Source organism: Mucilaginibacter sp. SG564, assembly GCF_013149275.1.
GTDB lineage: Bacteria > Bacteroidota > Bacteroidia > Sphingobacteriales > Sphingobacteriaceae > Mucilaginibacter.
Window position 1 is genome coordinate 288356 of sequence record NZ_JABGNA010000003.1, and the last position, 57671, is coordinate 346026.

Here is a 57671-nt window from a genome sequence, read left to right on the forward strand (position 1 = left end):
AGCCCATATGCGAACCCGTGGCCAGCGAAGCCTCGGTACTGCCATAATGCGGAAAGCCCGGCTGGTCATCACGCAAGTGCGAATACACATCGGTTGATATAAAACGGGTGTGCGCGTACTGGTGCGGGAACATAGGCGATATGGCCTGGGTTATAAAAATATCTTTACCCAGGATAGAATCAACCAGGTGGCGCAGCGTTTTCATGCCATAATCATAAGCCTGCATCCCCGTACGGATATTTTTATTATAGCGGGTTGTGCTTTCTAATGCCCCCCCGGTCAGGAAATCTATCTTCAGGAATTTGGCGTTGATGGCTTTGGCTTTTTTCAATTGCTGGATGATATACAGACGAACGGCCGGATGTGTAGGATCCATCGCGTAAGCGCCCCATTTACCATCTTTATACATGATGGGTTTGCCATCATTATCATGCAGCAATACGTCTTTTAAAGCATAGTTTGAGCCGGCGACCTTTTTCCCTTCGATATCGTCCTTCCAGTTCCACATGGCAAAAGGGATAAAATAAAAGCCCATTTGCTGGTTGTTTTTTGCGAAATATTTACTCAGGTTAGCCAAAACCTCGGTAGAGTAAATACCCTGATCGTAAGAGTCGATACTCATCACTGGTTTAGCGTAGCTGCTGAAATTAGTAAGCGTGTGCAGAAAATCGGAAATTTTTTCAACGGCAGGAGGCATCATCACTTTCTCGTAACCTAACACACCTTCAACGCCAAAGCTGTTCCAGTAAACCGGGGCATAACCATTCCAGGTTTGTTTACCATTGATGGCGGAATTTGCTTCGCCATATTGTTTAAAGGCCTGGTTCAGGTCGTCCTTGGCGCATAAAAATATCGTAGGCGAACTTACCGACTGGCCTATTGCCGTACCGTGCGCCACCAGATCATGCGTGCCATCATTACCACCATAAGCAGGGGGTAATTTTGGATCATCCGGTGTAGATGCACCGCCAAAAACACGCAGGGAATCCACATAACCTAACTCGTTTGAAGTTTGATAGGCCAGGCCTGTTTTCCAGAAATCATGCTTTACACTGCCTATCACCAGTCCCGAGTTTTTCAGCATATCATAAATAGCGGCAAACTCATAGGTAATACCTGTAGCCTTGGGCGATCCCGCTTTGGGCCAGCTTCTTTCTACCGTGGGCGTCCAGTCGTCATTATCAAAGGGCATATCCAGTATACGGGGCTCTGTACCGGGAATAAACAACCTGCCTTTGTATTTGGGTAAAATGGCAATAGCACTAATATCACGGGTTTCCAAAGGCGCCGCTTTGGCATCCTTATTTTTGGCAGTCAGGCTGATCAGCGTATAATCATGCCCCTCATAATTGGTAAAACGCTGCTCCAGTACAAATGGATGCTGATGATCGCTGTGCGTAATAATTACCTGCCTGCCTGTACCTATGTTATCATGAACTTCGGCAGTAGTATATTGATGATTGGTAAAATCAGCCGTTGAGGTAATCCCCGATTTTAAATCGTTAATGTAGCCTACCGTATTTTCCATCCGGATACCGTTGGGAAATACATAATTCACCATACCGGTATGGGCATCCAGCTTAATGGTAATATGGCTGGTGGTAATCTCAAAGGCGTTAACTGTCTTTTGTGCAAATCCTGAATGGCCAGCTAACAATAAGACAATAACAGCGAACGGGTGGAGTAATTTTTTCATCATAGTTTATACCGGTAAATCATATCATCTCTTATTAACAGGCATGCTGCTATCTATTATGCGACGGGGCGGGCGCTATAAATATGGATAATACGTTCAATTGGTTCGATGTAAAGCTCACTGATTATAGCAGATTAAAAAATAGTTAATGTTACGATAATGATGGACTTTTTTACGACAATATCTGCATTTGTTGTTAAATAAACATTTAATCAACCAATTGGCATTTTTTGGCTTTGTACCATGTTCAGCAAGCACATAAGTCACGTGTTACTTTTTCAATCGATTTCATTGTCTATCAGAAAATGAAAAATTTTCTGATGATTTTATTTTTTTTACCTAATGTTGTAAACAGTATTCCCAACCAATTATAATACCCATATCCCCTAAAAATGGCAAAAAGCATAGCGTTAAGACGGCGCGAAGGTTTTGAAGGACAGAAACTTATTGTACTGCCCAAAAAGATCATCGCCAACTTTTTAAGTAAAGACCCTGTTACCAAACAGATCTATATAACCGATATAGGGTATTACCCAAAGGCCAGTCATCATTATGCCGAACGCCCAAATGGTATCAATCAGCATATTATCATTTATTGTACAGAGGGTTATGGGTGGTTGGAGATCAATAAGAAGAAAGTAGAGGTTTCGCCATCACAATTTATAGCTATACCGGCCAATACGCCGCATAAGTATGCCGCTAATATGGATAAACCATGGACCATTTACTGGATCCATTTTAAAGGCGAAATATCGGCATTCATCATCGACCTGATACTCCAGAACTCCGAAAACTATAAACCTTATTTATCTTATAATGAAGACAGGATAAAGCTATTTGAGGATATTTGCTATAACCTGGAGAAGGGCTATAGTGGCGATACTTTACGCTACGTGAATATGATATTTTCGCATTTTTTGTCATCACTGATCTATGAAGATAAGTTCAATCACCTGGAAGAAAATACCGACGATAATGTGGTGGAGAAAGCCATCGGTTTTATGCAGGATAATATCAGTAAAATACTCAGGCTTGATGATCTTTCGGCCTTTGCCAACCTATCAACTTCTCATTTTTCGGCGCTTTTCAGGGCTAAAACAGGCTATGCCCCTATCGAGTATTTCAACCAGCTCAAAGTGCAAAAGGCTTGCCAGTACATTTCATTTACAGCCATGTCTATCAAAAATATAGCGATCAGCCTTGGGATCGAAGATCAGTATTACTTTTCCAGAATGTTTACCAAACTGATGGGAAGTTCGCCTAATGAGTATCGTAAAAAGATCAAATCAACACAATAACCTATAAGAGAAAAATATTTAGGAAAGCAAAGCCGGAGACGCGTCATCCATAGTCGTAAATAAACGTTTAAAAAAAGCGGCTACCTTATCCAGCCAGGTTTGTGTTTTTACAGGAGGAAATTGAAGGATTTCCTTTTGTTCCGGCTCATCCGGCGGATTATTTACAGCCTGCATTTCTTCCAGGATACTTTCGCGTATGTCGGGGTCACGGTTCACAATAGCGTCCAATTCTGTGAGCTCGTTAAAGGTGGCCACGCCTCTTTTTTGTCGTTTTATTAAAATATCAAAACGATCCTGATTAAACGTACGCCGCTCCAAATATTTGCGCTGTTTCATAATAATCTACCTGCCTGTAGCATTATCAACAAAGTAAATGCCATCGTTATATTTAATTGATTATCAATAAATTAAAATACATACATGTTTCAACATGTGCTATTTTGATACATCCCATTGTTCGTTTCCGGTCGGTTAATAATTATTGTAAATTTACTACAGCTATCAGCCGAGGTTTAGTTTGAGCAATCACCGCGCTGCTAAACAGCGCGGTGATGAACTACTAAAACTTTCATTGATGTAGATCTGAAAATTTCCGATTAAACAGCTACCACTACTTTACCGCGGGTGCGGCCACTGGCTATTTGCTGATGTGCGACTGACATTTGGTCAAACGGAAATACCTGTGATAAGTGCGATTTGAGGATACCTTGCTCCAGCCATTTGGCCAGCTGTTTCATATCATCGCCATTAGATTCTACCAGGAAGAAGTATCCATTTATGCCTTTTGCTTTGGCCTTTTCAGTTATGGTTTCACTAATGCCCGAAGGTATACTGATCACCGTACCACCTTTTTTAGCTACTTCCAAAGAACGATCGATATTATCGCCACCAATGGCATCAAACACCAGGTCTACATCATGCACTACCTCTTCAAAACGCACAGCTTTATAGTCTATATGCTCATCGGTGCCCAGGCCCAATACAAAATCCTTATTGGCAGCAGATGAGGTGCCGATAACATAAGCACCCAGGTGTTTGGCTATCTGCACTACATAATGCCCCACACCACCTGCTGCGGCATGTACCAATACTTTTTGACCGGCCCGCACATTAGCTTTATGGATTAAACCCTGCAAAGCGGTGAGGGCAGCAAGGGTTGCGGCAGCGGCTTCTTCGTGACTAATGTTGGCCGGTTTCAAGGCCAGGTGATTTGCCGGGGCGGCTACATATTCGGCATAAGCCTTACCATGACCCGGGAAATTCACCATGCCAAATACAGCATCGCCAACTTCAAATTCCTTAACTGCGCTTCCTTTTTTGGTTACAATGCCCGATATATCCCAACCGAGAATAAACGGGTCTTCACTTTTTAAACGGCCCGACAGGCCTTTGCCAATAGCCGTTTTTACATCAACAGGGTTTACGCTGATGGCTTTTACCTGTACCAATACTTCGGTATCCCCTATTTCGGGAACCGGCAACTCAACTGTGTGTAAACTATCAGTTCCTTCAAATCCTTTTAATATGATCGCTTTCATGTTCTTTTTTTAAATTTTATGGTACAAAATTATACAGATTACTCAGCTCATTATTTGTACAAATAATACCAAATGCTGTACATTTGTGCCTATGTACCAGGAAAATTTACACCAGGAATTTGAGATAGTTTATAAAGAGCTCAACGAAAACCCTCAAAAAGCGCATCAGCATAGCTTTTTTGAGCTGATTTATATTGTAAACGGCACGGGTACACAATGCATCAATAAAAACTCCTTCGACTATCACGACGGTCATTTATTTCTGATAACTCCGCAGGACTGCCACTCCTTTGAAATCAAAACCACAACAAGCTTTTTCTTTATTCGCTTTAACGATATCTATATCCGTAACCAGCAGCAGGACCGTAAAGCCAAGAACGATTGGCTGCAGCAAATGGAATTTATCCTGCAACATGCCAGTCACCAACCTGGCTGTTTGCTATGCAACAATGGCGACAAACCGCTGGTAAAAATGCTGGTAGAAAGCATTATCCGTGAACAGGTGAACCGAGAGGCACATTATACCGAACTGATCAAACAACTGGTAAACACTATACTAACTATTGTGGCCCGCAACATGACCATGATGCCGGTGAGTGCTTGTCTAACAACCAATTTGAACAATGAGCCGGTTGTTGATATTATCCGGTACATACAGGAAAATATCTACGAGCCCGAAAAACTGCGTACCGAACTCATCAGTGATCATTTTGGGATAGCACAGGCTTACCTTGGTCGTTATTTCAAAAAACATACCGGCGAAAGCCTGCAACAGTATATCTCCAACTACAAACTTAAACTGGTTGAAACCCGCCTGCAGCACAGCGATATGCGCATCAACGAGATTGTTCGTGAATTGGGCTTTACCGACGAAAGCCACCTGAACCGCCTGTTCAAAAAGCATAAAGGCATCAACCCATCATCCTTCCGAAAACAGAACAACGCGGCTTATCAGCCTGTGCACCAGTAACTATTTCAGCGCTTTGGCAATAGCCTGCTCGGTAACCGTTGCCATAACTTTATAACCTGCAGCATTGGGGTGTACGCCATCTGTAGTAAGCTCCGGCTTTTGCCCGTTGCGCTCATCAACCATGGGTGTAAAATAATCCAGCAGGGTCAGGTTATTTTCGGTGGCGTAGGCTTTGATGAGCTTGTTGAGTGCGATGATCTTGCCAGCCGGTTCAATGCCTTTACGCCATGGATAATCAAATACAGGCAGGTAAGCGCATAGTATCACCTTGATATGGTGCAGTTTAGCCAGCTCGGTCATGGAGCGAATGTTGTTCATGATATACTCATTTGTCAGGTGGCCATAGTTGGAGGCGATATCATTACTACCGGCAAGTATGATCACCGCTTTAGGCTTCAGACCGATCACATCCTGCTGAAAGCGCAGTAATAACTGTCCTGAGATCTGTCCGCTCACACCCCTGTCCAGATAGGATTTTTCCTTAAAAAACTCAGGCACAGTGGTTTTCCACCGCTCAAATATGGAGCTCCCTAAAAATACCACCCTATTTTCGCCGGGTTTGGGGGCGCCTACCTCTTTGTTTTCCCGGGCATAGCGAGACAACGCGGCCCAGTCATCCCGCAAATCCTCTTTGGCAACAGCCGGCTTATTTTTTCCAGTATCGGGGCTGCCTTGCTGCGCGTAACCGGCAGAGGCGATCAATAATCCGGCGAATAATAATAGGGTAAGTTTTGTATTCATTTTGGATATATATATCGTAGCAAAAACTTTTTAAAGGTTGAATTTTAACAATTTTCGACTCAAAATCGGGCAAAAACAGGTGAAAAACAGATCAAAAATCACTCAAAATCATCGATTTTAACACTTTTTAACAAATTTTTTACACGTTTTGAAAACTTTAAAAAGTATTAATTTCCTATATATCAAATTACGACATACCAAATGATCAGTTTTTGGATTGTTTTTTCTGTTAACCAAACAGCCCGGTTCTCTGCTAAAAAAGAGAACCGGGCTGTGGTTTATACAATATACGAAAAATTGTTGAATATGCCGGTGGCAAAATTCATTGAACGCAGGTAAGTAGTGTGCGATAAGAGATGCTTCACCTCATCCAATCAATTATTTTTAAATTAACAATTCCTTTACAGACCGGGGTTTACTTTGTGGCAACTTTATTATAAAAACCCTATTACCCATGAAAAAAAATTTATTAACCCTTTTTACTTTTAGTGCTATAGCCCTTAGTGCCTGCAAAAAAGATCATAAGGTAAATATAGCTCCACCATACCCGGATATGGCCGAAGCAGCCGATCCTGCTGTTCTGATGACCACTGCCGATGGTGTAAAAGTATATAACGGTGGCTTTGGCTCGGCCATAGCTCCGGACCCTAAAGACGCTAATGTTTTTTACCTGCTTACCGATCGCGGACCTAATGCTGCGGGTTCAACAACCAACGCCATCATATTTGGCAAAGCCGATTTTACTCCCGAGATAGGCAAGTTCAGGCTAAAAGATGGTAAACTGGTATTGGAGCAAACCATTCAGCTTAAAAATGCTGCCGGCCAACCCCTGAACGGTTTACCCAACCCTATCGACCAGGGCGGCACCGGCGAAATCGCTTTTGATCTGAACGGAAACCAGATTGCACCAAATGCCGACGGGATCGACTCAGAAGGCATGGTTTTAGCCTCCGACGGTACTTTCTGGATCAGTGATGAATACGGTCCTCACATTGTACATTTTGATGCCTCAGGTAAAACCATTGAGCGTATAAACCCATTCGGAACAGGTACCGGCGGTCGTAAAATTCCCCTGGTGTTTGCCAAACGTAAACCCAACCGTGGCATGGAAGGCCTCGCCATTACGCCCGATGGCAAAACATTGGTGGGCATGATGCAATCGCCGATGCTTAACCGCAATAAAACGGCGGTTGCCAATTCAACCATCCTGCGTATCCTTACTTTTGATATCGCTTCGGGTGCTACCAAACAGTATGCCTATGTGATGGATAATGTATCCCTTACGGGCGTAAGCGATATAGTGGCGGTTAATGCCACTACCTTTTTAACCGTTGAGCGCGATGGCTTGTATGGCGGCGCGCCAAGTAATCCGGCTACATTTAAAAAAATATTCAAGATAAGCCTTACCGGCGCTACCGATATATCAGATGACGCCAATGGCGCTAATGGCAAACTTTACGGGGGCAAAACCGTAGAGGAGCTGAATGACCAGGCCGGTTTGCAGGGTGCAGGCATTACCCCGGTATCTAAAACCCTGGTGCTGGATCTGCTGAAAGATCTGCCAACCGTTTACCCGCATGATAAGGCCGAAGGTTTGGCCCTGCTACCGGGCAATATCCTGGCCATCTCCAACGATGACGACTTTGGTGTACTGGATAATGGCAAGGGCGGTTTCGCTGCTAAAATACTGCCCGCTACCAACACGGTTGATCATAACCGCATCTATTTTGTAAAGATAAAGCTATAAGAGAAGCAAGAGATAAGAATCAGGAATCAAGACAGAACAAAAAAGCCATCCCGTTATTCGGGGTGGCTTTTTATTTCGGCAAACAGATCTCAAACAAGCTAAAACAGCATTAATTATTTTTTTGAAAATACGGTGTTTTCACGGATTGCGAAGACTTGTAACTCTGTTTACATTTGTATCAATGGGTTTTACTAAAACCGCTGATAATGAAATTAAGGTTAACTGATAAGGTACTTATTTTTTTTATCCTGATGATAGCGATTATAGTGCAACGCCCGAGCTATCAATTGGTGAATGCCTTGATAGGCGGCTTACATCTCAATTTGGGATTGATACCACACCTGAGATCATTTGTCGCATTATTTACAAATATATCATACTTCCTTAGGGGAGTTTATTAAGAATAACACCTATGAAAAGCACCTTGAGAAAGTGCAAAAAAGATTAAGTATATTGTTGGTGATATGCTTAGTTAAATGGTCCTGACCGGCCTCAATACAAGCATTACCTTTAACCAGGTAATGCTTTTTTGTTGGTACGGGACTGTCATATTGAACTCCACCGAAACACATCCTTCATTAAAAGCCTCGGCCTGTGCGATTCCTTCCCTCGGGAAGGGGGAGGAAGGGGTTTATACATCATATCGGTTTACCGCATGCATAAACCCCTCCCTGCCACAGCACAATCCAACCGCATCCTCCCGTGGGGAGGGAACTAAGAACCGGAGTCGGCCGTCATCCTGAACTTGTTTCAGTATCCCTCAGGACGGGTTAATCGTCATACGATGCACCTTGCTTATGGGGTGCCGAAACAAGTTCGGCATGACGTGGAGGGTAATTGTGGTCGCTGTAGAAATAAGTTATATTTGAATCGCATTCCCGAATGAAGAAACCGATGCCTTTTGATTTCCTGCTGGATTACTTACCCAGCGGCATCGTCGTTAAGCCGGCGATTGGTATGTTTTATATCTATTACGCGCAAAAGATCGTCATGATCTTCCGCAAAACCAGCAAGAACCCGCAGCATAACGGCATCTGGATATCGACCAGGCGGGAGCATCATGCCAGTTTAAAGGCCGAGATACCCGCCATAACCGATTTTGAATTAGAAGAAGGCTTTGATACCGCCTGGCTCCTGCTCAGCGACAGCCACGATGACTTTGAATACGCCGCCATACAACTCTGCGAACTGGTTGCACAAAAGGATCAAAGGATAGGCAAAGTAACACCCAACAGCACAAGCATTTAGCATGTGACTGGCATTATTACCGCAGTCGCTCGGCTCCGGCCGAGTGACTGCATGAGAGTGGTGGCCTGTCACCCTGAGCTTGTCGAAGGGTCGCGCGCAGAGGCCTGCACACCATGCTTCGACGGGTTCAGCATGACAGCCATTTTTGAAAATCACGAAAGTGGTGGCCTGTCACCCTGAGCTTGTCGAAGGGTCCGCTGCAGTCGCTCGGCTCCAGCCGAGTGACCGTTATTACCCGGCCTCCGGCCGTCGCAAAAGGCAAGGTTATTTATATTGGTTTCCCCCCTTCGCTGGCGCACGCGTGCGACAGCAGAGGGCCGTCGCAAAGGGCAAGTATATTGGTTTCGCAGGCCAGAGGCCTGTAAATAATTGTCGCTCGGCTGGAGCCCACAGGTGTTGGGAAGACATAAATTTATACCAAACGTTCTCATTTCGATGAGCAGAAGCTGAGGCCTGGGCAGGGGGCGAAGAGAAATCTTGTACGATTTGCTTATCTCGACGTATAAGATTTCTCCTCGTACCTCGTCGAAATGACAACTTTTTCTTCTTCCCAACACTTGAGGGCTGGAGCCGAGCGACTGCATGAGATTTAGAGGGACTTAAACTTTAATCAGCTTGCCACGGGTAAGTATTTTGCCTTTAAGCATGATCACATAAATATATACTCCCGGACTAAGGTTTATCTGAAATGTATTTTGCAGCTGGGTAATGGTTCGCTCCATGCGTACATACCCAACCGCGTCATACAGCTTAAAATCGTACGTATTGTCTATATCGCCGCTCAGGATATTGAGTTGTGTGCTTACCGGGTTGGGGTAAAGCGTAAACTGACTGGGTTGTAAATAGGTAGCATTAGCCAGGTCGGAGTAGATGATCTTACCATCATTAGTTTGAAGTTCTACCCGGTAATATTGTATCCCCTTTTTAGGATTGGCATCTGTAAACTGGTAGGCTAATGATGAGCCTACCTGGGTTGTGCCCAGGTTGGCGAAAGCATTGTATCCGGTTTGTTTTTGCCAGGTGATGGATTTGAGGTTCACCACACTGCCTATCTGCAGATCGAGCACAATGGTGTTATTCACTACATTGGCCAGCAGGGTTTTAACATAACAGCCTACCCCCTGGTTCTTAGCATCAATGGTTAAGCTTTTCAGGCCCTCAAAACCATCGCCCTGCGCGCTCACCGCGAAATAGGATGAGGTTTGCTGGGCGGCAGGTATAAGAATGGTAGTATCAGCAACGGTGGTTAATTTTTGCAGTACGTTATCTTTAATAGTATAAACTACGTACCCTTTACTGCCAGGCTGGGCCCTCCAATGCAACAGCGTGCCGTCGGTACAGTTATACCCTACCTCCAGTTTAAGGGGTTGAGAAAGTACAAATTCCTTGCTGATAAACGCCTGGCTGCCGATATCCATTTTGAGCATGGCGGTGGTAAATACGTCGGGAGTTGTCCAGTCGTAATACCTGTTTTTGAGGGTAACGCTGCTGATGGCTTTCCAGGTATTGCCATGATCATAGCTTACGCTAAGCTGTCCCGATGTGGCGCTGAACGAACTTTGCCAGCGCAGGTAGTTTTCACCAGCTGCGAAAAGATGGTTCTGCCCCGAGGGATAGGTCCACTCAAAACGGTTGGCCGCTGTAGCCCCGTGCGCTATATAAAAAGTTTGAGTTCCGGATGCTATTTTACTTCCTTTTACATGGATGATATAATTACCGGCCACGGGATTTTGCAGGCTCACCTGTTCGGTATTGTTGATGGTATCCCGGCGGCGTACGGCAGGTTTTGTTAGGGAATCTGTGGCCGGATAGGTGCTTAAGCTCCAGGGCAGCAGCGTTTGCCCATCGGGTGTGGTAACAGACAGGTCAAGATCATTGATCAGCGCCTTGGGGGCGTTGAGCGCCGCAGGCAGATCGTTCCAGGCCAGCGACACCTTAAACAGACTGCTGCCTGCCGGAACGCTGATGGTATAATCTACCTGTTGCTGGTTGCTAACCGCTCCTTTTTTAAAACGGTTATCTGTAAGGGAGCGTAAAGCTTCCAGGGCGTTTAGCTGCCCGTAACCTGTTTTATGATCCACATTAGGCAAACCAATGTCATCTGCCGAATTGATGAGCACACTTTTGATGAGGGCAGCCGAGGGCAACTGGGCAAATTGTTTTTTGTAGGCCTGCTGCAACAGGGCTACAGTTCCCGTAACCAGGGCCGCGGCTCCGGAGGTACCATCTTCGCCATTGGATACCAGCTCGGGCTTTATCCTGCCGTCATAAGCAGGCCCGGCGGAGCTCAGATCTGCCGGCACCCCGTTTTGATCGGTACCGCCAATAACCAGCACATTTTTGGCCTGTTTAAAAGTTCCCGAAAGGTTGGCTACATTCGGGATGCCGTTATATAGGCCGGTAGTAGATGGCATAGTGCCGATATTACCAGATGAAAACACATGAATGATGGAATCATTTGCCATCACCTGTTGGTCGTAAGCTACTGCCTCTACCCCGTAATAGTTTTCGATGCCCGTACCATAGGAGTGATTTTCAACGCCGATGTCAAAGGTTTTAAAAAGGGCGGTACTATCGGGCAGTAAACGGGCAAAATCTGATGAGGTGAACCGCACTTTAGGAGCGGAGCCCAATCCCCTGATAAATGAATTACCGTTGCCACCTATTAAAGTAGCCATAATGGTAGCATGCCCCGAGGTAATAGCCGCCGCCGGGAACGAAGTAAAGGAACGGCCAAGCAGATCGATATCATCGTCATAGCGTTCTTCCTTAATAGCTACATTGATGCCGGTTCCGTCAATCCCCGGAAAATTATCGGCAATGGCCGAGATCTGGTTAATACCCAGGTCGATATCATTGATCACCAGTTCGGCGTGGGCCTTCCGGGTAACATTGGCAAAGGTTACGTAGGGTTGCTGCAACAGATCAATAAGCCGTTGCAAGGAAATATTGAGGGTAACTGTGTTTGGGCTTTGAGCGGTTATTTCACCGTATCTTTTGATATCGCTGATCACTGAATCGCTTTGTGAAGTGACAGACAGATCGATAGATTGTTTAGAGGATGGATGTTTTTGCAAAAGCTGCACTAAATTATCGGTAGCTTTCCATAGGGAGTTGGCTGGTGTAACCTCCTGTATATTGTCGTTGGTTGATATATCGGCGGTAGTGGCCACCACATAAAAATTATAGGATACCCGTTTTACGGCACGAAGCTTTTTCACATCGGCCTTATCTGGTTCTTTAAATTTAACCAGGTAATATTTAAGCCCGTTATTTCCATTCAATGGCTGCACAGCAGGCGCTGCCTTATAAAGCACGGTCATAGCTTTATCGCCTGTTGTTTTTTGCGCCCACGAGCATTTAAAACATAAAAATCCCAGTATAAAACAGAGTAATTTTTTAACCATACTGAATATTAAAAAAATAAAGGGGAGTTTTGCTCCCCTTTATTTGTAAAACTACTTTATTGATCAATAAGAAGCAATACGATAAGGTTTTTTAGTACAAATAGTTCAACGCTATTTTATCATTCGCGTTGAAGGTACGGTCAGACCCATTTGAACAGGCCAGCATCCATGAAGCCGCATCAGCAGCAGAAGGTGTACCCGGAATAAGAATAGCTCCAGGATAGTTTTGAGGATCGCTGCTGCTATAAGTATTACCTTCATTTACCGCTGTACCACCGCAGCTGAAAGAGCGGTTAAAGTAATCGGTATGGCGCATACCAATACAATGACCCAACTCATGCTGGATAACAGAAGTAAGGTAACCCAAATTTGGATTACTTCCGTATGCCTGTGGATTGGTGTTCATACCGATAGCGTTGTAAGGATTACCCGCCGCGGTTGGGAAACCAGAATAGCCTAAAGTGATGTAACCACCGCTTGGCCCCTGGTTAAAGCCAGTAACCACGATGTTACCACCGCTGCTAACCACCTGAAACTGCAGCGAAAGATTTAACGCGTTATAACGAGCTATAGCATTAGCTGTAGCTGTAGCGTAAACAGTTGGCAGGTTTGAAACCGAAACAGTGATAGTTCTTGGTAAATTTTTCACCAGGTTGTGTGTCTGATACTGTTCTGTTTCGGCAATTCTAACAATAGGGCCTGCAACAGCGGCTTCTTTTAAATTCTCCGGAGTAAGTAAAATATCATCTTCTACCAGGTAATTGTCACCTATTTTGCGCACGTTGTCGGTACTGAAACCTAAAGCCGCGATTTGTTTTGAAGCATCGGCCGAGATTTGCGGAGTTTGATTGGCTTTTTTGTCGACGCTTTGATTGTTTTTAGTACATGCAGTTAGTAATGAAGATGCACATATAATGCATAGCCCCATTTTTAGTAAGAGTTGTTTTTTCATTTTGTCGGTACTCTAATTTTGTTAGTTAGTTAATACTTTTAAAATAATATCCGGGACAACTAAGGCCTCCCTTTTATTATTTAATAATAATTGCCTGCTTGATTGATCAATAAGCAGCAATATTTTTAGTACAGGTAGTTCAATGCTATCTTATCATTCGCGTTGAAGGTGCGGTCAGACCCATTTGAACAGGCCAGCATCCATGAACCGGCATCAAATGTTTTGGTTGGTGTACCCGGAATGTGAACAGCACCAATGCCTGCTGTACCTTCATTACCACCGCCGCCTGTACCGCAGCTCAGGTTACGGTTAAAATAATCGGTATGGCGCATACCTATACAGTGCCCCATTTCATGCTGGATAACAGAAGTAAGGTACCCCAGATCCGGATTAGTGCCATAAGCGGCAGGGTTAGTGTTCATCTTGATCTGGTTGTAAGGGTTTCCTGATGAAGTTGGGAAGCCAGAAGAACCCAAGGTGATGAAACCACCGCTTGGGCCTTCGTTGAAACCAATGATCTGAATAGCACCACCGCTGCTTACCACCTGAAATTTAAGGGTAAGATTTAACGCGTTGTAACGTGACACGGCATTAGCTGTAGCCGTAGCATAAACAGTTGGCAGGTTTGAAACTGAAACGGTAACTGTTCTTGGCAAATTTTTAACCAGGTTAGTTGTCCGGTATTGCTCTACTTCGGCAATTCTAAGTGTTGGACTGGTGCTGGTTTCAGATAAATTAGCCGGGGTTAGCAGGATATCACCTTCTACCAGGTAATTATCCCCTACCTTACGCATGTTATCGGTGCTGAAACCCAAAGCAGTGATCTTGCTGCTTACATCTGCAGAGATCTGTGTAGCCGGATCATCCTTTTTTTCGGCGCCAGGATTGTTGTTTTTGGTACATGCGATTAGTAATGAAGATGCACAAGCTATGCACACCCCAATTTTTAGCAAGAGTTGTTTTTTCATTTTGTCGGTACTTTAATTTTGTTAATAATTATCCGATTGATCAATAAAAAGTAATACTGTATAGTTTTAGTACAGATAGTTCAATGCTATTTTATCATTCGCGTTAAACGTGCGGTCGGTGCCGCTTGAGCAGGCCAGCATCCATGAACCGGCATCAAATGTTTTGGTTGGGGTACCAGGGATGTGAACAGCGCCTGGATAATCCTGCGGATCGCTGCTGCTATAAGTGCTGCCTTCATTGCCACCACCATTTACGCCGCAGCTTAGGTTACGGTTAAAATAATCAGTATGGCGCATACCTATGCAATGGCCCATTTCATGCTGGATAACAGAGGTTAGGTATCCTACATCAGGATTGCTTCCGTAGGCATCAACATTGGTGTTCATACCAATAGCGTTAAAAGCATCACCAGAGGCGGTTGGGAAACCCGAATAACCTAAAGTAATAAAACCATCAGAATCAACACCTTCGTCAAAACCGGTAATCACCATATCACCGCCACTGCTTACCACCTGAAATTTAAGTGTCAGGTTTAACGCGTTGTAGCGTGCTACCGCGTTGGTTGTAGCTGTAGCGTAAACCGTCGGTAAATTGGAAACGGATACGGTAATGGTTCTTGGTAAATTTTTAACCAGGTTGTGTGTCTGGTACTGCTCTGTTTCGGCTACTCTAAGAACAGGGCTCGCAGGGTTAGCCTCATTTAAATTGGCCGGGGTTAACATGATATCGCCCTCTACAATGTAATTGTTACCCATTTTACGAACATTATCCGCGCTAAAACCCAGATTTTTGATCTTTTGGGCTACATCAGCAGAAATGGCGGTTTTGGGAGAAGCCGCCTTATCGGCGCCTTGGTTGTTTTTAGTACAAGCAGTTAGTAACGAAGATGCACAAGCGATGCACACCCCCATCTTAAACAAGAGTTGTTTTTTCATTTGTCGGTACTCTAATTTTGTTAATAGTTAAAAAATCACAAACAATCATGATAATAGCCGGCCAGCTTGTTGTTTATGATTATAAATATATTAAAATACAACGACATTTATTTTTCATTTGATAAATATAAAGACCATTATTGTCTTTAAAATTAAAAAATAGTAAAAACTATACCCCGTATAATAACTAGTAAAAATTAGCGTTATAGTTGATTTAAATTATCCCAAGACACTTTTCGGGGAAAATAGAGCCCGGCCCACAATAGGTGTAAACACCTACCGCGTAACCGGGTAAAATACGGGTAAAATAAAAATTGACAAGCGCCGAAATTTACCCGACTTTATCCATTTTAAGTTTTCCTACAAGGGCTCGAACCTCAATCTTCAGAGCCAGAATCTGACGTGTTACCATTACACCATAGGAAAATTTGAACACTACAGAAGGTACCTTCTGTTTATCAATACAAATATACCAGCTAAGCTTTTACGCTGCAAAAAAATGTGCCCAACATCGGTACTGCTCTTTATAAATTTACAGTTTTCAGATCTTAAGGATAAATCATCCATATTTTATTCATTTTTTCGACATAATTTAATTAACAACCATTAATTAAATCAATTTTTCATTTTCTTTTATTAAATTTTATAAAAAAGTTACAAAGTGTGATATTTATCATACTATTAACATACATAATTTATGAAAATTATTAATTAGACTTGCACATAATGCCATTTAACTAAAATAAAAAACGTGTAAATGAAAAAAAGTCAAAATATTTGCGATTTAGAGAGTTGTTTTTTATGCAAAAACTGTTTAGATGAGTGGAAAACGGCCATTGCTACTCATAAAATAAACTATAAGGTAAAAAAAGGTGAAGTTATTTTCAAAGAGGGTGATCCGGTAACGGGTATTTATTTTGTTAACTCCGGCAGTGTAAAGGTTTATAAAAAATGGGACAAGGATAAGGAGCTGATTGTTCGTTTTGCAAGGGAAGGTTCTCTTTTTGGCCACCGGGGTTTAGGTAAAGGAGGGTTTTATCCCATATCAGCAGCAGCGCTGCAGCCAACAGTTGTATGTTATGTGGACATCGCTTTTTTTGAAGCCACGTTAAAAGTAAACGCCAATTTTACCTATCAATTACTCATGTTTTTGACTGAGGAGCTAAAACAGTCTGAAAGAAAAATGCGCAATCTGGCGCACATGCCCGTTAAAGGACGCGTTGCCGAGGCCTTAATATCCCTGCAAAACCAATTTGGCACTACCGCGGAGGGTTTTATCAATATCGACCTGAGCCGGCAGGACCTGGCCTCCTACGCCGGGGCAACTTACGAAACCGTGTTCCGGATGATGAATGAACTGGTAAATGAAAAGCTTATCGGTCTTTCGGGCAAAAGTATCCGGCTTATTAATCACCAGGAGCTTTTAAAACTGGCACAGGATGTTGTTTTTATTTAACCAGAAGAATGCCCAAGTACCTTAAAGCGGGAGACGCAATTATGCGTCTCTACGTTTAAATTTAAACACCCTCTTATAACTACCCTGTTAATCCAGTAAAATTTTTCATTATTTTACACCTGGGTATCAATCAACCAATTTCTGCATTGCACATGTCACACAGCACTCCTATTCCAGAGTTATTTATATTGGGCGCAGGTCCCGGCGATCCGGAACTGATTACCGTAAAGGGATATAAAATTTTACAGCAGGCCGATGTGATATTATATGACAACCTGGCCAACAAAGCATTATTGGATATAGCCAAACCCGGCTGCGAAAAAATTTACGTCGGCAAAAACCCTTATGGTAGCTATACCCCGCAGGAAACCATTCTGGAGATGATCAAACATTATGCCTTTACCAAAGGGAGTGTTGTACGCCTGAAAGGCGGCGACCCCTTTATATTTGGCCGTGGATTTGAAGAGATCATATATGCCCGTGAACAGGGCATCAAGACCCACTATATACCCGGTATTACCAGCATACAGGCTTCGGGATTTTTAGATATACCATTAACCCACCGGGCCATGAGCGAGGGCGTGTGGATCATCACCGGAACTAAAAAAGACGGATCGCTATCGGCCGATCTGAAACTGGCCATGCAAAGCAACGCTACCGTGGCCATTTATATGGGCATGAAACAGGTTGACGCCATTGCCGATACTTATATATCCGAAGGCAAGGGCAATACGCCCGCGGCCATTATCCAGCATGCATCGTTACCACAGCAAAAAGTAGCCCGTGGCCAGGTTAAGGATTTGCGACAGATGACCGACACGCACCAACTAACTCATCCGGCAATTATTATTATAGGCGAAGTTGCCGGTCTGGGTGCTTAGCATCTGTAATCATACAGATATTTTATACAATCAGTTGAGCTACAAAATGAGCGGAAAAAAACTTTGGACCAAGCTTTTTTCGAAAAAAACAGAGAAAGAAGCAATTGAATTGCATGTAGCAGGAGCAATGGTAAGACACCATAATCCGTTTGAAGATTTGACGGGGCCAAGAAATGAAGAAGAATTCTCAGACGATATTATAGATCAATATGTGCTACCGTTTTACATGACCAGTATTGCTAATCTTGATCAATCCAAACTTCAGGAATTTGCCATGACATCGCACACTATAAATACTAAGATCGTGGCGTTATTATTAGGGGATTTTAATTGGCGAACAAGGTTATGCGGCGCTTTTTTTGCAGCCATAAATAATTACGTTGAGTTTGAAGAAATTATTGGTAATCATTTACTAAAAAGCGAAGTATGCTATGCCGGTGACGCGTATTGCCTGGCGCTTGCTCAGTTTGATACCGATAGCGCTAAAAACTATTTGATAACCTATCTTAATTATTATCTCGACAGGAAAGATCTGTGGTTTGATCAGGACGATGCCTATTGTGCTTTGACCTATCTGGATAAAAATGCTGCTGATGCCTTTAATGATAAATGGCAATCATTTATATCAGACAAGCCTAATTGGAGTTTAGAAAAACACCAAAATCATTTTAACGCCCAAATGGCTACCATTGAGAAAATCAGGGCACTGGCCAATAAAGACAGCTAAATAAACCCTAATCCGGCTTACACATTCGCTATATTTCGCCACAGTTTAATAAACCTAACGGGCTTACAGTCTCCTTTGGATCTCTCGCAGAGGACCCTGAGGCATTGGATTGAGGCAAGAATAAACTCAGGGTCCCTTTCAGAAGACCCTGAGGAGACCCAAGCGCTTAGCATCAGGATCACCCAACAAAACAAAAAAGATCTTAGCAAATTGCTAAGATCTTTTTTGTTTTGTTTTCCCGCATGGGCTCGAACCACGATCGTCTGAACCAGAATCAGAAGTGCTACCATTACACCACAGGAAAATATAGGCAAATGTACTACTTATCCAACAGACTCCTGTCAGCCGCGCGTTATATCTCTTACTGCCTGTTAATCTATTTACCTATTGCCAACTGTAGCAGCCAATGCACCAGGTCATTTGCGGCTTTATCGTTTTCGAAACCAGCCGGTAGCCTGCCATTTACATATTCGTTATATAACCAGGGGTCGCCCACCGCAACAACCGTTCCTTTGCCATATTTGGCGCTGGCAATAATGGTAGCGCCGTTACTATTTTTAAGAACAGATTTTGCAGCGCCGGTAAGATCGATAGAACATACATCCTTCATAAATATCTTATTGGCGGTTTCAAATACCGGATTGCCTGTAGTTTTTACCGCGCCATCTTCAAAATGCGCATCATCAATCACGTGATTTTGCAAGTCATCATTAAAATGCATCCCAAATTTGGCGGCCAGGGTGTTAAAGTGCGGCAACTCCACGTTGGCGCTGTCATTAGCCATCATTAATAGCACACCACCTTTTTTCACCCATTTGCTAATCTCTTCCACATCCTTGGGCTGGATATAGTTGGGGTTCGGACTTTCCTTTTTGGTATCCGGATCAACAATGATATAAATAGCCGTGTTTTTTAGATTCTCTGCCGTAGGCGCCTGATCGAGCGAATCCAGTTTGGCACCGGCAGTGGTAAAAGTAGCACCGAATATAGAAAAGCCTGAATTTTGCTTTTCGCCCCAGAGGTAATGGAAACGCTCCTGCTGCCCGGCCTTATTTTTATGCACTTCGTGGTTAAAATAATAATCGAGCGTTACGGTTTGAGCACTGGCGGCTGCACCGGCACCCATCAACAGGGTTATTATGGTTAATTTCAGTTTCATAAAAATGGGTTTATAGTCAGTAACATATAATATCCATAGGGTGTCATGCTGAGCTCCGTCGAAGCATGGTGGGTAGGCCTCTGCGCTCCACCCTTCGACGGAGTTCAGGGTGACAGCCCCTTTTTGGTATTACTTTTCTTTAACAGAGCAGCTAATTCTTTGTTCTTACACCCCGCCAAATATCGAGAACCCGCCATCAACGCAGATCATCGATCCGGTTACAAATGCCGATGCATCACTCAGCAACCAGGTCAGCGCCCCTTTCAGTTCATCCGCATGCCCGAAACGTTTAAACGGTGTTTGTTTGATCACCAATTCGCCGCGTTGGGTATAGCCGCCTCCGGGTTTGGTAAGCAGGTTACGGTTTTGCTCGGTGAGGAAAAATCCTGGCGCAAGCGCATTCATCCTGATCTTATCGCCATAACGGTTAGCCAGTTCCACAGCGAACCATTGATTATAACAATCAACAGCCGCCTTACCAATATTATAGCCCAACACCTTGGTGATGGCACGTTTAGAGTTCATGGATGAGATGTTTACGATACTACCTTTGCCAGCAGTTTTGGCGATAGCTTCGCCAAATATCTGGGTTGGAATGATAGTTCCCCAAGTGTTCAGGTCCATCACCTTTTTCATACCGGCGATGTTCATTTTAAAAATATCTTCTTCGGGGGCTAAAACACCTTCGGGCATGTTGCCACCTGCGCCATTCACTAGGCCATCAACCCGACCAAAAGCGGCCACAATTTTATCTTTGGCGGCTATCAACTCTTCTTCGTTCAGCACGTCGGCAACTAAAGCTATAGCTTTGCCGCCATTTTTGTTGATGGCTTCGGCACGTTCTTCGGCCACTTCTTTTTTCCGACCAAGGATACCTACCGCACCACCGGCTTCTACAATAGCGTTTACAAAGGCGTCGCCCAGGATGCCGGTACCGCCGGTTACTACGATAACTTTACCGGCTAATGAAAATGAATTTTCCAATGTCTTTTTATGTTTTATGAATCAATTGATCTTTTTATCTGATATCAGGAATGGCAATAGCATCCATGTCGGTATAGTCGAGGTTTTCGCCGGCCATGCCCCATATAAAGCTATAGCTGGCCGTGCCACTGCCCGAGTGGATGCTCCATGGTGGTGAAACGATGGCATCATAGTTATCCATCAGCACATGGCGGGTTTCCTGCCCCTCGCCCATGTAATGGAACACGCGTTGTCCTTCCGGCACGTCAAAATAAAAATAGGCTTCCATACGGCGATCATGCACGTGTGCTGGCATGGTATTCCAAACGCTGCCACCATGCAATATGGTAAGGCCCATCACCAGCTGGCAGCTTTTGATACCTTCCAGGTGGATGTATTTATTGATAGTACGTTTATTAGCTGTTTCGATAGAGCCGGTATGTACTTTGGCAGCATCCTCATTGGTCATTAATGTGGTAGGATATACCGCGTGTGCCGGGGCCGAAAGCAGGTAGAATACCGCTGGCTCCGCGCTGTTTTTACTGGCAAATTTTACACTTTTAACACCTTTACCTATATACAGGCAATCCAGCTTATTTACCTGGAAGGTTTGGCCATCGGCGGTAACTTCGCCATCACCGGCTACGTTGATGATGCCGATTTCGCGGCGCTCTAAAAAATAACCGGCACGCAGGTTAGGATAGTTTTCCAGCTCTACCGATTTGGTTACCGGGTGAGCTGCTCCTACAATCATGCGGTCGTAATGGGTGTAAGTACAATTAATTTGATCTGTTTGAACTAGTTGGTCAATTAAAAAACGTTCTCTTATCTGGGCTGTCTGATAGCTTTTAAAATCTTCGGGGTGTACGCTATGTATTACTTTCAAGGCTTTATGTTTTGGTAGGCAATTCTACAACGTATCTTTTTTAAATCAAAAGTATTCGGCCCATTATTCTACTCAAACGTTTGCGCTGAGGTGCCTTATTAACATAAAAGCAACAAAAAAGCCACTGAAGTAAAACATCAGCGGCTTTATAAAATGATACTTGACCGGTGTTTCTTAGTCCTCGTTCACAAATGAACGTAGCATCCAGGTATTTTTTTCGTTAAACTGCATAAAGCGGTTCACCATATCGTTTGAGCCATCGTCACCTGCTTCGGCGGTAATGTCCAGGATCTCTCTTTCTTTGGCAATTAAAACAGCCAGGTCATCAATAACGGCTTTTACCATTTTGGTATCTTTTAAGCCAATGGTTTGGATTTCTTTGATGGCCGATTTTGTAATATAATCATTAAATGTGCTGTATGGCGATTTGCCCAGGGTTAATATCCTCTCGGCAAGTTCGTCAATGGTGGTCAGCGCTGCAGTATACAGTTCTTCGAACTTTAAATGCAGCGTAAAAAAGTTTTGTCCTTTGATGTTCCAGTGGCAGCCGCGTACTTTTTGGTAGTAGATATGATAGTTGGCCAAAAGGTCATTTAAGTGGTCAACAACAGGTTTTACTTTACCTTCTTCCAGACTAATTTCTTTAGCGTTCATATATAAATAGTGATTTTTATGTTTAACATTAGCTTGGCAGCAATGTTTGGTAAATATAAGCAGATTTGAATTTATTACCCATATTTACACACTTTATGACACAGATGCTACCTTTTATTAACCAACAATTTGACTGGCCCATCTGGCGTATGGAAATTGACGTTATCAGCTCCACATTGTTTGTTGAACTGCGTAACAGCGAAGATAAAAAAGTAGCTTTTGGCGCCATAAATCTGCTCAGCGGCGATGTTTACTTTAAGGATATCACCACCCCCGAGCGATGGCTTACCGGTATTGAAACGGCTTACGATGGTACGCTCCTCGTACACAATTATCAATCAGAGAAAGGCCCTGTACATAAAGGCCTGATAGCCATTGATGGCACAAGCGGAGAAACGCTGTGGAGCAATTATACCCTGGCCTTTGATCACCTGTGTGTAAACGGCCCCATAGTTTATAACGCCCAGGTACAGCCCTCGAAATTATTTTTGGCCGATATAAAAACAGGCGGACTTTTACGAACCCATCAACCGGCAATAGATACACCATTACATAATGATATTGTTGTACCCCAGATGCTCCCGGCATCTCTTTTAAAAGAATTACCCTTACCTGCCGAACCTTATTTAAATAGCCTTCATTATTTGGAGCACAATAGCTACAGAATTGTATCTTTGCACACGTTTTTTCAGGAAAAAATAAAGCAGCATTTATATATTATTGATAGCGAAGGCGTAATTGTTTACCATGATTTGTTAAACAGCAACATACAAAAATTGCAGCCCGAGGCGTTTGTAGTACATAAGAATAACCTGATCTATTTAAAAGAACGGTCAGCATTAATAGTTTTAAACTTATAAGTTACTGTATTATAATTTATTATGAAATTAAAGATTTTATTAGTCATCGCTCCCCTACTTACCCTGTCCATATCCATTTTTGCAAACCCGGTTGTAGACTCTGTTGGAGTTGAAAACCTGAACGGAAAAAAAGTTGTACTACACAAACTTGATCCTAAAGATAATTATTACTCTATCGGTCGCCGTTATAATGTAAGCCCTAAGGCTATCATGCAATTCAATAACAACGCGCCGCTTAAAATTGGCGGCATTGTTAAAGTACCTACCGAACAATCATTTACACAAACCGCTGCCACAACACCTGCGCCGGTTCAGCAAACCAGGCCACAAGTGCAACAGCCTGTTCAGCAGCCAAAGCCACAACAGCCGGTAGCTCAACAACCAAAACCACAAACACAACAGCCGGTAGTACAGCAACAAGCCCCGGCTACAACCGTAACAACTACAACACCAGCTGCCGATACCACCCCTGCCAAGCCGGTAAATATGGATAATGTGCAGCAGTACAAAGTGTCTGCTGGCGAAACGCTTTATTCTATAGCCAAACGTTTCGGCACTTCTGTTGAAGATATCACCAAACTGAACAACTTAACTTCCAGCACGCTTACCCCGAATCAGGTGATTAAAGTACGCTCGGGCATGCCACCAGAAGAAAGACCTGTGGCTAAGCAAGACGCGGTAGTAACCACCCCTGATTCAACCGTGGCCGCTATTGACAGCGCGGGCAATAAACTAAAAGCCAACCGTTTTGGCCTGTATGAAAAAAATGAAACAGGTGTAGCCACCTGGATAGATGATACCAGCCTTGACCCTAAAAAGGAACTGGTATTACACCGCACCGCCCCTATCGGCACCGTGATCAAGATTACCAATCCTATGAACAACCATACCACCTATGCTAAAGTTGTAGGCCGATTTACCGACAGCGAAGCTACCAAGGATGTACTTATTGTAATGACCAAAAACACAGCCGACGCATTAGGTGCTTTAGATAAACGCATTCACGTAAACATCAGCTACGGCAGTCCGAACCCGAATGAATAAACCTTATATTATTGGAATTGCCGGTGGTAGTGGATCTGGCAAAACCTTTTTCTTAAAATGTTTCCTGGAGCATTTTACTGCCGACGAGGTGTGCCTGGTATCGCAGGATGACTACTATTTTCCGGTGGCCCATAACATGACGCCCGAAGAGAATAAGGAGTATAATTTCGACCTGCCATCTACTATCGACCATGAACACTTTCAGCAGGATATCAGTAAACTTTTTAATAATGAAACCATTATTAAGCCCGAGTATACTTTTAACAACCCTAATATTGTGCCCAAAATGCTGGAAATAAAGCCGGCGCCTATTTTAATTGTAGAAGGCTTGTTCATTCTGCATTTCAGGGATATTGCAGATATGCTGGACATGAAAGTTTTTATTGAAGCCAACGAAGAAGTGGCCTTAGAACGCCGCCTGAAACGCGATCTGATAGAGCGCGGCTACTCGCACGATGATGTGATGTACAAATGGATTAACCATGTGGTACCAGCTTATAAAGAGTTTTTATTGCCTTATAAAGACGAATGCGACCGGGTGATCACCAACAACAGTCATGTTGCCCAGGATATCATTGCCGTAACCGAAGAAATATCGGCAGATTTAAGGAAGAAATTATTTTAATAATTGATGGTTCATAGATCATAGTTAATGGTTCATGGTATTAATCACGACGAATTATCAACTATGATCTATAAATCACCTATGATCCATGAACTACGGATCAAATAACAATTTCCGGAATTTCTCCTTCAACAATCAGTTTACCGGCAGTTGCATTTTTAATCTCTTCCACACTTACACCCGGCGCACGTTCCAACAGTTTAAAACCACCTTCGGGCAATACATCAAATACGCCCAGTTCGGTCACTATTTTCTTTACGCAGTGTACACCGGTGAGCGGCAGAGTACATTGGGGCAATAGCTTTGATTCGCCTGCTTTGTTAACATGTTGCATGGCTACGATGATGTTTTCGGCGGATGCTACCAGGTCCATGGCGCCGCCCATGCCTTTTACCATTTTACCGGGAATCTTCCAATTGGCAATATCACCATTTTCAGATACCTCCATAGCGCCCAGGATGGTGAGGTTTACCTTTTTCGCACGGATCATCCCAAAACTCATAGCCGAATCAAATATGGCCGAGCCCGGCAACATGGTAATAGTTTGTTTACCCGCGTTGATCACATCCGGATCCTCCTCCCCTTCAAACGGAAATGGTCCCATGCCCAGCAAGCCATTTTCTGACTGCAGCACCACATCCATGGTTTCGGGTATATAATTGGCTACTAAGGTGGGGATACCAATCCCCAGGTTCACGTAGTAACCGTCTTTTATTTCGCGTGCAATACGTTGCGCAATTCCTTGTTTGTCTAACATAATCTCAATTTCTTTTATCCCCTTTGTCATTCTGAGCGTAGCGAAGAATCTAATCGCCGAATAGATCCTTCGTTCCTCAGGATGACAAACGGGTGGGTGATTCGCGATTGCTTCGTACCCCGCAATGACGCGTGGGTTCAATTCAGGTTATTATACCCTTGTTCTTTGCTCCCTCTATCTTTGCTCCTTCTATCTTTATTGCTTCACCCTCACCGTCCTCTGTTCTATCCTTTTCTCATAATCTTTACCCTGGAAAATACGATGTACATAAATACCAGGAGTATGGATATGATCGGGATCGAGTTCGCCGGGTTGTACCAGTTCTTCTACCTCGGCAATGGTTATTTTACCCGCCATGGCCATCACCGGGTTAAAATTACGCGCGGTGGACCGGTACACCAGGTTGCCCATGGTATCACCCTTCCAGGCTTTTACAATGGCAAAATCGGCATCAAAAGCCATTTCCATCAGGTAATCCTTACCGTTAAAATTACGGGTTTCTTTGCCTTCGGCTACTTCGGTTCCTACACCGGCAGGGGTAAAAATAGCGGGCATACCATAACCGGCAGCCATACAGCGGGTAGCCAGCGTGCCCTGCGGCAGCAGTTCTACTTCCAGTTCGCCGCTGAGTAACTGGCGTTCAAATTCGGCATTTTCGCCAACGTATGAGGAGATCATTTTTTTTACCTGCCGCTGTTTCAGCATCAGGCCGATGCCAAAATCATCAACCCCGGCATTGTTTGAGATACAGGTAAGTTGTTTGCGCCCCTGTTTTACCAGCGCGGCTATACAATTTTCGGGCAACCCGCAAAGGCCAAAGCCACCCAGCATTAAAGTCATGCCATCCTGAATATCGCGGATGGCCTCATCGGCACCACTAACTACTTTATTCATGTTCTATAATTGGTTGCTCAAATTTAGATATAAGAATTAAGAGTCAAGAATCAAGACGTAAGAAATAGCCATATAATAAAGCTTTTTCCTTCTTGATTCCTGACTCTAATTTCTTGACTCTACTGGCGTTTTACCACTTCACCTGCTTATCAATAAAGCTGATCAGATCATCGGCCATAACTTGCTGCTCCTTGGCGCTGGGGTGTCCGGGAGTGTTTTTGAAAGGGAAAAAATGGGTATAAATTGCCTTATCATTGAGGCTGGCTACCGCCTTTTCGATATAACCAGGCCATGGCGAACCTGCTTTGGTAGCGTCCATACTGCCCAGCGCACAAATGATCTGTGCTTTAGGGTATTTTTTGCGGATATTTTTTACAAACTCCCTGTAAGCTTTAATGATCTGGTCGGATTCGGGTGCTTTGGCGCCAAAGCGTTCTTTAAACTGCTGATTGTTGGGTTGCTGAACTATCCAGGAGTCGTTCTGAAACAGGTTGATCACCACCAGCTCCGGCGTATATTTGGAAAAATCCCATAAGCTTGTGGGATCCTTTGGATTAAGCCGGTTATACATTTCGGGCATAATGAGCGGGAACCAGCTTACCATAACACCGATACCACTTTTAGCAGTACATACATAATCGGCATCAAAATGGCGGGCGGTAATGGCCGCATAGCTGATATAGCCATTTTCATAGGGCGCGGAGCCCCTATCCTGCCCGGTAGTATCTTCCACCGCGTATCCGCAGGTAATGGAATTACCAAAAAACTCTATCCTGTGCTTTTTAGCAGGTGGCGCAGGCAAAACAGTAGCTTCTTTGGCCAGTATAAACTGGTAAAAAGTAGTTTTGCCCATTTCCCACTCTGTACGTTTAAATAACTCAACACTATGTGCTCCGGCGGGTAATCCTTCGACTAAAGTGTAAACCCGTTTGGTACTGTCTAAATGAATGGTGTTAGCTACCTTGCCATCAACAATAACGGTAAAGTAGTTTTCGCCGCGTTCGTCCCGTAGAAGCACCGATGCACCAGTACCGCTAAAGTTAATTTTAACCGACGAACCCGTCCAGTAAAGTTCAGCGGCTCCGTCGGTCATATTGATGCGGCCGGTATAACGTATGTGCGGGTCTTTACTTTTAAATACCGCAATCTGAGCATCAGCGCAACTTAAACCGATAGCAAAAATAAGGAACAGAACTACAGTGCAGATCTTACGCATGGTTAATGGCTGTGATTTAAAATTATAAAAAACTGTTTAAATAAAATCAACCTCAATCTTCAATCCCAACTATTCCAAAGGCGTGCCAAACTGCAGTATATAGGCATTGTTATCAAAAACCGCGAACTCCCGCATACCATAGTTAAAATCTTCAATAGGATAGCAGATCACCGCTTTTTCCTTCAACTCATTCCATAGCTCATCCACGTTATTGGTGCGGATGTAAAAAGAGCCCGTGAATTTGGGCACGGTAAAGGTTTCGTGCTCATTGGGGAGCGCGATCATAATTTCGATATCATCCCTGCTCACGGTTGCCCAGCCCCAGTCTTCATCAAAACCAACGCAGGTAAAACCCAGATTACTAACATAAAAATCAACGCTTTCCTTAACACGAAGCGTATATAACATAGGAGTGATACTTTTTAATGCCATAATTTACGTTTAGTATCGAGTAGTTAGTATCAAGTATCACGACTTTTTTATTGACAGCAGATGCCGCATTTAAGCAATCTTGATACTTGATACTAACTACTCGATACTTATTTTAACAGCTAATTTACTTTAAATATGCATATGTTATACCATCGCCGCCGCGGTCGGCGTGTTCATCTTCCAGGCGATCTACCTGGTCGTACTTTTTGAGGTACTGCCTGATCATTTTACGCAGGATACCATCGCCTTTACCATGAATGATTTTGAGGTTATTGAAGCCCATCATCAAGGCGCGGTCAAACAGTTTTTCAATGGCGTGCAGGGCATCTTCGGTACGCATCCCCCGCACATCAATCTCCGGACTAAAACTAGCCAGATCATTGGTGTGCGAGCTAAAGTTTCTGCGGATATCCTTCGGTACCGACGATTTGGAAACTTTGACAACCCGTTTCTTTTTGGCCACGGTACGCAGGTCGCCAATGGCAATTACCACATTGTCCTTGATCAGCTCGATCACCTGCCCGGTAGTTTCCGAATCGGTTAGTTTCACCCAATCGCCGGGTTTCAACTCTTCGTCTGCAGCTGCCGGGTTTGGTTTTACGGGTTCAACTTTAACGGTATTCTTTTTAAGCTCGGTATTCAGGTTTTCGCGCAGGGCACGGGTTACCTCCTTATCGGCATTGCTGCTTTTTATTTCGGATATGGTATTCTCCACCAGCTTATTGGCATTCAGGATGATGTTTTTAGCCTGATCCTTAGCCTCTTTGATCAGCACTTTTTTGTTCTCGTCCAGGTAGCTTTTCAGCTTCTCGTTTTCGGTTTGCAGTTCGTTTACACGGCGTTGCTGCTTATCCAGCTTTTGCTTGGTTTCAAATATTTCGCGCTTTTCGCGTTCCAGGTCAACCAGCAGGGTATCTACTTTTTTCTGGCCTTCGCTTATTTTATTTTTGGCGAGGTTAAGCACATTGGCCGGTAAACCTATTTTCTGAGCGATCTCAAACGCGTAGGAACTGCCGGGCTTGCCAATTTCTAACTGGTAAAGCGGTTTCATCTCCACGTTATTAAACAGCATCGAAGCATTTTCGATACCCTCGGTATTACTGGCAAATATTTTGAGGTTGGAGTAGTGCGTGGTGACCATCCCCCGAACCTTTTTATGGTTCAGAGATTCCAGCACAGCCTCGGCAATAGGGCCGCCAAACTGCGGATCAGTTCCGGTACCAAACTCATCAATCAGGATGAGCGTTTTGCCGTTAGCATCTTCCACAAAAGTTTTCATTTTGCTCAGGTGCGCGCTATAGGTACTCAAATCGCTCTCGATCGACTGGTCATCGCCAATATCCACAAACATTTGTTTAAACACCCCAACCACGCTGGCTTCGGCAGCCGGGATCAGCAAACCGGCCTGCACCATCATTTGCAGTAAACCAACGGTTTTCATACAAACCGACTTACCACCCGCATTCGGCCCCGATACCACAATAATGCGGGTACCTTCGTCAATATGCACATTGAGCGGAACTACCGTTTTCTGCTCGTTCTTGAAATTTAGGAACAACAGCGGGTGACGGGCGTTATACAATTTTAAACGGGCTTCATTAACCACCTGCGGCATTTCGGCCTCGATATCAATAGCGAATAAGGCTTTGGCACGTACAAAATCAAGCTTGGTTAACAGGCCATGATAGGATAGTAAAAGCGGCGTATAGGGTCGCAATTCATCGGTTAAGGCAGTTAGTATTTTAACTATTTCCCGGCGGCGTTCAAACTCCAGGTCGCGCACGCGGTTGTTCAAGGTAAACACTTCCTCGGGCTCCATATAAACTGTTTGGCCCGATGCGGATTCATCATGGATAAACCCTTTGAGTTTGCGTTTATTTTCGGCCAGCAGCGGGATACACAGCCTACCATCGCGTACGGTGAGTGAGCCATCGGCCGTCCAACCACTGCCGGATGCGGCTTTAAATATCTGGTCTATCTTTTTGCGGGCCTCTTGTTCGGCCTTGGCAATGCCCAGGGTAATTTCATTCAGCTCGCGCGAAGCGTTGGGACGGATCTTGCCTTTAGGGTCAATAACGGCGTCAATCTTTTTCAGGATCGCCTTTTCAATAGGCAGGTGTTCAAATAAGGCTTCGAGGTTGGGGTATAACCCTTCCCGCTCGCTAAAGTAAGCGATCACCGCGAATACGGTTTGCAGGGAGGTTTGCACCTGGTAAAATTCTTCCTCAGACAAAAATACGCCCTCAATACGGGCTTTGTTGGCTAAGGTTTTTATATCGAAAAAGTGATGAATGGGTAAGGCAGCATCATTAACCAGGATATTTTTAAACTCGTTGGCCTGGTTCAGGAACTTGTATATCAGGTCGTAATTGCTCATCACCTGTATCTTGTCAACCATTTGTTGACCCATTTCGCTCAGGCAATGCGCTTTAATTAATTCTTTTACCTCGGTAAACCCCAGCTTATCAACACTATTTTTTGGGTAAAGCATCAGGATGTTTTTGTTTTAACTTTTTTAGAAAATCAGCCTTTTTCATGGCCTTTTTGATAGAATCAAGCTTGTTTGCGGCCTTTTTGATAGAGTCGGCCTTGTTTACCGGCTTTATGGCTTTGTGAACAGCTTTTTTAATAGAATCGGCCTTATGAGCCATTTTGATAGAATCGGCTTTTAATTCAGCCTTGCGGTTTATGGCCTGTAGCTTGTTAACCGAATCGGCCAGGGCTTTGATCCGCTCATCAACCTTATCATATATATCGGTAAGCTTGTCCGGGTATTTGGCATAATAATTCATGCTCCTTTTAAAAGTTCCGGAGTCGGTATGGAACCGTTCAAAGGCGGCCAGATAATTGCCCATACCATATTTGTACAGCGTATCCGGTGTTTGCAACCCAGAGTATAAATGTCCGTCAATGATGTGAATTTCGGTCAGTAAACCAGCCATCGCATCAGGTTTTATAAGTCCGCCGGGCGGTTTATCGTTTTTACAGGCACATAAAAGTAGTGATACTGAAAAAAACAAGGTTAAATATTTATGCATTCTGTAATTTAGCGGCTAATTAAGTAAAATATTCAAAGAGCCTCACCCTGCCCTCTCCATCCCGATAGCCATCGGGAGAAGGTTCAAAAAAGAACAGGGCTAAAGTCCTCTCTCCCGATAGCTATCGGGATGGCGTGTATTTGAGTGAGGCCCTTAATAATTAAGCAAATTTACGGATAAATGAGCATTGCAGATAATATCAAAAGTTTAAAAAAAGAAACGGGCCCGGGGGTAACTTTATTGGCGGTGTCGAAAACTAAACCTGCTGCCGACCTGCAGGAGGCCTATGATGCAGGGCAGCGCCTGTTTGGCGAAAACACCGTGCAGGAGTTGGTAGAGAAATATGAGCAGCTACCTAAAGATATTAAATGGCACCTGATAGGGCATTTACAAAGCAATAAGGTTAAATATATTGCTCCTTTTGTGAGCATGATCCAATCTGTCGACAGCCTGAAACTGCTGCATGAGATCAACAAACATGCGGAAAAAGCTGGCCGTATTATAGATTGCCTGTTACAGATATATATCGCCGATGAAGAAACCAAATACGGCCTGGGTTTTGACGAAGCCATTGAACTGCTGCGCTCAGATGAGTTTGTAACGTTTAATAACGTACGCATTCGCGGACTGATGGGTATTGCCACCAATACCGATAACGAAAAACAGATCAAAGAAGAATATTACGAACTGAAGACATTTTTTGACGGCATTAAGCAAAGCTATTTCCGCAAGATAGATACTTTTGATACCCTGTCGATGGGCATGTCATCAGATTATAAACTGGCCATTGAACAGGGTAGTAATATGGTACGCGTAGGCAGCACCATTTTTGGCAACCGTGTTATTAAGCACTGGAAAAATAATTAAGTGAGTGGTTAGATTGGGTTGATTAAGTGAGTGGTTGCCCGATCGTCTGAATAGTTTTTCATAATTACAAAAATAAATTTTATTGGTTTGCAAAACCTAATGAACAATTGAACTAATGAACATCGATATAAGAATTGCCCGCAAAGAAGACTGTCCGCGTTTAATGGAGCTGGTGCATGAATTGGCCCTTTTTGAAAAAGCGCCCGAAGAGGTAACCGTAAGTCTGCAGGAGTTTGAGGATGCCGGCTTTGGCCCTAAACCTGTTTGGAAGGCTTTTGTTGCCGAAGCTGAGGGTCAGATAATTGGCTTCGCGGTTTATTATGTACGCTACTCTACCTGGAAAGGCTGCCGCTTATATTTGGAAGACCTGATTATTACCGAACAATATCGCGGCAAAGGTGTTGGTAAATTATTATTCAACGTACTAATTGCCGAAGCCAAAGAATTAGGCTTTAGCGGTATGGTATGGCAAGTGCTCGACTGGAACGAGCCGGCCATCAATTTTTATAAAAAATACGAAGCCAATATTGAGGCCGGGTGGCTCAATGCCTCCTTATCAAAAGAACAGCTTTTAAACTATTAAGCCATGAAAACCAGCTACCTGTTTTATTTTATCGTTGTTAGTTTCGCTTTCGCGTCATGCCAATGGGGTGTTCCATCAAAGCAGAAGGACACTACCAGTGCCGACACGCTTTCCTATACCTACAAAAACATACATGAGCGTGCGGCAGATTGCGGCAATAAGCCAGACAGTGCCTGTGCTGTAGTAACCATCAAATACCCGGTTTTTACAGGGCAGAAAAAGCTGAACGACTCTATCACCCAGAAGATAAGAGGCCTGTTTGCCATGGATGGGCAGCCAGATAGCACCATTGAGCTTATGAACAAGGCTTTCTTTAAATCGTACAATGATTTGAAGAAAACTGAGCCCAAACTGGCTATGTATTACAAGCTGAACAGCTATGCCAAAGTGATATTACAGGATTCGAGCCTGACAACACTTGAAGTTGGCGGCGATACTTACCAGGGAGGCGCGCATGGTGCCGCTGCTACATTCTTTATCAACTGGGATACTAAAGCTAATAAAGACCTTACGCTGGATGATATTTTTACTACCGGATACGAAGAAAAACTCAGAACCATCGCCGAAAGCATTTTCAGGAAAGACGAAAAACTGAGCCCTACTGCTTCGCTGGCTAATGATTACTTTTTTAAGGATAATAAATTCGCGCTGAATGATAATTTCCTGATCAGCCCTGTCGGACTAAAATTCTTTTATAACTCCTACGAGATCAAACCTTACGCGGGCGGTACAACAACCCTCATCATCCCCTATTCATCCATCAAATCATTATTACGACCAGGTTCGGTTGTGTCCAAATACATCAAATAAATGCTTGTTTTTAAATTCGGAGGCGCGTCTGTTAAAGATGCCGGTGGCATCATTAACCTGGCCAGCGTTGTTAAAAAATATACAGGGAATCAGTTACTTATCGTGGTATCGGCCATGGGCAAAACCACCAACGCACTGGAAAGCCTTACCCGGGCCTATGTGGATCAGTCGGACAATATGCACCTCATCTACGAAGGCATCAAACAGTACCATTTCGATATCCTGCATGAGCTGTTTGATGCCAAGCACCCGGTGTTTGATGAAATAGCCAACACTTTTGTGGAGATTGACTGGATGATTGAGGATGAACCCCATGATGAATACGATTTTATTTACGACCAGATCGTATCCATCGGCGAGCTGGTATCTACCCGCATCATCAGTGCATACTTAAATAAAGAAGGGTTAAAAAACCAATGGCTGGATGTACGTGGCTATATCCATACCGATAATACTTATCGTGAAGGCGCAGTGCAATGGGATAAAACCCGTGAAAGCATCACCAAAGGCATCCCGGCTTTGCTGGATAAAGGCATTGTTGTAACCCAGGGTTTTTTGGGCGGCACATCTGAGAATTTTACCACCACATTGGGGCGTGAGGGATCGGACTATACCGCGTCCATCTTTGCATCATGCCTGGGTGCCGAATCGGTAACTACCTGGAAGGATGTGCCCGGTATCCTGAACGCCGACCCTAAGTTTTTTACTGATACGGTAAAGTTTGATGAGCTCTCCTATTCCGAAGCTATCGAGATGACCTATTACGGCGCAAGTGTCATCCACCCCAAAACCATCAAACCGCTGCAGAATGCCAATATACCCTTGCTGGTTAAACCGTTTTCTGATCCATCGGCGCCGGGGACTATTATTAAGGAAGATGGCGTAAATAGCTTTGTAAAACCGGTCATCATCCTTAAACAAAACCAGGTGTTGCTGTCGGTATCTTCTAAAGACTATTCTTTTATCACCGAAGATCACCTGAGCGATGTTTTTGGTCTGTTTGCGCAGAACCAGGTAAAAGTAAACGTAATGCAAACCTCGGCCCTTAGCTTTTCTGTTTGTTTTGACTTTTACGAAGAGCGCTTTGAAAAACTGCTGAACAGTTTGCAGCAGGATTTCAAAGTAAAATACAATACCGGCTTAACACTCATCACGGTAAGGCACCATGCCGACGGCGCATTGAAAGAGCTAACCAACGGTAAAACTGTGTTGCTGGAACAGGTAAGCAGGAATACGGCGCAGATGGTGTTGAAATAGAAAAAAAACAAACGCGTCATTGCGAGCGAAGCGTGGCAATCCCCGATAAGCAGAGCTGCTCTGTAGAGTTAGGGATTGCCACGCTTCGCTCGTAATGACGTACGTTTTTCCCGGCTAATTCCCAACAAAAACCTACCTTTATGCCTCCTTTTAGCTTCAAAGGGCTATATTTGGGCATGGACGCAATCAAGACAGTAAAAGATGCAATAACTATAGGATTGGGAATATTATCTGCCGGATTTGGGTTAAAAGGCTTTTTATTATCGAGCCATTTTATTGATGGTGGCGCTACCGGTATAGCCATGCTGATATCGGATATCACACATGCGCCCATCTCTATACTTATTTTTATTATCAATGTACCTTTCCTTTGGTTGGGCTATAAAAAACTGGGATTGCAGTTCGCTATTAAAAGTACGCTGGCTATTGGTCTGCTCGCGATAGTTTTGGCTGTGGTTCAGTTCCCCGATGTTACGCATGATAAATTACTTACCGCCGTATTTGGGGGTGTTTTTATAGGTACAGGCAGTGGTTTGGCCATGCGTGGTGGTGCCGTGCTTGATGGCACCGAAATTGCCGCCGTGCTGGTGAGCAAAAAAACACAACTGCTTAAAGTAAGCGACTTTATTCTGGTACTCAACGTGCTTATATTTAGCTTGGCCGCTTTCTTTTTGGGTGTGGAGCCCGCTATGTACTCCATCCTTACTTACATGGCTGCCGCCAAAATGATCGACTTTATTTTGAACGGTATCGAACAATACTCCGGTATCACCGTCATATCAACCCATAGCGAAGCCATCCGCAAGGCCATTACCGAAACGCTGGGTCGCGGGGTTACTATTTACCAGGGCAAAAGCGGCTACGGTAAAGATGGGCATATCAATGATCCGCGGGATATTGTTTTTACCGTGGCTACCCGTCTCGAGATCCCTTCGCTTAAACAAACCATCCTGGGTATCGATCCTAAAGCATTTATTGTACAGCAAAGTATTGACGATACCACCGGCGGATTGCTTAAAAGAAAAGGCCTGCATTAAAGAGGAAAGCCGAAGGGTATAATGCCAAAAGCTTTTTCACCGAACGGGTAACAATATATTTTTTCAGGTTTTAGCCTTCTGCTTTTAGCTAAAAAAGTATTTCTTTTGCAACCTAAACCAAATCATATACATGAAAAAAATCCTTACCACAACTGCCCTTGTTCTTACAACCCTTACAACTACTTTTGCCCAACAGAAAAAGGGCGATGTTGAACTGGGTTTCCATGCCGGCTATAGCTATGCCAATGTTAGCAGCGGCAGCCTGGTTAATGCCGATAACAAATCCGGACTTAATGCCGGTATAGCTGCCGACTTTTACTTCTCGAATCGTTGGAGCCTGAAAACAAAATTAATTTTTGATCAAAAAGGCTGGGGCGATGGCTTTTTTTCCAACGACAACAACAATAATTTCAAAACAGACTATCGCTTAAATTACATTACCCTACCGATAATGGCCAATTGGCATTTTGGCAAAAAACGCAACTGGTATCTGAATTTTGGCCCTTATGTAGGTTATCTGGCAGGCGCCAAGGCAAGCGATATTAGTGTTGATGTAAAGGACTATTTTCACAACACCGACTTTGGGATAGCAGCCGGAATTGGAACTAAGATCCGATTATCAGACAACATAAAGCTTCTGCTGGAATATGACGAACAAGCCGGGCTTACCGATATCTTTAAAACAAATCCAGGTTCGGCTGTCAGAAATGGCCGGGGGAGTTTGAATGTGGGCTTCAACTTTATACTGAAATAAGGCTAAAGGCTAAAGACTAAAGGCTAAAGGCTAAAGGCTAAAGGCTAAAGGCTAAAGGCTAAAGGCTAAAGGCTAAAGGCTAAAGGCTAAAGGCTAAAACAACAAAAGCGGGTATGCCCCGCTTTTGTTGTTTTATAAGTGCTAAGCTTATCTCAGCTTACCCCATTTTAGCAGGGTGGCACCCCATGAAAACCCGGCCCCAAAGGCCGTCAGTATCATGTTGTCGTTATATTTAAAGTCGTTTTTAAAATCCCAAAGACAAAGCGGTATGGTGGCAGCAGTTGTGTTCCCGTATCTTTCAATATTCACTTTTACACGCTCGGCAGGCAAACCTAAATGATCCCCAACGGCATGTATAATGCGGTAATTGGCCTGGTGCGGTATCAGCCAGTTGATATCATCAATAGTCAGGTTATTACGTTCCAGTACGGCTTTGCAGGTATCTGTCATACCGTTAATGGCGGCTTTAAAAACCACCCGGCCATCCTGGTGAATAAAATGTTTGTTGGCAGCAACACTCTCGGCCGTTGCCGGAACTTTTGAGCCCCCGCCCGGTACCAGTAAATGCTCCCGGCCTTTGCCTTCGGTTTTAAATACACTGTCAATTAAGCCGGTACCATCAGTAGTAGGTTCAATTAAAACCGCTCCTGCCCCATCACCAAAAAGTATACAGGTGTTTCTGTCTTTATAATTGATGATAGCGCTGTTCTGGTCGGCACCTACCACAATCACTTTTTTATAACGGCCGCCTTCCACCAGGCTTGATCCCAGGGTGTAGGCATACAAAAATCCACTACAGGCAGCGTTTACATCTGTTGCCCAGGCATTGGACATACCCACCTTATCGCAAACAATGCTGGCAGTTGATAATAATAAATGATCGGGGGTTGATGTGGCGATGATTACACAATCAATTTCATCGGGAGAGACTTTAGTACTATCTAATAAATTTTTTATGGCCCAGGTGGCCATATCAGAAGTAGCGAGCGTTTTATCGGTTAAAATTCTTCTTTCCTTTATTCCTGTTCTTGATACTATCCATTCGCTGTTTGTATCAACCATTTTTTCTAAATCACTGTTACTCAGGATACTATCTGGAACATAACCACCTATACCCGTTATAACTGCGCTGCTCTTTAACTTCATAAATACTAAAATTCTTCAAAAAACAGGCAATTATACGGAAATTGCCTGTTTTTGACGTCAGGAAACTGTTGTTTCTACAACTAACTGACGAAGTTGTTTTGCAGCCTGCACCATATTCACCAGCGCGGTTTGTGTTTCGGGCCATTTACGTGTCTTCAAACCACAGTCGGGATTAACCCATAAATTGCGTGCCGGCAGTAATGCCGAAGCTTTTTCGAGCAGCGTGGCCATCTCATCAACCGTAGGTACGCGGGGCGAGTGGATATCATAAACACCCGGGCCAATTTCATTAGGATATTTAAAATCGGCAAAGGCATTAAGCAGTTCCATTTGCGAGCGCGAGGTTTCAATGGTGATCACATCGGCGTCCATATCGGCAATGTTTCCAATGATATCGTTAAACTCACTATAGCACATGTGGGTATGGATCTGTGTTTCGTCCTTCACCCCACTGGCCGATATACGGAAAGCACGTACGGCCCAGTTCAGGTAGCTTTCCCAATCGTTTTTACGCAACGGCAAACCTTCGCGTATCGCGGGTTCGTCAATCTGTATCACTTTGATACCGGCTTGCTCCAGGGCAACCACTTCATCGCGGATGGCCAGGGCTATCTGGTAGGTGGTTTCGGAGCGGGGCTGATCATCGCGCACAAACGACCATTGCAGTATAGTAACCGGACCGGTAAGCATACCTTTCATCAATTTGTTGGTATTGGCCTGGGCAAAGCTGCTCCAGCGAACGGTCATATCTGCCGGGCGGCTTACATCACCATAAATTACCGGCGGTTTAACACAGCGGCTGCCGTAGCTTTGTACCCAGCCATTTTTGGTGAACAGGAAACCATCCAAACGCTCGCCAAAGTACTCTACCATGTCGTTACGTTCAAACTCGCCATGTACCAATACATCCAGGTCGATCTCTTCCTGCCAGCGGATGGCTTCGATAGTGGCTTTTTCTATCTGCTCGTCGTACTGCGCCTCGGTCAGTTCGCCTTTTTTGAGGCGTGCACGCAGCGTGCGGATATCATTAGTTTGCGGAAACGAGCCTATGGTAGTTGTAGGGTACAGGGGTAAGTTAAAACGCTGCTGCTGTATTTTTTGGCGATCACTGAATGGACTGTCCCGGCGTGCGTCGGCATCAGTGATAAAAGCGGCACGTTGTTTAACCTCCTGTTTGTGGATCAACTTCGACAAGTTACGGCTGCTGATGGCCTGGATATTAGCCTGCAGCAAGTCGTTATTACCTTCAATGATCTGGGCCAGCTCGTTCACCTCGTTCAGCTTTTGCTTGGCAAAGGCCATCCAGTTTTTGATCTCATGGTTGATGGTAGTTTCCAGGTCGAGGTCAAAAGGTGTATGCAGCAGAGAGCAGCTTGGCGCGATGATCACCCTATCCTTACCCAATACCGCGATAGCTTTTCTGATGTGCGATATGGATTTGATGTAATCGTTTTTCCAGATGTTGCGGCCATCAATAACACCTACCGACAGGCTCAGTTTTTCGGGCAGCAAGGTAAGCACCTCATCCAGTTGCTGCGGGGCACGTACCAGGTCGATATGCAGGGCGCTTACCGGCAGGTTTACGGCCAGCTGGGTATTATCCTTCAGACTTTCAAAATAAGTGGTAAGCAGTATTTTGATACCCGGAGTATTTTTGCTGATCTCGTTGTAAGCGTATACAAAGGCGTCTTTTTCGGCCTGGGTCAAATCAAGCGCCAGGAAAGGCTCATCTACTTGTACCCAAACCGCGCCATACTCTTTCAGGCGTTTCAATACTTCGATATAAACAGGCACCAGTTTTTTGATCAGATCGATCTTATTAAAGCCTGCTTGTTTCTCTTTACCCAGCAACAGGTAACTTACCGGACCGATCAGCACCGGTTTTGGTGTAGTACCGGTATGTTGTTTAGCCAGCGTAAATTCATCAAATACTTTTTCTGAAAACACCCGGAACTGCTGGTTTTGTATAAACTCGGGCACAATGTAGTGGTAGTTGGTATCAAACCATTTGGTCATTTCCATGGCGGTTACATCCAGGCCATCTTTCTGGTAACCGCGAGCCATGGCAAAGTACAGGTCGATCTCGGTATTGGCTTTGTTTTGGGTTAAAACAGGGGTGTAACGCTCAGGGATAACACCCAGCATGAGCGAAGTATCCAGCACCTGGTCATAAAAGCTAAAATCGTTACAGGGAATCAGATCGATACCGGCATCAACCTGGGTTTTCCAGTTGCTGATCCTGATCTGGCGGGCAACGGCAAACAGCTCGTCGCGGGTAAATTGGCCGGCCCAATACGCCTCACTGGCCTTTTTAAGTTCACGGAGGGCACCTACACGAGGATACCCGAGATTGTTTTTGAGCATACGCATAAAACTTTTTTGGTTAAACATTAAATTGAATTAATGCTCCTTACGGTTTTCGGTATGCTTTCGGGAAATGGTAATAAAAGGCAAAAGCACAACAACGCGCAGGCCGCTAAAAAGGGGCGCCGGCGGTTATCCTTTTTCTTTGACTACTGCTTCAAAACGCGAAAGCATTGTCTTTTATACAATAGGGCAAGTATCCTGGCTTGTAATATTGTTGCCGTCCTTCTCATTCCGTTTGGATGGAATAATGGACCTTACCGGCAACAACTTTTTGTATTACTTACAGTTGCGCGACAGCCCGCGATTTACACACGGTTCCTTTTTAATCCCTGCCCTCCACAGGCAGGAAACCATATTGCTGAAAAAAAGTAAAGAACTTTATTACAACAAATATAGGCTTTAATGGAACACGATAATCAACGTACGCAGGAAATTGCCATAGGACAAGTTTTTTAGATGTGCAAATTACAAATGTGCAGATGTGCAAATGTTCTGCTGTCAATAATGATTACGATTTCCCCATGTTGGCATATCCCCACGCTTTCATGGCATCAATAATAGGCAGTAACGTTTGGCCATGCTGGCTGATATGATATTCAACCCGGGGTGGCACTTCGGCAAAAACTACTCTTTCCAATACGCCGTCTACCTCCAACTCACGCAATTGATTGGTGAGGGTTTGCTTGCTTATTTCGGGGATGCCTTTCTGCATTAAGCTGTATCGGTTGGTTCCGTTCCTGATCAGGTGAATGATCACCGGTTTCCATTTGCCCCCAATAATATTCATACAATAGGTTACCGCGCAGTTGGTTGGGTTAAAATTTTTTGTTTTACGGGTGATCGATTTTGCCATTAGTCTAAAATTATTGCCTAAGCATATAAATATAGTCTTTTGCCGATGATCAGCAAAAACCGGGACATTTGCCAGCGATAAAAACAAATAATATGACCAAGAACTCAGAAATATCAGCTATAAAAACAAACCCGGTTCCGGGTGTTAAAAGTTACCATTTTGAATCATTTAATCTGTTGGTTATTACAGATGGAGATGTAGAATATGATAACGGCTGCTTTGCTCCCGGTATACCACCTGCAGAACTGAAACAGTTACGGGAAAACCACAATAACCTGACCGCGCACTTTATGCTGCCTCATAATATTATGGTATTCACATCGCCGGATAAGACCATCATGATCGATGCAGGCAACGGTGACAAAGCCAGACCCGGCGCTGGTAAATTAGCAGGCAATCTGTATGCCGCCGGAATTAAACCCGCCGATCTCACCGATATTATACTCACCCATGCTCACCCCGATCATTTTAGCGGTCTGATAAGCCATAGCGGCCAACTGGTTTTCCCAAACGCGAAGATCCATCTGCACCAAAAAGAATTTGATTTTTGGCAGGATGATCATGCCGATTTCTCTAAAAGTAAAAGTCTGCTATCCTCACTTCAATCGCTCCAGCAGGAGATCCAATTTTTCTTTACGCAGATAAGCGGAAAGTTACAGCTATTCAATACCGATGAGCCGCTATTTGATTTTTTGCAACCCATACTTACACCCGGGCACACACCGGGCCATTGTATGTTCACGATCATTTCGGGCAATGAAAAATTCATTCATATGGCCGATATTTTTCATGACGAGATCGTGCTGTTTGCTAAACCCGAATGGGGTACTGTTTTCGATATTGATTTTGATTTGGCCGCCCGTACACGCCAATCAATTCTTAAAGAATTTGCCACATCAAAACAACGGGTCTTCGGTTATCATTTACCCTGGCCGGGTTTTGGGCATATTGAAAAGCACAATGATGCGTTTACATGGGTGGTGGAATGATATAAAACTTGTGACTATCGGGCGAAATAAAAAATTAGTTCTTCTTTCTCCCGATATTTACATTTCAAATGCCTGCAAACGAAAATACTATTCTATTTAAAGTAGCCTATCAAGGGCGCATCACCGAGGTTCATACCTACCCCAACCAGTACTATAGCCTGATGACACTGATCTCTGACCAACTGGCTATCCCCGGTTTTGGTTTATGTTGCGGTATGGGCAGCTGTGGCACCTGCCTGGTGCAAATCAGCAATGGCTATCATCATGTTACCCGCAATGTGCTGGCCTGTGATGTACAGGTAAATGACGAGTTGGCCAATGCATTGGTCACTATATCAGGCGTATTTTAAAGAAACATCCTAATCATAAAAAGTTTGTCATCCTGAGGTACGAAGGATCTATTCGTAAACTTTGTATATCGGCGATTAGATGCTTCACTACGTTCAGCATGACAAGAAAGGAGAGCGGGAAGCGGCTTGTGGGATGTTTGCGACTGATCTAAAAAAGGCCCGCAAAACAAAAACATTTGGCCTTTAAAACAAATTCTATTTAATTAAAGCCCTCTACTTTTGTTTCATCAACAAACAATAAAAAAATGGAACAAATAACAGATAATTATAATGGCGCGCTGCAACAACCTGTAGGCTCGGGCTTTAACGCTAAATCAACTACTACCGACGTGATCAAAGGCATCGATCTTACCGGCAAAAACATCATCGTAACCGGCGGCTACGCAGGTATCGGCCTCGAAACGGTAAAAACCTTTGTTCAGGCTGGTGCGCAGGTTACCGTACCCGCCCGCGACATAAAAAAGGCGGCCCAGAACCTGCAAGGCATCGACAATGTATGCATCCGCACTATGGACCTGATGGATCCTGCCTCTATAGATACGTTTGCCGACGATTTTTTAAAAACCGGTAAGCCGCTGCACATTCTGGTAAACAATGCCGGTATTATGTGGGTGCCACTGCAGCGCGACAGCCGGGGTTACGAATCGCAGTTATCCACTAATCACCTGGGGCATTTTCAGCTTACCGCCCGGCTTTGGCCTGCCTTGAAAAAAGCGAACGGTGCCCGGGTGATCAATGTATCCTCATTCGGGCACCAGATAGCGCCTTTTGATTTTGAGGACCCAAACTTTCTGCATCGCCCTTACGAAACTTTACAGGGTTATGGTCATTCCAAAACAGCTAACAACTTGTTTAGTGTGGAGCTGGATCATCGGGGTAAAAACTCTGGGATACGTGCGTTTTCGCTGCATCCGGGTTCGGTGATTGGTACCGATCTGGGCAGGATTGCCCCTATGGAATTGTTCCAGCAAATGGGCACCCATGATTCCGATGGCAATTTAAAGCCCGAAGTAGCGGCCGTTTTAAAAAATGTGGAGCAGGGCGCAGCTACATCAGTATGGTGCGCGGTGAGCCCGCAATTGGATCATATTGGTGGTGTGTATTGTGAAGATGCAGACATTGCCGAACTGGATCGTGGGCAGATTGAGCACCGTTATGATGATCCGTCAACCTTACGGGGTGTAAAACCATACGCGGTGGATGCAGGCTATGCCCAAAAACTGTGGGCTTTAAGCGAAGACCTGACCGGCATAACCTTCGAAGCCAATTGATCACTATCTTTGGATAATTGAACAATGGATTTTAAGATACACTATTTAACGCCCGACATCAAACTATCCTACTTTGATGCACAATCCTTCCGCACGGAGGTATTGTTTGAGCAGCATATGCTGGTATGGTTTATATCGGGCGAAACCAAAATAGTGCAAACCAATACTACCTATCTGTTTGGGGCTGGCGATATTTTTCTCATCCCCCGTAACCAACTGGCTACGGCTATCAATTATCCAAAGAACGGGCAGCCGCATAAAACGGTGGTGATGCATCTTACCCCAAAAATATTGAAGGACTTTTACGCGAAGAACCGGGCCAAAAGCAGGCATTTTTATGACCAGGGTATCCGCAATTTTGGTAAGCACCCGCTGCTGGAAAGTTGCCTGGCATCGCTGATACCCTATTTTGACCTGGAAGAGCCCTTGCCCGAAAGTATCGCTGCACTGAAAATAGAGGAAGCCATCAATATCCTCCGCACTATCGACAAGGATATTGATGGCATACTGGCCAATTTTGATGAACCCGGCAAAATGAACCTCAGCGATTTTATGGAACGGAATTTCATGTTCAACATGACGATGGAAAAGTTTGGGTATTTAACCGGTCGTAGTCTCACCACCTTTAAGCGCGATTTTAAAAAAGCCTTTGGCACCACACCACAAAAATGGCTTACCCAAAAACGACTGGAGCTGGCCCACTACCAGATTAGGGAACAAAACCGGCGACCATCAGAAGTATATGCAGAGGTTGGTTTTGAAAATCTCTCCCACTTTACTTCGGCCTTTAAAAAACATTTCAGCTATACGCCTACCAACATGGCCGGGTTTTAGTGCTCACAGGTTTTCGTTGGCCCATTGCTCAATATAGTCATAATCCTCCCGCTCGTTCCTAACGGTATGGATGTGTAAATGGAATAACGTATAATGAATGATATAACATTGCAGGCGTTCCTCAAAATGGAGTAATGCTTTGGGGTTGTTTTTCATGGCCGCTTTCCATACATCCACATAGATGAGCCTTGCGTCCTCATCCCAGGGTTCATCCATATGGATCAAGTCATACAAAGGATCGCCCAGCAGCATTTCTGCCCAGTCAATAACGGCAGCTACCCGGTGATCGGATGTCAGCAGTAAATTATCATAGCCATAGTCGCCGTGCAATACGTGTTTCTCTTTGGGCAGGTACGGAAAATAGCTTTTCATCCGCTCGGTTAAACGGATAAACAAATCGCCATTAAGCCAGGTAGTTTTGGCCAGCTCCTGCCAGGCAATGGTGTATTTGCCATTATGGATAGCCAGAAGATGCTCTGCCCAGCTCCCAAAGATGCCGTTCCCGTTTTCATCGGTATAACCCCAACCGCTAAGCTTACCGGTATCAAGCTCGTGAATAGCTACAAGCTGCGTTATTACGGTTTGAGCTATCTCCATATTGGGCTCAGATGCGTATATATCCATAATTTGATCCGAAGGGGTGCCTGCTACATACCTGGAAATACAATAAAATAGCTCTTCATCGTACTTCCCGATAGCCATAACTTCTGGGATGGGTATCGCGGTACTATTAATGTGAGTGTAAGCAAATATATCTTTCCCAAAATCGACAGGGTGTTTACTTATTCTGATAACCCGTACTTCCCCAGCTGTTTTAAAAGAGAAAGCCTGCGACCACCAGCCATCCGCGATAGCTATAATTTCGGTAACATGGGTAAATTGCTGATGTAAAAAAACAGTCAGGGAATTAAGGTCTATATGCATATATTTTCCTGAAATAAAAGCAAAATATCAGCCTTTGATCCCCCCCATCCAAACGGGTATCACTAACCGGATTAGCCCTTTGTGCAAGCTGTGCTGTCACAAAGGGCCATACCCCAAACAAATGGTATTGCTTTATGCTGAATATTAAGGCTAAAATTTTTTAACCCTAATTTATAAAATCGGCATCAACTGTTATAATTTTAAATTATTGATTTACCTTAAATGTCTCTGTAGCCTGGGCGGTAGCACGGTTGCAGGTCATGGCTTGTGTACCATTCTCGCTCGAGATAAATTTGCCATTATTGCCTTTCAATGAAACCGTTCCATCTGCATTGCTTACCCAGTCAAACTGCTCCCATGGGCCTATTGATGCACGATTACAATTGATGGCCTGGGTACCATTTTCTGAGGATACATATTTGCCTAAACTCTGCAGGGCAACTTTACCACCCCCGGCATCAACTATCGTAAACTGCTCCCATCCACCGGCCGCGGGGCGGTTGCAGTTCATGGGTTGTGCGCCGTTTTCGCTGCTTACATAATTATTATTGGAACCCTTTAATGTTATGGTTTGCCCTATAGGTACAGAGCTTACCGGGTTACCGGTGGTTTGAATTACTTTTTGAATGGTGCCATCTGCATTGTAAAAAAGCTTATCCACACAGATAGATCTTGTCCAGTCGTTATGGGAGATGGAGCTGTTATGATAAAACGCATACCACTGATTTTTATATTGCACGATAGAACCATGATCGGTATAACTGTCCGTAGGATCAATATATACCCCCTTTGATGTCCACGGGCCTAATGGACTGGTGCTGGTAGCGTAGCGCATCTGGTTGTGTTTACCATTAACATCATGATTATCAGCATAAGAAAGATAATAGACCCCATTTCTTTTATGTACCCATGCGGCTTCGTGAAAATCATCGAGGCCCTGCATGGTTTGCATTGCGCCATCAATTTCGGTCATGTTATCTTTAAGCTTGCCACCCTTGCAGGAGCCTCCGCCACCATAATAAAAATAGGCCTGTCCGTTATCATCTACAAACACACAAGGATCAATCAGCGGCTCAAGACCAGCAATATATCCCTGAACGGTGAAGCCGCTTGCCGGACTTGTGCTGGTAGCCACACCTATTTTCCAACTGCTGCCCCAGTCCGTAGCACTTGGGTGAGGGAAGTAAAAATAGTAAGTACCATTTTTGTAAGCACAATCAGGAGCCCACATAAAACCTCCTTCGGCCCTGCCCCACGGCACCTGGCTGGCGCGCAGAATTTCGCCATGATCCGTCCAATGAATCATATCATCTGTTGAAAAAACATGGTATTGATCCATCAGGTCGCAACCGCGCGGAGGATCGATATCGTGCGAAGCATATACATATAACCGGCCATCGGCCCATACATGTGCTGATGGATCGGCGGTATAGATGGATGTTATAAACGGATTTTTCATCACATCAGCAGCCACTACATCTTTTTTCAGATCGGCGCTTTTATTAATATCCGTAAAATTATCAATAGTTTTTTTGGAGCAACCTATGCTTAATGCAAGCAATAGAGCCATCATGGGCAGGATGAGCTTTCTCATATACAGGTTTTAATTGGTTACTTATAAATTGCCTGCCCATCACTTCCCGTTTGAAGTATTGAAATTAATATTCAGATTAATTGGCAGCTATAATTGGTTAAAACAAGTATATGATAAGTGATTAATAATAGCTTAATAATTTATTAATAGGTATCATTAAGCTATTATTTGAAAAATATCTTGTGAGCATACCAGGTATTTTCATGCAAAAATATCTAATATGCATATATCCCCTGAAATAAAAATAATTATCAGCCTTTGATGATCAGCCCCATCCAAACAGGGATCAACTTTTTTCGTTCCTGCATCAGGGCAAAAAATTCATCAGAAGTAAAATAGCCCGAATGCAGCATCTGTGGACGACTCAGAAATGGCGACATGATCATGCCGGTGATATTCCACAGCAAGTTAACCGGGTGGTAATTGATATCTCCGTTTGTTTTCAACTCGCGCAGCTGCCTGGCAAAATGCGAGTTAACCAGCAGCTTCATAGTATTGATCATGGGCAATTTGGTTAAGCCGCCCATTACTTCACTCACCATAAAAAATATAAAGTCGGGGTTTTCCAGTACCTGGTCAATGTAGTAACCTACGCAAACCGCTATTTTTTCGGTAATGCTGGTGTCTTCATCGTTCAGTACCGGTTCAATTTTATCAAAAAGCTTTTTGATGGTTTCGTCCATAATAAAGGCAAACAGGTTTTCCTTACTCCGGAAGTAGTAGTTAATCGAAGCCACGTTGATATCGGCCTCAGTAGCTATATCCCTGATGGTAGTAGCCAGGAAACCTTTTCTGGTGAAAATTCTCCTGGCCGCGTCCTTTATTTTTTCTTCTGTTGAAAGTTCGGTAGTTGCTGGCATAATTGGTATTAGTGCTGTAAAGCTAACCATTAGCCAACAAATAAACTGCCATAATTCTACGCTTAATGCGAATCTGATACCGCTTTTTGCCCTTTTACAAATGGTGCTAAATAAACCATCGGAATAGCACATAACATTACAATACCCACTATCCAATAAGCATCGTTATAACTTAAAAGCGTGCTTTGCTTTTGTACAGCGCCTTCAATGGCACCGTAAGCCATACGGGTAGCATCGCTGAAGGATTTGCCCTTGGCTATAAAACCCTGCACATAACCGTTAAACCTGTCGTTATAAAAAGGATTGTAATTGTTGATATTCACCAGCAGGTTATTGCGATGTACGGCCTGACGTATCTGGATCATGGTATTTAAACCGGCAATACCGAATGAGCCGCCCAATTGCCGCATCATGTTGTTGAGGCCGGTACCCTGCCCTACTTCCTGTCCTTTTAAGCCGCCGATAGCCAGTGTAGTTAATGGCACAAAAAGTAAGGATAAACCTACCCCACGTATAGCCAGTGGCCAGAAAAAATCACCAATGCCTGAAGATAAAGTAGAGTGGCTCAGCATAGCCGAAAACACAAAGAACAACAACATACCTACCGTGGCCATAAACTGAGCCGGAACACCCTTATTGAGCATAATACCCACAAAAGGCATCATTACTATGGTAAACATCCCACCCGGGAATAATATTTCGCCGGTTTGTTGTGCCGAAAACCCCAGCAGCCCCTGGCAAAATACCGGGAATACAAACGTGGAACCATATAAGCCAACCCCCAGAATAAAAGAAGTAACCATACCAGCCGAGAAACTCCGGTGCCGCATGATCTTGAAATTGATGATAGGATAATCGGTACTGAGTTCGCGCCAGATGAACAGCAGCAGACCAAAAATGGCTGTTACAGTTAATACAACAATGTACGGGGTGGCAAACCAGTCTTCATCCTCGCCTTTTTCCAATATGGTTTGCAGGCTCCCTACGGCTATAGCCAGCAAAGCTATCCCCCACCAGTCGATAGGTTTTCCTTTACCATCGCTGGGCGTGGCCCGTACAAACATATAGGTACAGGTAGCTGCTAAGGCGCCTACGGGTATGTTCACATAAAATATCCAGCGCCAGGCGGCATGGTCGGTAATATAGCCCCCGATAGTTGGGCCGATGGTTGGACCAACAATAGCTCCCAAACCAAATAAGGCCGTGGCCGTACCCACCTGGTTGGGCGGCCAGGTTTCCAGCAAAATAGCCTGCGCGGTTGAGATAAGTCCCCCACCGGCAAGTCCCTGCAATATCCTGAATATCACCAGTTCAGACAGGCTTTGCGCGTTACCGCATAAAAAGGAAGCAATGGTAAATACGATAATAGAGGTTAAAAAATAATTCTTCCGTCCGAAGAAACTGCCCAGCCAGCCAGACATAGGCAGGATGATCACGTTGGCCACGCTGTAGCCGGTAACCACCCAGGCGGCATCGGTAATGGTAGCGCCCAGGTTACCCTGGATTTGAGGGATGGAGACGTTAACGATAGTGGTGTCGATCAGTTCCAGCAACGATGCTGTGATAACTGTAATGGTAATGATCCATTTTTTTATGCCTGTTTCAGCCATTTTGATAATATCCTAAATGAGTTAATTGATAAAAATCAGGACAAAATTAATCAAACGATTGATTAAAACATTTGTTTAAATTACATGTTTAGTTTATTTACACAGCGTTGACGGAAGCAGGGAAACGAAAAAGCAAGCCATTCCCGACTTGCTTTTTTCAATAGTGATCTCACCGGGGTAATATTATTAAGTCAAGGGCTGCTCCATCGGAGTAAAAGCTTTGTAGAAAACCCGGCATAAGTATTTAGCATGCCGTAGGTATGCAACCTGTGTGCAGTATCTACGGCATTGGATTTCGAATTAAATTTTCTACAAAGCTTTAACCCCTATGGGGTTTACAAAATTCCTTAATTTAATGACATTGTTAGCCAAGAGTAGCTCTTACTTCGGCAGCTTACAACTTTTAATGATTTCATATAGATATAGCGGCACGGCCCATCCCATCCAAAACAGGGATGGAGAAATGTCTTCAAAACTGCCCAATTGTTTAATGGAAGGTAATTTCAACGCAAGCCCTGAGATAACAAATGCCAGCGTTACGATATAGCTTCTGATCATCCACTCTTGATGGAGTTTAAACTTTTTGATAATCGCGGTATAATAGGCGATCGTGGTGGCGCTGATCCACACACTTACCCATATCTGTAAAGAAAAAGCATAGGCCCAGTTTATTTGATACGCGGTAGTAAAAGCCAAAATCACCGCGCAAATACTGCTTACCAAAACCGCTAATAAATATAGTGTACCAATGATCCGGTGCAGCCGCCAGCTGTACGTTCTTAAACTGGGCCAGAACTGCAGGAAGCCCAGTATAAGCGATCCACCACCGGCAGTTATATGGACTATCAACACCCATTTTATTTTGAAATATTTGCCCAGTGCCTCTGGTGTTAATTGCAGAAAATGATCTGCGCCGTGCATAAATAACCATGTTAGCGATATGATAGTTACCCATATGAGCAGCGGGATTATATCACCCGTGGTTAGTCTGAAAGCGGCATTTTTTTTTATAGTAGTTCTCATTATTTGTTTACGATTCTTGTACGCTTATTTCTCTACAAAATTCCGGTAAATCAATCGGGCGGGCAATAACCGATAAAAGATTCGGTATTCATCAATTTTAATCAGCCTGCCTAATTATTTAACTTTATAAATTAAAAGCAGAAACGATGTACACTAAAAAAATAGAGGAGGATCTGAATTGCGGGCTCCGCATTGGTTTTAAAATATTTGGTGGAAAGTGGAAAATGTGCATTCTTGACGCCATCAACAACGGCTTTACCCGCCCTGCAGAAATTTACAGAAGCATGCCCGACGCTACATTAAGGGTTATAGAAATGCAGCTGGCAGAATTGCTGTATTTTGGTGTTGTTGATAAATATTCGGAAGATGTGTATCCCAAGAAAACCGAATACCGGCTTACCAATCTTGGCAAAAGCATCCTCCCTATTTTATCCCAAATTGACAAATGGGGAACAGAGCACTCGGCATTCGTAAAAGAAAGGCTTCAGGAATTAGATGAGGTACAATAATAATATATTGAGGAAGCAGCAGCTGCATAATTTGATCAGGCAAATTTGTGGGCTGATTTAATAACAAATTACCGGCAAACACACTTAACGCGCTGAAACAAGTAACTCGCCGATTTTTACAATACCTGGAACCCGTGCATAAAAAGCCGGAAATTGAGCATCTCCACATAAAAAGATCAGGTAAGTAGGTGTTTTGCAACCTACTGTCCTCATAGATTTTACCTATTCATTATAGAATTAATCGATTGTGATTGTTGAATTCAATATCCTAATTTTATAATATATAAACTTATAAACATGGAAAACGAATCAAATGACATCAGTAAATGCCCGTTTCATAATGGCAGCATGAAGAATAATGCAGGTGGCGGCGGTACCCGGAACCATAATTGGTGGCCCAACCAGTTAAAACTAAATATCCTGCGCCAGCATTCTTCATTGTCGAACCCCAATGGTGATGATTTTAATTATGCCGAAGCTTTCAAAAGCCTCGATCTGGAAGCCGTAAAAAAAGATCTTCATGCCCTCATGACCGACTCGCAGGACTGGTGGCCAGCCGATTTTGGTCATTACGGTGGTTTGTTTATCCGTATGGCATGGCACAGCGCCGGAACTTACAGGGTAGGCGACGGCCGCGGAGGCGCAGGTGCTGGCTTACAACGCTTTGCTCCATTAAACAGCTGGCCAGATAACGTAAGTTTGGATAAAGCCCGCAGATTGCTTTGGCCCATCAAACAAAAATATGGCCGTAAAATTTCATGGGCCGATCTATTGATACTGACCGGCAACATAGCCCTGGAATCAATGGGTTTTAAAACTTTTGGTTTTGCTGGCGGTCGTGAAGATGCCTGGGAAGCAGATGAATCTGTATACTGGGGCTCTGAAACTACCTGGCTGGGTGGCGATCTGCGCTACGCGCATGGCTCGCCAGGCGTAAAAGAAGGTCATGGTGTACTGGTATCTGATGATGATGCCGATGGCGACATCCACTCCCGCAACCTCGAAAAACCGCTTGCAGCAGTACAAATGGGATTGATCTATGTAAATCCGGAAGGTCCTGATGGTAATCCTGATCCGGTTGCTTCGGCAAAAGATATCCGCGATACGTTTGGTCGTATGGCGATGAATGACGAAGAAACTGTCGCGCTGATAGCCGGTGGCCACAGCTTCGGTAAAACGCATGGAGCTGCCTCTGCCGATAATGTAGGCAAAGAACCCGAAGCCGCGGATATCGAATCACAAGGTTTTGGCTGGAGCAATAGCTACGGTTCTGGTAAAGGCGCCGATGCCATCACCAGCGGACTGGAAGTAATATGGACCACAACGCCAACCAAATGGAGCAATAATTTTTTTGAAAACCTGTTTGGGTTTGAATGGCAATTAACAAAAAGCCCTGCCGGCGCGCACCAATGGGTGGCTAAAGATGCCGAGGCTACTATTCCTGATGCTTATGACAGCTCCAAAAAGCATCGTCCGGCCATGCTGACTACGGATCTTGCCTTAAGGTTTGATCCGGCTTACGAAAAAATATCAAGACGTTTCCTGGAAAATCCAGATCAGTTTGCCGATGCTTTTGCGCGTGCATGGTATAAATTAACACACCGCGATATGGGTCCGCGCGAGCGTTACCTGGGTCCGGATGTGCCACAGGAAGAACTGCTTTGGCAAGATCCTATCCCTGCGGTTGATCACGCCCTGATAACTGATAGCGATGCAGCCGATTTAAAAGCAAAAGTATTGGCATCAGGTTTAAACATATCTGAGTTGGTTTCTACCGCGTGGGCTTCTGCTTCTACCTTCCGTGGTTCTGATAAACGTGGTGGTGCCAATGGTGCACGCATACGCCTTGCGCCGCAAAAATACTGGCAGGTGAACAATCCGTCTCAATTGCAACATGTATTGGGCGTATTGGAAGGCATCCAAAAAGAGTTTAACGCGGGTGGTAAAAAAGTATCACTGGCCGACCTGATTGTACTGGCTGGTAATGCAGGGATCGAAAAAGCGGCTAAAGATGGAGGCCACGCCGTTACCGTTCCGTTTAAAGCTGGTCGTGCGGATGCTTCGCAGGAACAAACCGATGTAGAATCATTCGGTTACCTGGAACCAGCTGCCGATGGTTTCCGCAACTATCGCAAAACAAAAGCGCCCATATCTACCGAAGAATTACTGATAGATAAAGCGCACCTACTTACATTGACCGCGCCTGAGCTAACCGTATTGCTGGGTGGCCTGCGTGTACTGAACATCAATTTTGATGGCTCTAAGCATGGTGTTTTCACCGCTCGCCCGGGTGTACTTACTAACGATTTCTTTGTAAACCTGCTGGATATGGGCACTGCTTGGAAAGCCGCTTCAGCCGACAAGGAATTGTATGAAGGCAGCAACCGTGCAACCGGCGAAATAAAATGGACAGCTACCCGTGCCGACCTGGTATTGGGTTCCAACTCCGAACTAAGAGCCGTTGCCGAGTTATATGCAAGTTCTGATGCTCAGGACAAATTTATAAATGACTTTGTAGCCGCCTGGACTAAAGTAACGAATCTGGATAGATTTTAAGCTGATCCACAGATAGCTTAAAGGGCATCACTTACAACCGGATAAAGTTGTGGGCGATGCCCTTTGTTTTTTAATGTATACCCGGGGCCTTCTTAAAACTACGAATTATCGCCTACCCCGGGGGCCGCGGCGATGTAAACTTCAATGGAAAGCATATTGGCAATGTATTGCGGGTTTTGTGTCTGTTTCATGATATAGTAAGGTGCATTTATGGTGGTTACCGTAAATTGGTCGCCCGGATTCACCGGATTATTGCTTTTGGTGGACTTTACGGCTAAATTCCCGCTTAATATAGTATCACCTCCATTTTTTTCCACAACCTGGAAATTTCCATTGGCGCTTTCAGCGACGCCTCCATTATAGTTAACATATCCGGCAAATTGCTGCGCACCGTATGGAGGAATCTCACTGGTACCTGCATTTATCACCATCTCCATCCCTCCGGTATCCAGTAACATTGGTACGCTTGTTATATTAAAAATAGTTATCATAATAGTAGCACTACTTGGTGAGGCAGTGTTATTTGTTGTAGTGAACGGATATTTTACCTGTACATCCCAGCCATTTAACTGCCGGTAAAAATCATTAGGGTTAGTGCCATAAGACCAAAGCAGGTTCATCACATCCGGATTGATCGCCGCTACCCATTCGCTGAAAGTTCCATCGATATTTTCACCGTAAAAGGTAAGTTGATCTTCCTGTAAACCTCTCTCCGGACCTGTAGAGTTGTGCAAATACGCGTTGATGTAAAATGACGGATTGGAAGGGATCAATGTTTGAAAAACTTTGCCCGCGTACCCATCGAGCATTTGGTTGGTCATCACTGGGGTAAGCGAGGCCGGCCAATACAGGGAATCAATGGTGTCTGTATTTTTTATCATATCGTAAACGGCTGTGGTCTTACCCCAATCTGATAATATGGCCATTTCCATTTTGCCCAGCATAGTACCTATGTTTTCAAATAAACTCAGCAGCGATTGTTGCAATTGGAATACGCTCAGTTCATAGTTATAGATATTCTGCAAAACTGCTTGTGTCTTTGAAGTTGGCTGAGCAGAGGGTCTTGCCTGGTAGCAGGTCACCGACGCGGACATGACATTTGCCAAAACGGGAAGTAGATGTTTTAAAAACTTTTCGCCCGCTTTTAGCTCTCCAACTACATCTGGATCACCCACAAGCGCGCCGGCAGCATTTAACGCTGTGTAAAGTACTCCCTCTACTATATCCCAGATAAATTTTTTCTTCTTTTTGGGCGGTGTCACCGGTTGATTTTGACCGTTGGGGAAAGCGCATGCCGTGATCAGCTCAGAAACCAGTAAGGCCTGTGCCTGGCTCAGGGACTGATGCATAATACCGGCCTGTGTAAAAAATTGTTGAATGGCCGTTACACTAATGATTTCCTTATTTAACTGTTCAACCACAGTTTTCCAGTCTTGCGATTGGCTATTTTTTAAAAACAGCATATTAATGACACTCAGATAAGTACCCAGGGGCGCGGCAAGATTTTGATACTGCGCACGTATCCCGCCGGGCAAGCCAAGCGTTTTATTGATTTCGTTGTATACATTGGTTAAGTCTTGCGAACTACTGTCATCAGGTACCGGAAAAGGAACCCGTGGCATAACCAAAACCGTTTGCAGGGCCTGGCCCGGTGAAAAATCCCAAAGTTGCATACTGGCATCGGGCTGGTCAGAAACCGGCTGGGTAGTTAGGGAATAAGTTGTGCCATCGGTGGTTACCGTCAGGGCAAAGCCCGTTTGTTTATTGACCAGCATGCCCGATGGATCAGCCACCCAAAGTTGAAAAGGTTGAGCTCCGGGAGCCCGGAGATAAGCGGTAACATTAGGTCCAAAATCGGGGGTCCAGTCATTTGCGCCTTCAGTAGCTTCCACACTAAGTACAATGTTATCATTTAAGGAGCTCGCTATATAACCCGGATATACAAACTGCCAGGTGGATAGCGCCGCATTGCCGCGTGCCCCAACAACAACATTATAGGAGTTTTTTGTCGCCCCCTCTTCCAATTGCAGGAACAGCCCTGGCTCTTTTTCGGTCCCACCTGTGTTGCGGAAGGTTGTAGGTTGATTATAAGCGGGATTAAATGGCGCCATAAACCAGCATTGCCCAGGTACGTTGCTGGCAGGTGATACCGCCGTTTTTAATGATACAGAAGATATGGTGCCACTATTACCTTGATTCAATTGGGCATATAACGCAAGTTGCTGCCCTACATTTAACAGCACAGCACTCTGGAAATGATACTTTGAATTGTGTATGATAAACATTTTCCAGGTGTCGCCCCATACCCATTGCTGATTGGGGTTGCCGGTTTGTCCGGGCGTTAATGACAATGTACCATCCTGGTTACCCGTCAGGAAAAGCCCTGAGTTTAAGGCGCTGACAATATTTCCATCGAGCGTAAATTGCCAGAGCTGATTTACTGCCGCTTCTCCATTTGCTAATATATTACCACCCAGGGGTGGCGCGGTCTGTACAGTGGCCCAGTCGTTACTTACAGTGAGTAAAAAAGGTATTCTGTTATTTTTCTGTTCTGTGGCTGACTGAATTGTAAACCACTGACCCGACATTTCAGGTTCGTAGTTTACTATCTTCCATGAAGCGTTAGCATTATTTGAACCAGGATAAGTATACGTTGTTACCTCTCCATTTGCCATTCCGGGATTAGAAGAAGTTGCAGAAATTGAATTTAATACACTCAGGTACTGCACGGTAGTTCCGTTGGCTACCGCAAACATGCCATTGGGCAACAAACACCAGGTCTGCAATACACCGGCATCACCGGCTGCCTGCAGGCTAATGGAATTACCCGTAGTGGGGTCTGCTGATAAAAGCAGTGAAGGGTTCAGTATATTAATCAGGGTACCCTCCGGGGTGAATTGCCATAATTGAGAAAGAGCACCTGGCTGAAGCTGATTGATCTGGACCAGAGTTGACGCTACAGGGCTTGAACCGGCAACCGTAAGTACATACTCGGGACCGGGAGGAGTAGACGACGAACTTTGATTTAGCTCTGTTTGGATATAAAACCATTCCCCAATCGGCGCGCTTTCTAATGGGAAACGGGTCCATTTCTCATTGCTACCCTGGTTAATTTCATACGTGACCACCCAGGCGTTTTCTGAAGCTTTTGCGTTTTTAACAGTTAACACCATTTGGGTGCCAAATTCCTGACTTGATAGTATTAACTGCTCATGGCTCCATGTCCATATTTGTTGCGCCGAAAGTGTAGCCGGAGGAGTGACCACATCAGTCTGAGTACTGGTATCTGTTGCAGATGAGGCATTAGATGTCAGCACCCAGGTTGAATTGCTAAGGGGGGATACAGACCCATCATAATTAAACTGCCATAATTGGTTTGAAGCACCTGGCTGCCATTGTTGTGTACATGCCAGTAACTGATTATTCTGCCAATTTGCAGCCAACATATAGGGTGAAGATCCGCCCGGGGGAGTTCCACTGCATTGTGTCTGAATATAAAACTGGTTAATAGTTTGCTGATATCCGGCCGGGAGAAATTTCCATAATTGTTCTGGCGAGGGCGAATTGTTGAGAGCGGTTAGTGACAGTGTATTGGAAGGGTCGGCTCCTCCCACATAAGGCACCTGGTTACTGACTGCCGTGATCAGCTGTTGATTTTGATTGTTGGAAATGGTATACCCTCCCGCGTACCAGGTTATCGCCCATTGTTGAGTTTGGTCGGTATCGTCTTTTGTCACAATGCACAGCGTTGATCCCGAAATTCCGATCACCATATTGAATAGAAAAGGATTGACAATAAACCCATCGGGAGTAAGTTGCCATGAGCTATTCCAGTCTGTAGGCCCTGGAGCAAGCGCCCATAAAATCAATGGCGAATCTTGACTGGTGCCACCGTTTGATATATTGATAGCATTTAATGTATATGGCGGACTTGCCGCGGATACAAGACATACCGGAGTACCATAAACCGGCGGTAAGCCATTTTTAACTAAGCCTTCGGCATCGTTAGATAAATACGCGTTGAGTGTTGACATAAGACTGATGTTGGTTGATTTGAAATTCTTATTAAAAATAAATAAGAATATATTAATATACCATCATCATATATGTATCCATTTTGGTCGTTTTTTTTATGAAAACATATTAAACCAAACTGATTATTAGAAGATTAGAAAGAGAAGCTAAAGTGGATACTATTCACCGTCAATTGAGTTTATTCTCCGTGGTGAAGTGTATAGGGTAAACGCATTTGAACAATGGAGAAATAAAATACAAACTTTTGTGCCCATGTGCATGCTATTACGCATGCACATGGGCAAGTTTTTAAATTAGCCCTTTTTAAAAAATCTGGTTTTAATAAAGGACGTGAACAGGATACCCGCCA

General features: G+C 44.2%; 49 protein-coding genes and 1 riboswitch (1 of these 50 cut by a window edge). Of the genes, 22 read left to right on the forward strand and 27 right to left on the reverse strand.

Features of this window, described 5'->3' with window-relative positions:
- On the reverse strand, nucleotides 1–1699 hold the 5' portion of the coding sequence (locus FHW89_RS08720; RefSeq protein ID WP_172334645.1) for a hypothetical protein. It extends 521 nt beyond the left edge of the window; the window shows 1699 of its 2220 coding nt (coding positions 1–1699); it begins with the start codon at nucleotides 1697–1699; its stop codon lies off the left edge, out of view.
- A 389-nt stretch (nucleotides 1700–2088) separates the two neighbouring features.
- Between FHW89_RS08720 and FHW89_RS08725 the strand changes: the two genes are divergently transcribed.
- Complete coding sequence (locus FHW89_RS08725) at nucleotides 2089–2994, forward strand: AraC family transcriptional regulator (protein WP_172334646.1); 906 nt, start codon at nucleotides 2089–2091, stop codon at nucleotides 2992–2994.
- An 18-nt stretch (nucleotides 2995–3012) separates the two neighbouring features.
- On the opposite strand, the gene FHW89_RS08730 is transcribed toward FHW89_RS08725, so the two are convergent.
- Together FHW89_RS08730 and FHW89_RS08735 are read right to left on the reverse strand one after the other, a co-directional pair.
- Complete coding sequence (locus FHW89_RS08730) at nucleotides 3013–3330, reverse strand: hypothetical protein (RefSeq protein WP_172334647.1); 318 nt, start codon at nucleotides 3328–3330, stop codon at nucleotides 3013–3015.
- A gap of 260 nt (nucleotides 3331–3590) precedes the next feature.
- Nucleotides 3591–4532, reverse strand: coding sequence for an NADP-dependent oxidoreductase (locus FHW89_RS08735; RefSeq protein ID WP_172334648.1), 942 nt, complete (start codon nucleotides 4530–4532; stop codon nucleotides 3591–3593).
- Nucleotides 4533–4623: 91 nt separating this feature from the next.
- On the opposite strand from FHW89_RS08735, the gene FHW89_RS08740 reads away from it, so the two are divergent.
- Nucleotides 4624–5502, forward strand: coding sequence for an AraC family transcriptional regulator (locus tag FHW89_RS08740; protein WP_172334649.1), 879 nt, complete (start codon nucleotides 4624–4626; stop codon nucleotides 5500–5502).
- Here the strand turns inward: FHW89_RS08740 and FHW89_RS08745 are convergent, their stop codons facing one another.
- Nucleotides 5503–6243, reverse strand: a complete 741-nt coding sequence (locus FHW89_RS08745; protein WP_172334650.1) for an SGNH/GDSL hydrolase family protein — start codon at nucleotides 6241–6243, stop codon at nucleotides 5503–5505.
- Nucleotides 6244–6697: 454 nt separating this feature from the next.
- On the opposite strand from FHW89_RS08745, the gene FHW89_RS08750 reads away from it, so the two are divergent.
- A complete protein-coding gene (locus FHW89_RS08750; protein ID WP_172334651.1) occupies nucleotides 6698–7990 on the forward strand; it encodes an esterase-like activity of phytase family protein in 1293 nt (430 codons plus the stop codon).
- Between the two features lie 882 nt (nucleotides 7991–8872).
- Nucleotides 8873–9238, forward strand: a complete 366-nt coding sequence (locus FHW89_RS08755; protein WP_172334652.1) for a hypothetical protein — start codon at nucleotides 8873–8875, stop codon at nucleotides 9236–9238.
- A gap of 599 nt (nucleotides 9239–9837) precedes the next feature.
- Here the strand turns inward: FHW89_RS08755 and FHW89_RS08760 are convergent.
- From FHW89_RS08760 to FHW89_RS08775, 4 genes are all read right to left on the reverse strand, one after another.
- Nucleotides 9838–12561 carry a S8 family peptidase gene (locus tag FHW89_RS08760; RefSeq protein WP_172334653.1) on the reverse strand — a complete coding sequence of 908 codons (2724 nt, stop codon included), beginning with the start codon at nucleotides 12559–12561 and terminating at the stop codon, nucleotides 9838–9840.
- 175 nt (nucleotides 12562–12736) lie between these two features.
- Entirely contained in the window at nucleotides 12737–13597 is an 861-nt protein-coding gene (locus FHW89_RS08765) for a M57 family metalloprotease (RefSeq protein WP_216650519.1), read from the reverse strand.
- Nucleotides 13598–13722: 125 nt separating this feature from the next.
- Nucleotides 13723–14565, reverse strand: coding sequence for a M57 family metalloprotease (locus tag FHW89_RS08770; RefSeq protein WP_216650520.1), 843 nt, complete (start codon nucleotides 14563–14565; stop codon nucleotides 13723–13725).
- A 66-nt stretch (nucleotides 14566–14631) separates the two neighbouring features.
- Entirely contained in the window at nucleotides 14632–15501 is an 870-nt protein-coding gene (locus tag FHW89_RS08775; protein ID WP_172334654.1) for a M57 family metalloprotease, read from the reverse strand.
- A gap of 757 nt (nucleotides 15502–16258) precedes the next feature.
- Here FHW89_RS08775 and FHW89_RS08780 point away from each other — a divergent pair.
- The 3 genes from FHW89_RS08780 (at nucleotide 16259) to FHW89_RS08790 (ending at nucleotide 18565) form a co-directional block, all read left to right on the forward strand.
- Nucleotides 16259–16957: a Crp/Fnr family transcriptional regulator gene (locus tag FHW89_RS08780; protein WP_172334655.1), complete on the forward strand. Its 699-nt coding sequence runs from the start codon at nucleotides 16259–16261 to the stop codon at nucleotides 16955–16957.
- A gap of 152 nt (nucleotides 16958–17109) precedes the next feature.
- Entirely contained in the window at nucleotides 17110–17838 is a 729-nt protein-coding gene (gene cobA, locus FHW89_RS08785; protein WP_172334656.1) for a uroporphyrinogen-III C-methyltransferase, read from the forward strand.
- A gap of 46 nt (nucleotides 17839–17884) precedes the next feature.
- Nucleotides 17885–18565 carry a DUF6000 family protein gene (locus FHW89_RS08790; protein WP_172334657.1) on the forward strand — a complete coding sequence of 227 codons (681 nt, stop codon included), beginning with the start codon at nucleotides 17885–17887 and terminating at the stop codon, nucleotides 18563–18565.
- 376 nt (nucleotides 18566–18941) lie between these two features.
- Here the strand turns inward: FHW89_RS08790 and FHW89_RS08795 are convergent, their stop codons facing one another.
- The 4 genes from FHW89_RS08795 to FHW89_RS08810 all read right to left on the reverse strand — a co-directional run bounded on the left by FHW89_RS08795 (nucleotide 18942) and on the right by FHW89_RS08810 (nucleotide 22227).
- Entirely contained in the window at nucleotides 18942–19724 is a 783-nt protein-coding gene (locus FHW89_RS08795; protein ID WP_172334658.1) for a DUF4350 domain-containing protein, read from the reverse strand.
- A 165-nt stretch (nucleotides 19725–19889) separates the two neighbouring features.
- Nucleotides 19890–20708 (reverse strand): SDR family oxidoreductase, encoded by an 819-nt coding sequence (locus FHW89_RS08800; RefSeq protein ID WP_172334659.1) that lies wholly within the window; start codon nucleotides 20706–20708, stop codon nucleotides 19890–19892.
- A gap of 34 nt (nucleotides 20709–20742) precedes the next feature.
- A complete protein-coding gene (gene kduI / locus FHW89_RS08805) occupies nucleotides 20743–21573 on the reverse strand; it encodes a 5-dehydro-4-deoxy-D-glucuronate isomerase (RefSeq protein WP_172334660.1) in 831 nt (276 codons plus the stop codon).
- A 174-nt stretch (nucleotides 21574–21747) separates the two neighbouring features.
- The gene (locus FHW89_RS08810; RefSeq protein WP_172334661.1) at nucleotides 21748–22227 is read right to left on the reverse strand and encodes a Dps family protein; all 480 of its coding nucleotides are present in this window, start codon (nucleotides 22225–22227) and stop codon (nucleotides 21748–21750) included.
- A 95-nt stretch (nucleotides 22228–22322) separates the two neighbouring features.
- On the opposite strand from FHW89_RS08810, the gene FHW89_RS08815 reads away from it, so the two are divergent.
- Genes FHW89_RS08815 through FHW89_RS08825 form a run of 3 tightly spaced genes read left to right on the forward strand, consistent with a single transcriptional unit; the run spans nucleotide 22323 to nucleotide 24756 of the window.
- The gene (locus tag FHW89_RS08815; RefSeq protein WP_172334662.1) at nucleotides 22323–23087 is read left to right on the forward strand and encodes a DUF4905 domain-containing protein; all 765 of its coding nucleotides are present in this window, start codon (nucleotides 22323–22325) and stop codon (nucleotides 23085–23087) included.
- A 21-nt stretch (nucleotides 23088–23108) separates the two neighbouring features.
- Nucleotides 23109–24131: a LysM peptidoglycan-binding domain-containing protein gene (locus FHW89_RS08820; RefSeq protein WP_172334663.1), complete on the forward strand. Its 1023-nt coding sequence runs from the start codon at nucleotides 23109–23111 to the stop codon at nucleotides 24129–24131.
- Nucleotides 24124–24756: a uridine kinase gene (locus FHW89_RS08825; RefSeq protein ID WP_172334664.1), complete on the forward strand. Its 633-nt coding sequence runs from the start codon at nucleotides 24124–24126 to the stop codon at nucleotides 24754–24756. The genes FHW89_RS08820 and FHW89_RS08825 overlap by 8 nt, the downstream gene beginning before the upstream one ends.
- Nucleotides 24757–24856: 100 nt before the next feature.
- Here FHW89_RS08825 and FHW89_RS08830 read toward each other — a convergent pair whose 3' ends face one another.
- From FHW89_RS08830 to FHW89_RS08855, 6 genes are all read right to left on the reverse strand, one after another.
- Nucleotides 24857–25513, reverse strand: a complete 657-nt coding sequence (locus FHW89_RS08830) for a 3-oxoacid CoA-transferase subunit B (RefSeq protein WP_172334665.1) — start codon at nucleotides 25511–25513, stop codon at nucleotides 24857–24859.
- Nucleotides 25514–25708: 195 nt separating this feature from the next.
- Nucleotides 25709–26407 (reverse strand): CoA transferase subunit A, encoded by a 699-nt coding sequence (locus FHW89_RS08835; RefSeq protein WP_172334666.1) that lies wholly within the window; start codon nucleotides 26405–26407, stop codon nucleotides 25709–25711.
- Nucleotides 26408–26537: 130 nt separating this feature from the next.
- Entirely contained in the window at nucleotides 26538–27623 is a 1086-nt protein-coding gene (locus FHW89_RS08840; RefSeq protein ID WP_172334667.1) for an SGNH/GDSL hydrolase family protein, read from the reverse strand.
- A gap of 69 nt (nucleotides 27624–27692) precedes the next feature.
- A complete protein-coding gene (locus FHW89_RS08845) occupies nucleotides 27693–28055 on the reverse strand; it encodes a VOC family protein (protein WP_172334668.1) in 363 nt (120 codons plus the stop codon).
- Nucleotides 28056–28179: 124 nt separating this feature from the next.
- Nucleotides 28180–30546, reverse strand: a complete 2367-nt coding sequence (locus FHW89_RS08850; protein WP_172334669.1) for an endonuclease MutS2 — start codon at nucleotides 30544–30546, stop codon at nucleotides 28180–28182.
- Complete coding sequence (locus FHW89_RS08855) at nucleotides 30527–31093, reverse strand: DUF4296 domain-containing protein (protein ID WP_172334670.1); 567 nt, start codon at nucleotides 31091–31093, stop codon at nucleotides 30527–30529. The genes FHW89_RS08850 and FHW89_RS08855 overlap by 20 nt, the downstream gene beginning before the upstream one ends.
- Nucleotides 31094–31273: 180 nt before the next feature.
- On the opposite strand from FHW89_RS08855, the gene FHW89_RS08860 reads away from it, so the two are divergent.
- The 6 genes from FHW89_RS08860 (at nucleotide 31274) to FHW89_RS08885 (ending at nucleotide 36401) form a co-directional block, all read left to right on the forward strand.
- Nucleotides 31274–31960, forward strand: a complete 687-nt coding sequence (locus tag FHW89_RS08860; RefSeq protein ID WP_172334671.1) for a YggS family pyridoxal phosphate-dependent enzyme — start codon at nucleotides 31274–31276, stop codon at nucleotides 31958–31960.
- A gap of 115 nt (nucleotides 31961–32075) precedes the next feature.
- Nucleotides 32076–32543 carry a GNAT family N-acetyltransferase gene (locus FHW89_RS08865; protein WP_172334672.1) on the forward strand — a complete coding sequence of 156 codons (468 nt, stop codon included), beginning with the start codon at nucleotides 32076–32078 and terminating at the stop codon, nucleotides 32541–32543.
- A 3-nt stretch (nucleotides 32544–32546) separates the two neighbouring features.
- Entirely contained in the window at nucleotides 32547–33353 is an 807-nt protein-coding gene (locus tag FHW89_RS08870) for a DUF3298 and DUF4163 domain-containing protein (RefSeq protein WP_172334673.1), read from the forward strand.
- A complete protein-coding gene (locus FHW89_RS08875; RefSeq protein ID WP_172334674.1) occupies nucleotides 33354–34610 on the forward strand; it encodes an aspartate kinase in 1257 nt (418 codons plus the stop codon).
- A 176-nt stretch (nucleotides 34611–34786) separates the two neighbouring features.
- Nucleotides 34787–35647: a YitT family protein gene (locus tag FHW89_RS08880; protein ID WP_172334675.1), complete on the forward strand. Its 861-nt coding sequence runs from the start codon at nucleotides 34787–34789 to the stop codon at nucleotides 35645–35647.
- A gap of 130 nt (nucleotides 35648–35777) precedes the next feature.
- Nucleotides 35778–36401 carry a porin family protein gene (locus FHW89_RS08885; protein ID WP_172334676.1) on the forward strand — a complete coding sequence of 208 codons (624 nt, stop codon included), beginning with the start codon at nucleotides 35778–35780 and terminating at the stop codon, nucleotides 36399–36401.
- Nucleotides 36402–36548: 147 nt separating this feature from the next.
- On the opposite strand, the gene FHW89_RS08890 is transcribed toward FHW89_RS08885, so the two are convergent.
- From FHW89_RS08890 to FHW89_RS08900, 3 genes are all read right to left on the reverse strand, one after another.
- A complete protein-coding gene (locus tag FHW89_RS08890; protein WP_172334677.1) occupies nucleotides 36549–37547 on the reverse strand; it encodes a beta-ketoacyl-ACP synthase III in 999 nt (332 codons plus the stop codon).
- 57 nt (nucleotides 37548–37604) lie between these two features.
- Nucleotides 37605–39911: a 5-methyltetrahydropteroyltriglutamate--homocysteine S-methyltransferase gene (gene metE / locus FHW89_RS08895; RefSeq protein ID WP_172334881.1), complete on the reverse strand. Its 2307-nt coding sequence runs from the start codon at nucleotides 39909–39911 to the stop codon at nucleotides 37605–37607.
- A 173-nt stretch (nucleotides 39912–40084) separates the two neighbouring features.
- Nucleotides 40085–40284, reverse strand: a riboswitch (cobalamin riboswitch).
- 138 nt (nucleotides 40285–40422) lie between these two features.
- A complete protein-coding gene (locus FHW89_RS08900; protein ID WP_172334678.1) occupies nucleotides 40423–40767 on the reverse strand; it encodes a helix-turn-helix domain-containing protein in 345 nt (114 codons plus the stop codon).
- A 92-nt stretch (nucleotides 40768–40859) separates the two neighbouring features.
- On the opposite strand from FHW89_RS08900, the gene FHW89_RS08905 reads away from it, so the two are divergent.
- From FHW89_RS08905 to FHW89_RS08920, 4 genes are all read left to right on the forward strand, one after another.
- Nucleotides 40860–41756 (forward strand): MBL fold metallo-hydrolase, encoded by an 897-nt coding sequence (locus FHW89_RS08905; protein WP_172334679.1) that lies wholly within the window; start codon nucleotides 40860–40862, stop codon nucleotides 41754–41756.
- 68 nt (nucleotides 41757–41824) lie between these two features.
- Nucleotides 41825–42106, forward strand: a complete 282-nt coding sequence (locus tag FHW89_RS08910; RefSeq protein WP_172334680.1) for a 2Fe-2S iron-sulfur cluster-binding protein — start codon at nucleotides 41825–41827, stop codon at nucleotides 42104–42106.
- A 245-nt stretch (nucleotides 42107–42351) separates the two neighbouring features.
- A complete protein-coding gene (locus tag FHW89_RS08915) occupies nucleotides 42352–43377 on the forward strand; it encodes an SDR family NAD(P)-dependent oxidoreductase (RefSeq protein WP_172334681.1) in 1026 nt (341 codons plus the stop codon).
- A 24-nt stretch (nucleotides 43378–43401) separates the two neighbouring features.
- The gene (locus FHW89_RS08920) at nucleotides 43402–44211 is read left to right on the forward strand and encodes an AraC family transcriptional regulator (RefSeq protein WP_172334682.1); all 810 of its coding nucleotides are present in this window, start codon (nucleotides 43402–43404) and stop codon (nucleotides 44209–44211) included.
- Between the two features lie 3 nt (nucleotides 44212–44214).
- Here FHW89_RS08920 and FHW89_RS08925 read toward each other — a convergent pair whose 3' ends face one another.
- From FHW89_RS08925 to FHW89_RS08950, 5 genes are all read right to left on the reverse strand, one after another.
- Nucleotides 44215–45135: a phosphotransferase family protein gene (locus FHW89_RS08925; protein WP_172334683.1), complete on the reverse strand. Its 921-nt coding sequence runs from the start codon at nucleotides 45133–45135 to the stop codon at nucleotides 44215–44217.
- Nucleotides 45136–45340: 205 nt separating this feature from the next.
- Nucleotides 45341–46729 carry a family 43 glycosylhydrolase gene (locus tag FHW89_RS08935; RefSeq protein ID WP_216650521.1) on the reverse strand — a complete coding sequence of 463 codons (1389 nt, stop codon included), beginning with the start codon at nucleotides 46727–46729 and terminating at the stop codon, nucleotides 45341–45343.
- Nucleotides 46730–46980: 251 nt separating this feature from the next.
- Nucleotides 46981–47589: a TetR/AcrR family transcriptional regulator gene (locus FHW89_RS08940; protein ID WP_172334684.1), complete on the reverse strand. Its 609-nt coding sequence runs from the start codon at nucleotides 47587–47589 to the stop codon at nucleotides 46981–46983.
- Nucleotides 47590–47651: 62 nt separating this feature from the next.
- Nucleotides 47652–49199 carry a DHA2 family efflux MFS transporter permease subunit gene (locus FHW89_RS08945; RefSeq protein ID WP_172334685.1) on the reverse strand — a complete coding sequence of 516 codons (1548 nt, stop codon included), beginning with the start codon at nucleotides 49197–49199 and terminating at the stop codon, nucleotides 47652–47654.
- A gap of 381 nt (nucleotides 49200–49580) precedes the next feature.
- On the reverse strand, nucleotides 49581–50222 hold the full coding sequence (locus FHW89_RS08950) for a DUF2306 domain-containing protein (RefSeq protein ID WP_172334686.1): 642 nt from the start codon (nucleotides 50220–50222) through the stop codon (nucleotides 49581–49583).
- Nucleotides 50223–50368: 146 nt separating this feature from the next.
- Here FHW89_RS08950 and FHW89_RS08955 point away from each other — a divergent pair, with 146 nt between their 5' ends.
- Nucleotides 50369–50731, forward strand: coding sequence for a helix-turn-helix domain-containing protein (locus tag FHW89_RS08955; protein ID WP_172334687.1), 363 nt, complete (start codon nucleotides 50369–50371; stop codon nucleotides 50729–50731).
- Nucleotides 50732–51028: 297 nt separating this feature from the next.
- Nucleotides 51029–53287 carry a catalase/peroxidase HPI gene (gene katG / locus FHW89_RS08960; protein ID WP_172334688.1) on the forward strand — a complete coding sequence of 753 codons (2259 nt, stop codon included), beginning with the start codon at nucleotides 51029–51031 and terminating at the stop codon, nucleotides 53285–53287.
- Between the two features lie 98 nt (nucleotides 53288–53385).
- Here katG and FHW89_RS08965 read toward each other — a convergent pair whose 3' ends face one another.
- Nucleotides 53386–57321: a hypothetical protein gene (locus FHW89_RS08965; protein WP_172334689.1), complete on the reverse strand. Its 3936-nt coding sequence runs from the start codon at nucleotides 57319–57321 to the stop codon at nucleotides 53386–53388.
- Nucleotides 57322–57671 lie beyond the last annotated feature (350 nt).

What these genes read in the sequence shown, in the direction of transcription:
- FHW89_RS08725 (WP_172334646.1), top strand. Translation starts at nt 2,089, where the DNA reads ATGGCAAAAAGCATAGCGTTAAGACGGCGCGAAGGTTTTGAAGGACAG.
- FHW89_RS08730 (WP_172334647.1), bottom strand. Translation starts at nt 3,330, where the DNA reads ATGAAACAGCGCAAATATTTGGAGCGGCGTACGTTTAATCAGGATCGT.
- FHW89_RS08735 (WP_172334648.1), bottom strand. Translation starts at nt 4,532, where the DNA reads ATGAAAGCGATCATATTAAAAGGATTTGAAGGAACTGATAGTTTACAC.
- FHW89_RS08740 (WP_172334649.1), top strand. Translation starts at nt 4,624, where the DNA reads ATGTACCAGGAAAATTTACACCAGGAATTTGAGATAGTTTATAAAGAG.
- FHW89_RS08745 (WP_172334650.1), bottom strand. Translation starts at nt 6,243, where the DNA reads ATGAATACAAAACTTACCCTATTATTATTCGCCGGATTATTGATCGCC.
- FHW89_RS08750 (WP_172334651.1), top strand. Translation starts at nt 6,698, where the DNA reads ATGAAAAAAAATTTATTAACCCTTTTTACTTTTAGTGCTATAGCCCTT.
- FHW89_RS08755 (WP_172334652.1), top strand. Translation starts at nt 8,873, where the DNA reads ATGAAGAAACCGATGCCTTTTGATTTCCTGCTGGATTACTTACCCAGC.
- FHW89_RS08760 (WP_172334653.1), bottom strand. Translation starts at nt 12,561, where the DNA reads ATGACCGTGCTTTATAAGGCAGCGCCTGCTGTGCAGCCATTGAATGGA.
- FHW89_RS08765 (WP_216650519.1), bottom strand. Translation starts at nt 13,597, where the DNA reads ATGAAAAAACAACTCTTACTAAAAATGGGGCTATGCATTATATGTGCA.
- FHW89_RS08770 (WP_216650520.1), bottom strand. Translation starts at nt 14,565, where the DNA reads ATGAAAAAACAACTCTTGCTAAAAATTGGGGTGTGCATAGCTTGTGCA.
- FHW89_RS08775 (WP_172334654.1), bottom strand. Translation starts at nt 15,501, where the DNA reads ATGAAAAAACAACTCTTGTTTAAGATGGGGGTGTGCATCGCTTGTGCA.
- FHW89_RS08780 (WP_172334655.1), top strand. Translation starts at nt 16,259, where the DNA reads ATGAAAAAAAGTCAAAATATTTGCGATTTAGAGAGTTGTTTTTTATGC.
- cobA (WP_172334656.1), top strand. Translation starts at nt 17,110, where the DNA reads ATGTCACACAGCACTCCTATTCCAGAGTTATTTATATTGGGCGCAGGT.
- FHW89_RS08790 (WP_172334657.1), top strand. Translation starts at nt 17,885, where the DNA reads ATGAGCGGAAAAAAACTTTGGACCAAGCTTTTTTCGAAAAAAACAGAG.
- FHW89_RS08795 (WP_172334658.1), bottom strand. Translation starts at nt 19,724, where the DNA reads ATGAAACTGAAATTAACCATAATAACCCTGTTGATGGGTGCCGGTGCA.
- FHW89_RS08810 (WP_172334661.1), bottom strand. Translation starts at nt 22,227, where the DNA reads ATGAACGCTAAAGAAATTAGTCTGGAAGAAGGTAAAGTAAAACCTGTT.
- FHW89_RS08815 (WP_172334662.1), top strand. Translation starts at nt 22,323, where the DNA reads ATGACACAGATGCTACCTTTTATTAACCAACAATTTGACTGGCCCATC.
- FHW89_RS08820 (WP_172334663.1), top strand. Translation starts at nt 23,109, where the DNA reads ATGAAATTAAAGATTTTATTAGTCATCGCTCCCCTACTTACCCTGTCC.
- FHW89_RS08825 (WP_172334664.1), top strand. Translation starts at nt 24,124, where the DNA reads ATGAATAAACCTTATATTATTGGAATTGCCGGTGGTAGTGGATCTGGC.
- FHW89_RS08830 (WP_172334665.1), bottom strand. Translation starts at nt 25,513, where the DNA reads ATGTTAGACAAACAAGGAATTGCGCAACGTATTGCACGCGAAATAAAA.
- FHW89_RS08835 (WP_172334666.1), bottom strand. Translation starts at nt 26,407, where the DNA reads ATGAATAAAGTAGTTAGTGGTGCCGATGAGGCCATCCGCGATATTCAG.
- FHW89_RS08840 (WP_172334667.1), bottom strand. Translation starts at nt 27,623, where the DNA reads ATGCGTAAGATCTGCACTGTAGTTCTGTTCCTTATTTTTGCTATCGGT.
- FHW89_RS08845 (WP_172334668.1), bottom strand. Translation starts at nt 28,055, where the DNA reads ATGGCATTAAAAAGTATCACTCCTATGTTATATACGCTTCGTGTTAAG.
- FHW89_RS08850 (WP_172334669.1), bottom strand. Translation starts at nt 30,546, where the DNA reads ATGCTTTACCCAAAAAATAGTGTTGATAAGCTGGGGTTTACCGAGGTA.
- FHW89_RS08855 (WP_172334670.1), bottom strand. Translation starts at nt 31,093, where the DNA reads ATGCATAAATATTTAACCTTGTTTTTTTCAGTATCACTACTTTTATGT.
- FHW89_RS08860 (WP_172334671.1), top strand. Translation starts at nt 31,274, where the DNA reads ATGAGCATTGCAGATAATATCAAAAGTTTAAAAAAAGAAACGGGCCCG.
- FHW89_RS08865 (WP_172334672.1), top strand. Translation starts at nt 32,076, where the DNA reads ATGAACATCGATATAAGAATTGCCCGCAAAGAAGACTGTCCGCGTTTA.
- FHW89_RS08870 (WP_172334673.1), top strand. Translation starts at nt 32,547, where the DNA reads ATGAAAACCAGCTACCTGTTTTATTTTATCGTTGTTAGTTTCGCTTTC.
- FHW89_RS08875 (WP_172334674.1), top strand. Translation starts at nt 33,354, where the DNA reads ATGCTTGTTTTTAAATTCGGAGGCGCGTCTGTTAAAGATGCCGGTGGC.
- FHW89_RS08880 (WP_172334675.1), top strand. Translation starts at nt 34,787, where the DNA reads ATGGACGCAATCAAGACAGTAAAAGATGCAATAACTATAGGATTGGGA.
- FHW89_RS08885 (WP_172334676.1), top strand. Translation starts at nt 35,778, where the DNA reads ATGAAAAAAATCCTTACCACAACTGCCCTTGTTCTTACAACCCTTACA.
- FHW89_RS08890 (WP_172334677.1), bottom strand. Translation starts at nt 37,547, where the DNA reads ATGAAGTTAAAGAGCAGCGCAGTTATAACGGGTATAGGTGGTTATGTT.
- metE (WP_172334881.1), bottom strand. Translation starts at nt 39,911, where the DNA reads ATGCTCAAAAACAATCTCGGGTATCCTCGTGTAGGTGCCCTCCGTGAA.
- FHW89_RS08900 (WP_172334678.1), bottom strand. Translation starts at nt 40,767, where the DNA reads ATGGCAAAATCGATCACCCGTAAAACAAAAAATTTTAACCCAACCAAC.
- FHW89_RS08905 (WP_172334679.1), top strand. Translation starts at nt 40,860, where the DNA reads ATGACCAAGAACTCAGAAATATCAGCTATAAAAACAAACCCGGTTCCG.
- FHW89_RS08910 (WP_172334680.1), top strand. Translation starts at nt 41,825, where the DNA reads ATGCCTGCAAACGAAAATACTATTCTATTTAAAGTAGCCTATCAAGGG.
- FHW89_RS08915 (WP_172334681.1), top strand. Translation starts at nt 42,352, where the DNA reads ATGGAACAAATAACAGATAATTATAATGGCGCGCTGCAACAACCTGTA.
- FHW89_RS08920 (WP_172334682.1), top strand. Translation starts at nt 43,402, where the DNA reads ATGGATTTTAAGATACACTATTTAACGCCCGACATCAAACTATCCTAC.
- FHW89_RS08925 (WP_172334683.1), bottom strand. Translation starts at nt 45,135, where the DNA reads ATGCATATAGACCTTAATTCCCTGACTGTTTTTTTACATCAGCAATTT.
- FHW89_RS08935 (WP_216650521.1), bottom strand. Translation starts at nt 46,729, where the DNA reads ATGAGAAAGCTCATCCTGCCCATGATGGCTCTATTGCTTGCATTAAGC.
- FHW89_RS08940 (WP_172334684.1), bottom strand. Translation starts at nt 47,589, where the DNA reads ATGCCAGCAACTACCGAACTTTCAACAGAAGAAAAAATAAAGGACGCG.
- FHW89_RS08945 (WP_172334685.1), bottom strand. Translation starts at nt 49,199, where the DNA reads ATGGCTGAAACAGGCATAAAAAAATGGATCATTACCATTACAGTTATC.
- FHW89_RS08950 (WP_172334686.1), bottom strand. Translation starts at nt 50,222, where the DNA reads ATGAGAACTACTATAAAAAAAAATGCCGCTTTCAGACTAACCACGGGT.
- FHW89_RS08955 (WP_172334687.1), top strand. Translation starts at nt 50,369, where the DNA reads ATGTACACTAAAAAAATAGAGGAGGATCTGAATTGCGGGCTCCGCATT.
- katG (WP_172334688.1), top strand. Translation starts at nt 51,029, where the DNA reads ATGGAAAACGAATCAAATGACATCAGTAAATGCCCGTTTCATAATGGC.
- FHW89_RS08965 (WP_172334689.1), bottom strand. Translation starts at nt 57,321, where the DNA reads ATGTCAACACTCAACGCGTATTTATCTAACGATGCCGAAGGCTTAGTT.